At 29.0% G+C, this 56,288-nt stretch carries 74 protein-coding genes and 2 other RNA genes (1 of these 76 running past the window's edge); 57 read left to right on the top strand and 19 right to left on the bottom strand.

Going from position 1 to position 56,288, the window contains the following annotated elements:
* Positions 1-102, bottom strand: partial view of a hypothetical protein gene (locus BUA92_RS18195; protein ID WP_073022003.1) — the 5' portion only. It extends 129 nt beyond the left edge of the window; 102 of the gene's 231 nt are visible here — the first part of the coding sequence; it begins with the start codon at positions 100-102; the stop codon falls past the left edge of the window.
* 166 nt (positions 103-268) lie between these two features.
* Between BUA92_RS18195 and BUA92_RS18190 the strand changes: the two genes are divergently transcribed.
* From BUA92_RS18190 to BUA92_RS18160, 7 genes are all read left to right on the top strand, one after another.
* Positions 269-967, top strand: a complete 699-nt coding sequence (locus BUA92_RS18190) for a response regulator transcription factor (protein WP_073022001.1) — start codon at positions 269-271, stop codon at positions 965-967.
* A gap of 13 nt (positions 968-980) precedes the next feature.
* Complete coding sequence (locus BUA92_RS18185; protein ID WP_175550929.1) at positions 981-2,369, top strand: sensor histidine kinase; 1,389 nt, start codon at positions 981-983, stop codon at positions 2,367-2,369.
* A 73-nt stretch (positions 2,370-2,442) separates the two neighbouring features.
* Entirely contained in the window at positions 2,443-3,066 is a 624-nt protein-coding gene (locus BUA92_RS18180) for a Fe-only nitrogenase accessory AnfO family protein (protein WP_073021996.1), read from the top strand.
* A gap of 23 nt (positions 3,067-3,089) precedes the next feature.
* Positions 3,090-4,052, top strand: a complete 963-nt coding sequence (locus tag BUA92_RS18175; protein WP_073021994.1) for a hypothetical protein — start codon at positions 3,090-3,092, stop codon at positions 4,050-4,052.
* 97 nt (positions 4,053-4,149) lie between these two features.
* A non-coding RNA gene (gene ssrS, locus BUA92_RS18170) (6S RNA) lies at positions 4,150-4,332 on the top strand.
* 21 nt (positions 4,333-4,353) lie between these two features.
* A non-coding RNA gene (ssrS, locus tag BUA92_RS18165) (6S RNA) lies at positions 4,354-4,534 on the top strand.
* A 51-nt stretch (positions 4,535-4,585) separates the two neighbouring features.
* Positions 4,586-5,500: a tetratricopeptide repeat protein gene (locus tag BUA92_RS18160; protein ID WP_073021992.1), complete on the top strand. Its 915-nt coding sequence runs from the start codon at positions 4,586-4,588 to the stop codon at positions 5,498-5,500.
* 14 nt (positions 5,501-5,514) lie between these two features.
* Here BUA92_RS18160 and mscL read toward each other — a convergent pair whose 3' ends face one another.
* Positions 5,515-5,910: a large-conductance mechanosensitive channel protein MscL gene (gene mscL / locus BUA92_RS18155; protein ID WP_073021990.1), complete on the bottom strand. Its 396-nt coding sequence runs from the start codon at positions 5,908-5,910 to the stop codon at positions 5,515-5,517.
* A gap of 125 nt (positions 5,911-6,035) precedes the next feature.
* Here mscL and BUA92_RS22895 point away from each other — a divergent pair, with 125 nt between their 5' ends.
* Both BUA92_RS22895 and BUA92_RS18145 read left to right on the top strand, forming a co-directional pair.
* Positions 6,036-7,991: a PAS domain-containing sensor histidine kinase gene (locus tag BUA92_RS22895; protein WP_083553586.1), complete on the top strand. Its 1,956-nt coding sequence runs from the start codon at positions 6,036-6,038 to the stop codon at positions 7,989-7,991.
* A complete protein-coding gene (locus BUA92_RS18145; protein ID WP_073021987.1) occupies positions 7,978-9,984 on the top strand; it encodes an ATP-binding protein in 2,007 nt (668 codons plus the stop codon). The genes BUA92_RS22895 and BUA92_RS18145 overlap by 14 nt, the downstream gene beginning before the upstream one ends.
* A gap of 41 nt (positions 9,985-10,025) precedes the next feature.
* On the opposite strand, the gene BUA92_RS18140 is transcribed toward BUA92_RS18145, so the two are convergent.
* Together BUA92_RS18140 and BUA92_RS18135 are read right to left on the bottom strand one after the other, a co-directional pair.
* Complete coding sequence (locus BUA92_RS18140) at positions 10,026-11,486, bottom strand: sensor histidine kinase (protein WP_073021985.1); 1,461 nt, start codon at positions 11,484-11,486, stop codon at positions 10,026-10,028.
* Positions 11,479-12,171 (bottom strand): response regulator transcription factor, encoded by a 693-nt coding sequence (locus tag BUA92_RS18135; protein WP_073021983.1) that lies wholly within the window; start codon positions 12,169-12,171, stop codon positions 11,479-11,481. The genes BUA92_RS18140 and BUA92_RS18135 overlap by 8 nt, the downstream gene beginning before the upstream one ends.
* 165 nt (positions 12,172-12,336) lie before the next feature.
* Between BUA92_RS18135 and BUA92_RS18130 the strand changes: the two genes are divergently transcribed.
* Both BUA92_RS18130 and BUA92_RS18125 read left to right on the top strand, forming a co-directional pair.
* Positions 12,337-12,837, top strand: coding sequence for a TspO/MBR family protein (locus tag BUA92_RS18130; RefSeq protein WP_073021981.1), 501 nt, complete (start codon positions 12,337-12,339; stop codon positions 12,835-12,837).
* Between the two features lie 110 nt (positions 12,838-12,947).
* Positions 12,948-14,897 (top strand): DNA topoisomerase, encoded by a 1,950-nt coding sequence (locus BUA92_RS18125; protein ID WP_073021975.1) that lies wholly within the window; start codon positions 12,948-12,950, stop codon positions 14,895-14,897.
* A 69-nt stretch (positions 14,898-14,966) separates the two neighbouring features.
* Here BUA92_RS18125 and BUA92_RS18120 read toward each other — a convergent pair whose 3' ends face one another.
* The 8 genes from BUA92_RS18120 to BUA92_RS18085 form a co-directional block, all read right to left on the bottom strand.
* A complete protein-coding gene (locus BUA92_RS18120) occupies positions 14,967-15,245 on the bottom strand; it encodes a ribosomal protein L7/L12 (RefSeq protein ID WP_073021969.1) in 279 nt (92 codons plus the stop codon).
* 82 nt (positions 15,246-15,327) lie between these two features.
* A complete protein-coding gene (locus BUA92_RS18115; protein ID WP_073021968.1) occupies positions 15,328-16,041 on the bottom strand; it encodes an LrgB family protein in 714 nt (237 codons plus the stop codon).
* Positions 16,034-16,402, bottom strand: a complete 369-nt coding sequence (locus BUA92_RS18110; protein ID WP_073021966.1) for a CidA/LrgA family protein — start codon at positions 16,400-16,402, stop codon at positions 16,034-16,036. Before BUA92_RS18110 ends, BUA92_RS18115 begins: the two co-directional genes overlap by 8 nt.
* A gap of 183 nt (positions 16,403-16,585) precedes the next feature.
* Positions 16,586-17,395 carry an ABC transporter permease gene (locus tag BUA92_RS18105; protein WP_073021965.1) on the bottom strand — a complete coding sequence of 270 codons (810 nt, stop codon included), beginning with the start codon at positions 17,393-17,395 and terminating at the stop codon, positions 16,586-16,588.
* Positions 17,385-18,146, bottom strand: coding sequence for an ABC transporter ATP-binding protein (locus tag BUA92_RS18100; RefSeq protein ID WP_073021963.1), 762 nt, complete (start codon positions 18,144-18,146; stop codon positions 17,385-17,387). The genes BUA92_RS18105 and BUA92_RS18100 overlap by 11 nt, the downstream gene beginning before the upstream one ends.
* Positions 18,147-18,300: 154 nt before the next feature.
* Positions 18,301-19,101: an ABC transporter substrate-binding protein gene (locus BUA92_RS18095; RefSeq protein WP_083553585.1), complete on the bottom strand. Its 801-nt coding sequence runs from the start codon at positions 19,099-19,101 to the stop codon at positions 18,301-18,303.
* A gap of 209 nt (positions 19,102-19,310) precedes the next feature.
* Entirely contained in the window at positions 19,311-19,733 is a 423-nt protein-coding gene (locus tag BUA92_RS18090) for a hypothetical protein (protein ID WP_073021962.1), read from the bottom strand.
* Between the two features lie 333 nt (positions 19,734-20,066).
* The gene (locus tag BUA92_RS18085) at positions 20,067-20,414 is read right to left on the bottom strand and encodes a hypothetical protein (protein ID WP_073021959.1); all 348 of its coding nucleotides are present in this window, start codon (positions 20,412-20,414) and stop codon (positions 20,067-20,069) included.
* 259 nt (positions 20,415-20,673) lie between these two features.
* Between BUA92_RS18085 and BUA92_RS18080 the strand changes: the two genes are divergently transcribed.
* The 5 genes from BUA92_RS18080 to BUA92_RS18060 all read left to right on the top strand — a co-directional run bounded on the left by BUA92_RS18080 (position 20,674) and on the right by BUA92_RS18060 (position 24,434).
* Positions 20,674-21,147 carry a hypothetical protein gene (locus tag BUA92_RS18080; RefSeq protein WP_073021957.1) on the top strand — a complete coding sequence of 158 codons (474 nt, stop codon included), beginning with the start codon at positions 20,674-20,676 and terminating at the stop codon, positions 21,145-21,147.
* A 126-nt stretch (positions 21,148-21,273) separates the two neighbouring features.
* Positions 21,274-22,014: a DUF4085 family protein gene (locus BUA92_RS18075; protein ID WP_073021955.1), complete on the top strand. Its 741-nt coding sequence runs from the start codon at positions 21,274-21,276 to the stop codon at positions 22,012-22,014.
* Between the two features lie 113 nt (positions 22,015-22,127).
* Entirely contained in the window at positions 22,128-22,940 is an 813-nt protein-coding gene (locus BUA92_RS18070) for a hypothetical protein (protein ID WP_073021953.1), read from the top strand.
* 343 nt (positions 22,941-23,283) lie between these two features.
* Positions 23,284-23,982 carry a hypothetical protein gene (locus BUA92_RS18065; RefSeq protein ID WP_073021950.1) on the top strand — a complete coding sequence of 233 codons (699 nt, stop codon included), beginning with the start codon at positions 23,284-23,286 and terminating at the stop codon, positions 23,980-23,982.
* 20 nt (positions 23,983-24,002) lie between these two features.
* The gene (locus BUA92_RS18060; protein WP_073021948.1) at positions 24,003-24,434 is read left to right on the top strand and encodes a hypothetical protein; all 432 of its coding nucleotides are present in this window, start codon (positions 24,003-24,005) and stop codon (positions 24,432-24,434) included.
* An 86-nt stretch (positions 24,435-24,520) separates the two neighbouring features.
* Here BUA92_RS18060 and BUA92_RS18055 read toward each other — a convergent pair whose 3' ends face one another.
* Positions 24,521-24,865, bottom strand: a complete 345-nt coding sequence (locus BUA92_RS18055) for a DUF4274 domain-containing protein (RefSeq protein WP_073021945.1) — start codon at positions 24,863-24,865, stop codon at positions 24,521-24,523.
* Positions 24,866-25,280: 415 nt separating this feature from the next.
* Here BUA92_RS18055 and BUA92_RS18050 point away from each other — a divergent pair, with 415 nt between their 5' ends.
* The gene (locus BUA92_RS18050) at positions 25,281-26,630 is read left to right on the top strand and encodes a hypothetical protein (protein WP_073021943.1); all 1,350 of its coding nucleotides are present in this window, start codon (positions 25,281-25,283) and stop codon (positions 26,628-26,630) included.
* A gap of 2 nt (positions 26,631-26,632) precedes the next feature.
* Positions 26,633-26,965, top strand: coding sequence for an STAS-like domain-containing protein (locus BUA92_RS18045; RefSeq protein WP_073021940.1), 333 nt, complete (start codon positions 26,633-26,635; stop codon positions 26,963-26,965).
* Between the two features lie 53 nt (positions 26,966-27,018).
* On the opposite strand, the gene BUA92_RS18040 is transcribed toward BUA92_RS18045, so the two are convergent.
* From BUA92_RS18040 to BUA92_RS18025, 4 genes are all read right to left on the bottom strand, one after another.
* Entirely contained in the window at positions 27,019-28,620 is a 1,602-nt protein-coding gene (locus tag BUA92_RS18040; RefSeq protein ID WP_073021938.1) for a recombinase family protein, read from the bottom strand.
* Positions 28,601-29,095 carry an ImmA/IrrE family metallo-endopeptidase gene (locus BUA92_RS18035; protein WP_073021936.1) on the bottom strand — a complete coding sequence of 165 codons (495 nt, stop codon included), beginning with the start codon at positions 29,093-29,095 and terminating at the stop codon, positions 28,601-28,603. The genes BUA92_RS18040 and BUA92_RS18035 overlap by 20 nt, the downstream gene beginning before the upstream one ends.
* A gap of 222 nt (positions 29,096-29,317) precedes the next feature.
* Positions 29,318-29,773: a hypothetical protein gene (locus BUA92_RS18030; RefSeq protein WP_139259381.1), complete on the bottom strand. Its 456-nt coding sequence runs from the start codon at positions 29,771-29,773 to the stop codon at positions 29,318-29,320.
* A gap of 116 nt (positions 29,774-29,889) precedes the next feature.
* Complete coding sequence (locus tag BUA92_RS18025; protein WP_073021932.1) at positions 29,890-30,252, bottom strand: helix-turn-helix domain-containing protein; 363 nt, start codon at positions 30,250-30,252, stop codon at positions 29,890-29,892.
* Between the two features lie 151 nt (positions 30,253-30,403).
* Here BUA92_RS18025 and BUA92_RS18020 point away from each other — a divergent pair, with 151 nt between their 5' ends.
* Positions 30,404-30,595, top strand: coding sequence for a helix-turn-helix transcriptional regulator (locus BUA92_RS18020; RefSeq protein WP_073021930.1), 192 nt, complete (start codon positions 30,404-30,406; stop codon positions 30,593-30,595).
* 116 nt (positions 30,596-30,711) lie between these two features.
* Here the strand turns inward: BUA92_RS18020 and BUA92_RS18015 are convergent, their stop codons facing one another.
* Entirely contained in the window at positions 30,712-30,921 is a 210-nt protein-coding gene (locus BUA92_RS18015; RefSeq protein ID WP_073021929.1) for a hypothetical protein, read from the bottom strand.
* Positions 30,922-31,006: 85 nt separating this feature from the next.
* On the opposite strand from BUA92_RS18015, the gene BUA92_RS18010 reads away from it, so the two are divergent.
* From BUA92_RS18010 to BUA92_RS17980, 7 genes are all read left to right on the top strand, one after another.
* Positions 31,007-31,192, top strand: coding sequence for an excisionase family DNA-binding protein (locus BUA92_RS18010; RefSeq protein ID WP_073021927.1), 186 nt, complete (start codon positions 31,007-31,009; stop codon positions 31,190-31,192).
* Between the two features lie 81 nt (positions 31,193-31,273).
* Positions 31,274-31,756: a helix-turn-helix domain-containing protein gene (locus BUA92_RS18005; RefSeq protein ID WP_083553584.1), complete on the top strand. Its 483-nt coding sequence runs from the start codon at positions 31,274-31,276 to the stop codon at positions 31,754-31,756.
* An 80-nt stretch (positions 31,757-31,836) separates the two neighbouring features.
* Positions 31,837-32,028, top strand: a complete 192-nt coding sequence (locus BUA92_RS18000) for a hypothetical protein (protein ID WP_021801668.1) — start codon at positions 31,837-31,839, stop codon at positions 32,026-32,028.
* A gap of 239 nt (positions 32,029-32,267) precedes the next feature.
* Entirely contained in the window at positions 32,268-33,017 is a 750-nt protein-coding gene (locus BUA92_RS17995) for a ParA family protein (protein WP_073021924.1), read from the top strand.
* Positions 33,001-33,996, top strand: coding sequence for a ParB/RepB/Spo0J family partition protein (locus BUA92_RS17990; protein WP_073021923.1), 996 nt, complete (start codon positions 33,001-33,003; stop codon positions 33,994-33,996). Before BUA92_RS17995 ends, BUA92_RS17990 begins: the two co-directional genes overlap by 17 nt.
* A 130-nt stretch (positions 33,997-34,126) precedes the next feature.
* On the top strand, positions 34,127-34,423 hold the full coding sequence (locus BUA92_RS17985; protein WP_073021921.1) for a hypothetical protein: 297 nt from the start codon (positions 34,127-34,129) through the stop codon (positions 34,421-34,423).
* A 198-nt stretch (positions 34,424-34,621) separates the two neighbouring features.
* Positions 34,622-34,882, top strand: a complete 261-nt coding sequence (locus BUA92_RS17980; protein WP_073021919.1) for a hypothetical protein — start codon at positions 34,622-34,624, stop codon at positions 34,880-34,882.
* Here BUA92_RS17980 and BUA92_RS17975 read toward each other — a convergent pair.
* Positions 34,872-35,354, bottom strand: a complete 483-nt coding sequence (locus BUA92_RS17975) for a hypothetical protein (protein WP_073021917.1) — start codon at positions 35,352-35,354, stop codon at positions 34,872-34,874. The genes BUA92_RS17980 and BUA92_RS17975 overlap by 11 nt on opposite strands.
* 243 nt (positions 35,355-35,597) lie before the next feature.
* On the opposite strand from BUA92_RS17975, the gene BUA92_RS17970 reads away from it, so the two are divergent.
* From BUA92_RS17970 to BUA92_RS17825, 31 genes are all read left to right on the top strand, one after another.
* Positions 35,598-36,488, top strand: a complete 891-nt coding sequence (locus BUA92_RS17970; RefSeq protein WP_073021915.1) for a hypothetical protein — start codon at positions 35,598-35,600, stop codon at positions 36,486-36,488.
* A gap of 182 nt (positions 36,489-36,670) precedes the next feature.
* Positions 36,671-37,567: a conserved phage C-terminal domain-containing protein gene (locus BUA92_RS17965; protein WP_073021913.1), complete on the top strand. Its 897-nt coding sequence runs from the start codon at positions 36,671-36,673 to the stop codon at positions 37,565-37,567.
* Positions 37,568-37,578: 11 nt separating this feature from the next.
* Positions 37,579-37,770 carry a hypothetical protein gene (locus tag BUA92_RS17960; RefSeq protein WP_073021911.1) on the top strand — a complete coding sequence of 64 codons (192 nt, stop codon included), beginning with the start codon at positions 37,579-37,581 and terminating at the stop codon, positions 37,768-37,770.
* Complete coding sequence (locus tag BUA92_RS17955; protein WP_073021908.1) at positions 37,748-38,512, top strand: GcrA family cell cycle regulator; 765 nt, start codon at positions 37,748-37,750, stop codon at positions 38,510-38,512. The genes BUA92_RS17960 and BUA92_RS17955 overlap by 23 nt, the downstream gene beginning before the upstream one ends.
* 15 nt (positions 38,513-38,527) lie before the next feature.
* A complete protein-coding gene (locus tag BUA92_RS17950; RefSeq protein WP_083553583.1) occupies positions 38,528-38,686 on the top strand; it encodes an aspartyl-phosphate phosphatase Spo0E family protein in 159 nt (52 codons plus the stop codon).
* A 136-nt stretch (positions 38,687-38,822) separates the two neighbouring features.
* On the top strand, positions 38,823-39,473 hold the full coding sequence (locus tag BUA92_RS17945; protein ID WP_073021906.1) for a DUF4145 domain-containing protein: 651 nt from the start codon (positions 38,823-38,825) through the stop codon (positions 39,471-39,473).
* A 2-nt stretch (positions 39,474-39,475) separates the two neighbouring features.
* A complete protein-coding gene (locus BUA92_RS17940; RefSeq protein WP_073021903.1) occupies positions 39,476-40,882 on the top strand; it encodes a P-loop NTPase family protein in 1,407 nt (468 codons plus the stop codon).
* A gap of 147 nt (positions 40,883-41,029) precedes the next feature.
* Positions 41,030-41,533 carry a hypothetical protein gene (locus BUA92_RS17935; RefSeq protein WP_073021901.1) on the top strand — a complete coding sequence of 168 codons (504 nt, stop codon included), beginning with the start codon at positions 41,030-41,032 and terminating at the stop codon, positions 41,531-41,533.
* Positions 41,534-41,965: 432 nt separating this feature from the next.
* The gene (locus BUA92_RS17930; RefSeq protein WP_073021899.1) at positions 41,966-43,018 is read left to right on the top strand and encodes an Ig-like domain-containing protein; all 1,053 of its coding nucleotides are present in this window, start codon (positions 41,966-41,968) and stop codon (positions 43,016-43,018) included.
* A 68-nt stretch (positions 43,019-43,086) separates the two neighbouring features.
* Positions 43,087-43,293 carry a hypothetical protein gene (locus BUA92_RS17925; RefSeq protein WP_073021896.1) on the top strand — a complete coding sequence of 69 codons (207 nt, stop codon included), beginning with the start codon at positions 43,087-43,089 and terminating at the stop codon, positions 43,291-43,293.
* Between the two features lie 10 nt (positions 43,294-43,303).
* Positions 43,304-43,930 (top strand): tyrosine-type recombinase/integrase, encoded by a 627-nt coding sequence (locus BUA92_RS17920; RefSeq protein WP_073021894.1) that lies wholly within the window; start codon positions 43,304-43,306, stop codon positions 43,928-43,930.
* Between the two features lie 524 nt (positions 43,931-44,454).
* Positions 44,455-45,069, top strand: a complete 615-nt coding sequence (locus BUA92_RS17915; protein WP_073021892.1) for a recombinase family protein — start codon at positions 44,455-44,457, stop codon at positions 45,067-45,069.
* 41 nt (positions 45,070-45,110) lie between these two features.
* Positions 45,111-45,830: a phage terminase small subunit gene (gene terS / locus BUA92_RS17910; protein ID WP_073021890.1), complete on the top strand. Its 720-nt coding sequence runs from the start codon at positions 45,111-45,113 to the stop codon at positions 45,828-45,830.
* On the top strand, positions 45,823-47,103 hold the full coding sequence (locus BUA92_RS17905; RefSeq protein ID WP_073021888.1) for a PBSX family phage terminase large subunit: 1,281 nt from the start codon (positions 45,823-45,825) through the stop codon (positions 47,101-47,103). The genes terS and BUA92_RS17905 overlap by 8 nt, the downstream gene beginning before the upstream one ends.
* Positions 47,104-47,133: 30 nt before the next feature.
* On the top strand, positions 47,134-47,268 hold the full coding sequence (locus BUA92_RS23770) for a hypothetical protein (protein WP_278335149.1): 135 nt from the start codon (positions 47,134-47,136) through the stop codon (positions 47,266-47,268).
* Positions 47,269-47,277: 9 nt separating this feature from the next.
* Entirely contained in the window at positions 47,278-48,663 is a 1,386-nt protein-coding gene (locus BUA92_RS17900; protein ID WP_073021886.1) for a phage portal protein, read from the top strand.
* The gene (locus BUA92_RS17895; protein ID WP_073021884.1) at positions 48,653-49,732 is read left to right on the top strand and encodes a minor capsid protein; all 1,080 of its coding nucleotides are present in this window, start codon (positions 48,653-48,655) and stop codon (positions 49,730-49,732) included. The genes BUA92_RS17900 and BUA92_RS17895 overlap by 11 nt, the downstream gene beginning before the upstream one ends.
* Positions 49,733-49,823: 91 nt before the next feature.
* A complete protein-coding gene (locus tag BUA92_RS17890; RefSeq protein ID WP_073021882.1) occupies positions 49,824-50,066 on the top strand; it encodes a hypothetical protein in 243 nt (80 codons plus the stop codon).
* A gap of 156 nt (positions 50,067-50,222) precedes the next feature.
* Complete coding sequence (locus tag BUA92_RS17885; RefSeq protein WP_073021880.1) at positions 50,223-50,711, top strand: DUF2829 domain-containing protein; 489 nt, start codon at positions 50,223-50,225, stop codon at positions 50,709-50,711.
* Between the two features lie 106 nt (positions 50,712-50,817).
* Positions 50,818-51,543, top strand: a complete 726-nt coding sequence (locus BUA92_RS17880) for a DUF4355 domain-containing protein (RefSeq protein WP_073021878.1) — start codon at positions 50,818-50,820, stop codon at positions 51,541-51,543.
* Positions 51,544-51,573: 30 nt separating this feature from the next.
* Complete coding sequence (locus BUA92_RS17875) at positions 51,574-52,512, top strand: hypothetical protein (protein ID WP_073021875.1); 939 nt, start codon at positions 51,574-51,576, stop codon at positions 52,510-52,512.
* A gap of 16 nt (positions 52,513-52,528) precedes the next feature.
* The gene (locus BUA92_RS23485) at positions 52,529-52,792 is read left to right on the top strand and encodes a HeH/LEM domain-containing protein (protein ID WP_207650360.1); all 264 of its coding nucleotides are present in this window, start codon (positions 52,529-52,531) and stop codon (positions 52,790-52,792) included.
* Between the two features lie 30 nt (positions 52,793-52,822).
* Positions 52,823-53,152: a phage head-tail connector protein gene (locus tag BUA92_RS17865; RefSeq protein WP_021801698.1), complete on the top strand. Its 330-nt coding sequence runs from the start codon at positions 52,823-52,825 to the stop codon at positions 53,150-53,152.
* Positions 53,136-53,456 carry a hypothetical protein gene (locus tag BUA92_RS17860; protein WP_073021871.1) on the top strand — a complete coding sequence of 107 codons (321 nt, stop codon included), beginning with the start codon at positions 53,136-53,138 and terminating at the stop codon, positions 53,454-53,456. Before BUA92_RS17865 ends, BUA92_RS17860 begins: the two co-directional genes overlap by 17 nt.
* Entirely contained in the window at positions 53,453-53,941 is a 489-nt protein-coding gene (locus BUA92_RS17855; protein WP_073021868.1) for an HK97-gp10 family putative phage morphogenesis protein, read from the top strand. The genes BUA92_RS17860 and BUA92_RS17855 overlap by 4 nt, the downstream gene beginning before the upstream one ends.
* Positions 53,938-54,294: a hypothetical protein gene (locus tag BUA92_RS17850; protein ID WP_073021866.1), complete on the top strand. Its 357-nt coding sequence runs from the start codon at positions 53,938-53,940 to the stop codon at positions 54,292-54,294. The genes BUA92_RS17855 and BUA92_RS17850 overlap by 4 nt, the downstream gene beginning before the upstream one ends.
* Before the next feature lie 18 nt (positions 54,295-54,312).
* Positions 54,313-54,735: a phage tail tube protein gene (locus BUA92_RS17845; protein WP_073021864.1), complete on the top strand. Its 423-nt coding sequence runs from the start codon at positions 54,313-54,315 to the stop codon at positions 54,733-54,735.
* A 26-nt stretch (positions 54,736-54,761) separates the two neighbouring features.
* Positions 54,762-55,124 (top strand): DUF6096 family protein, encoded by a 363-nt coding sequence (locus tag BUA92_RS17840; RefSeq protein ID WP_083553582.1) that lies wholly within the window; start codon positions 54,762-54,764, stop codon positions 55,122-55,124.
* Positions 55,125-55,276: 152 nt separating this feature from the next.
* Entirely contained in the window at positions 55,277-55,495 is a 219-nt protein-coding gene (locus BUA92_RS17835) for a hypothetical protein (protein ID WP_175550928.1), read from the top strand.
* Positions 55,495-56,070, top strand: coding sequence for a coiled-coil domain-containing protein (locus BUA92_RS17830; protein WP_073021859.1), 576 nt, complete (start codon positions 55,495-55,497; stop codon positions 56,068-56,070). Before BUA92_RS17835 ends, BUA92_RS17830 begins: the two co-directional genes overlap by 1 nt.
* 79 nt (positions 56,071-56,149) lie before the next feature.
* Positions 56,150-56,288, top strand: a 139-nt coding sequence (locus BUA92_RS17825; protein ID WP_175550927.1) for a transposase, incomplete at its 3' end; no start/stop codon positions are given.

Raw genomic sequence — 56,288 nt, 5'->3', positions numbered from 1 at the left:
TTTTGAGGTGGATGTTTTATTTTTTAAGCTACTAATCCTACCGCAACCTATAGTTGACAAGATTATTATAAATATAAGTGATAAACAAATATATTTTTTCATAGAACACTTCCTTTCAAAGATACTTATCTTATATATAGTTTAATCTAATGAATTAGGATAAATCTCCGAGAATTTGTGGCAAAATTGTGGCAAGAATATATAGGATAGCAATAACAATTATTTAACATGATATAATTTATTTAACATGGTATTAAGGTGGTGTAAAATGCAGGATAAGTTAATATATATTGCCGATGATGAAGTCAAGATTCAAGATTTGATAAAAATGTTTTTGAAAAAAGAAGGTTATGAAGTGGAGACATTTAGTGATGGAAATTTACTATTAGAAGCATTTAGAAGAAAATCTCCTGATATGATACTTTTAGATATTATGATGCCTAAGTTAGATGGTCTAAAGGTTTGTACAGAAATAAGAAAAGAGAGTGAAGTTCCTATAATAATAATATCTGCTAAGGATACAGAAGGAGATAAAATAGCTGGTTTAATGCTTGGAAGCGATGATTACATGACTAAACCTTTTAGTCCTGTTGAGCTAGTGCTAAGAGTAAAAAGTATATTTAAGCGTATTGAACTTCAAAAAAATTACAAAGAAAAGCAAGATGTCATTTATATTTTAGATTTGATATTTTATCCAGACAGAAGATATGCGCTCTGTAATGGGATAGATTTAAAGCTTACCCCTATGGAATTTAATTTATTCTTGTATCTCATAGAAAATAAAAATAAAGGTGTAAGTAGAGAGGAATTATTAAATAAGGTATGGGGATTTGATAGTGAGGTAGATACAAGAGCAACTGATGATATGATAAAAAGAATAAGAAAAAAGTTAATGGGAGCTAATTCTAAGGTGAGGATCGAAACTTTGTGGGGATTTGGGTTTATGATATCTGATGATGAAAAGTAAAGAGGTTTATGAGATGAAAAGAAAAAGTATTAAAAATAGAATTTTTACTTCACAGATAATAATAGTAGTTATTTCACTTCTAGCAATAGCTTTAATGTTTCAGCTATGTTTAAGAATATATATACGAAGAGAGACAAAATCTCAACTTATAAAAGTAGGCAGCTTAGTTGAGGAGTCTATTAAGAGTAATGAGACATTAGAGCGTAATAGGGTATTGGAGGAAGGGGAATTATACTTAAATATTAAATATGCGATAATTGATGAAGATAGATCTATTATATACCCCAAAAGAGAAGATTCAAGAGACCTTCATGTATTGGAAAGTAGAATACTTCCTTCAATTAATAGTAACAGGTGGATAAGAAATAGCATAAATAGAAATAAGGTTTTCTATTTTAACTCAGATCGTAAGAAATATGGTGCTGTTCTTTATAATGTAGATAATAAATATTTATTTATTTACTCAGATTTAAATAAAGTTAGAAAAGCAAATATAATGGTCAATATTATATTGATTCCAGTAATTTTAATTACTCTAATAGTAACTGCAATAGTATCAAATAAAGTCTCTAAAAAAATCTCTAAACCTATATATGAACTTAGCCAAAATGCTAAAAAAATAGGTGAGAGAGATTATACTAAGAAAAAAGTATATTATGAAGATATAGAGATAGATAATTTGTCTAATACAATGAATGAAATGGCTTATAAGTTAGAGAATTATGATATAACTATGAAAACTTTTATGCAAAATGCTTCTCATGAACTTAGAACACCCTTAATGTCAGTTCAAGGATATGCAGAGGGAATAAAATATGGTGTAGTGGAAGATGAAGAAAAAGCCATAGATATTATAATAGAGGAAAGCAAAAGATTAGCTAATCTAGTAGAGGACTTATTATATTTAACAAAGATAGATTCTAATAAAGAAGAGATGAAAGTAGAAAGTATTAATGTTGATGAGTTAATAAAAAGTTCTATTGAAAGAGTTAATGGAATAGGGATGAGAAATAACAGGATCATAAGATATAATCCTATTCTAGAAGTTGTTGAAGTAACAGGAGATGAAGAAAAACTAACTAGAGCTTTAATTAACGTATTAGGAAATTGTTTAAGGTATGCGAATAAATATATAGATATAAAATTCGAAAAAAAGAATGAAAATATAATAATTATTATAGCTGATGATGGAATAGGGTTTAAAGAAGAGAAAATAGATAATATATTTGAAAGATTTTATAAAGGCGAAGGGGGAAACTATGGACTTGGCTTAGCGATAACAAAAAGTATTATAGAAAGACATGGTGGTAATATTATGGCGTTCAATAATATGCAAGGGGGAGCAAGTTTTAAAATAGATTTAATGATGACACCAATAGAAAAATATGATAGAATAATATAAATTAATAAAGAAATGTTTTGCAAGGGCGCAGTATGTAATTACTGCGTCTTTTTTATTTAAGGGGGAGGAGAAAATGTACAAGATAGCAGTGTTTGTAGATAATTTAGGTGAAGTAACTACTTTTGATAAGCAAGGTCATTTGAGGGTGTTTTCTAAGATTCAAGGAAACTGGCAAGTGATAAGAGATTTGATTATATTGCCTATAGCTTCAACGGAAATACATGAGATACGAGATAAATTTAAGGCAATCTCATCTGAAATTAGTGATTGTAATGTAGTTGTAGCAAAAAAAATAAGCGGAGTAGCCTATAATATACTAAGTTCATCAAAAATAGTTGTTTGGGAATGTGAAGGAAGGCCAGAAGATTTTTTAGATGATATTGTAGATGAAGAAGAAAAATTAAAAAAAGATAAAGAAGCTTCTAAGAGTATAGAAGTTATTATTGAAGAACACATAAAGAAAATAAGAGAGGGACATTATTATATCAGTTTAGATGATATTCAAAATAGAAATGAAAAACTATCGTCAAAGCAAATAATAATTCCATTTTTAGAAAATAAAATTTATGAAAAATTGGACATAAGCTGTAGCCATATACCACCTTGGTTAGAGAGCAAAAGTAAAAGCTATGGATTTAGTATGAAGATTGAAGATGAATGTACAAACCAGTTAAAGATAAGTTTAATTAAAGAATAATTTTTAGAATAAGGGGGAAAATTATGAAAGAATATAATACTAAATATGGATTATTATGTGGTGTAACTTCGGCAGAATTTTATGAAGATGGAAGTTTAAAAGAATGTATATTAGATGAAAAAAATGAGATAAAAACCTTATACGGAACCTTTATTCCTCAGTATGAACAAGGGGAGATAAGGAGAAAATATAATAGTTCAATTTCTTTTTATGAAAATGGATCTATTAAAGTTATAAACTTAAATAATGCAATGGATATAAAAATATTAGAAGATGTTTTTTCAGTAGAAAAGATAACTTTTTATGAAACTGGAGAAATAAAAAGAATATTTCACTTAAACGGAAAACTTAGTGGATATTGGGGAGAAGAAGATGAATATGAGTTAGCTAAAAAGTATAAATTTAATTTAAGATTTGGAAATTTTGAAAGTAAATTTATGAGCCTTCAACTTTATAAAAACCAAAAAGTAAAAAGTATAAGCTTTTGGCCAGGAGAAAAAGTTGAGATTAAAACTAACTTTGGATTAATTTCTATAAGAACAGGAATTTCATTGTATGAAGATGGTAGCATAAAATCTTGTGAACCTGAAAAGCCAATAAGTATAGAAACATTAATAGGTAAAATTTTAGCTTATGATATTAGCTCTATGGGTATTCATGGAGAAAATAATTCTTTAAGCTTTTATGAAGATGGAAGTGTAAGATCACTAGTTACCTCAACTGATTGCATAGAGATAAAAGGTAAACAAGGAGAATCTATAAAATATACTCCATCAGAGAAAACTAATTTATTTAATAATAGTATTAAAGATATCGTTCCAGTGAAAATTGAGTTTAGTGATGGAAAAATATTTATTATGAATCATGAATATGATATAGATAAAAGCATTTTTAATATAGTTAATAACTTTAAGAAGATTAAAGTAAAAGAAAATGGATGTACTAATTGTGAATTGAAAACTTCAGGAATTCAACTTAAAATTTAACTAGAGAGATGTAGTTAGTGTATTTTTAAAATTACACCAAATAATGCATGTTGCATTTTAAAAATCAATATTATATAATCGTATTAACAAATTGATACTGTTTCTGAGATATTTGTGAAGCTCTTATTTTGAACCTACACTTAAATTTCGGGAGTTCAAGATTTAAATATCTAATTTGACTTATAAGACCTAAATGGCAAGGACATAAAGATATTTGTGAGGACACCCACCTATCGCGAGATAGGGCTCAAAATTAGAGTAACGGTATTTTGGTTTCAATGTTACAATTAAAATGTAAGTATTACTTCTGGGGTATTTGTGTAGCTCTTATTTTGAACCTACATTATAACCATGGGAGTTCAAGATTTAGATATTAAATTGACCTATAAGACCTGATGGCCAGGACATAAAAGTATCTGTGAGGACACCCACCTATCGAGAGATAGGTGTCAAAATTAGGGTAGCGATATTTTGGAAGTATAACAGTGAACATTTAAGAGGGGAGACCCTCTTTTTTATCGTTAGAGGGAATTATGAAAAGTAACTTATTGATAGAAGAGTATATTAAAAAAGCCGAAGAGGCTGAGAAAGAAAATAAACAACTAAAGGCACTTAACTTATATTTAAAAGCTAATGAATTATCTAATGGGGAAGAGATTGAAGTACTTATTAGTCTAGCGTTAATATATCACAACCTTGGAAAGTTAAAAGAAGCAAAAGCTTATTATAAGGAAGCAATATCCATAAACGAAGATGAAGAAAGAGCCTATTATGGATTAGCAGTCATTTATGATGAAAATTCGGAATATGAAAAAGCAATAAACTTGTACAAAAAAGCTATATACATAAATCCAAATTATAATAAAGCATATTTCTTTTTAGCTAATGCTTATGACATTTTAGGAGATAAAGAAAGTGCAATAAAATATTATGAAAAGCTTCTAGAACTTAATGAAGAGGATTTTTGGGCTAACATAAATTTAGGTTCTATTTATGAAGAGTTAGATATAAATAATTTGGCATACAAGAAGTTTTCTAAGGCTTTAGACATAGATAAGGAACATTATTTAGCTTTATTTAATATGGGAGTTATAAGTGCTAAATTTGGAATGAGAGAAAAAGCTATAGATTATTATAAGAAATCAATAAAGAAAAACTTAGGATATGCCTATAGTTTTCTAAATTTAGCTGTGCTTTATAAACATGAAAATTTAGAAAAAGGAATAGAAGTATTAACTAAGGGTATTAGTTTTAATCCTTCCAGTCACTTCTTGTATTACAATAGAGCCTGCTTTTATGCTATTATACATGACTTTGCTAATTCTATTAAAGACTTAGAATTAGCTTTGAAATTATATCCAGATTTTATTAAATATATTTTAGAAGATGAGGAATTAGCCTTGGTTATAAAGCAGTCAGGATTTAAAAGATTAATAAAAAATAGCTAAGAACCCTAAGGGTCCTAGCTATTTTTATTTTTAAGTAAATCACGTATTTCTTGAAGAAGAACAATCTCTTCTTTGATAGCAGCAGCTTTTTTCTCTTCCTCTTTTTTCTTAAGTTTATTTAAAAGCTTAATGAAAATAAAAATAGAAAAAGATACAATTAAAAAGTCTAATATATTTTGAATAAACTGTCCGTATTTAATAGTTACAGCATCACTATCCCCAGAAGCTGCTCTTAGTACATATTCTAAATCTTTAAAATTTACACCACTTGTAACTAAACCAATTATAGGAGTAATTATATCTGCTACTAATGAAGTAACTATTTTACCAAAGGCTCCTCCTATAATAACACCTACTGCAAGATCTATAACATTACCTTTTACAGCAAATTCCTTGAATTCCTTCCACATAAAAGTACCTCCTTCGTTTTTTAACACTATAATAATATAAAAAATAGAAAAAAAACAATAAATTTCTTTAAAATCATTCACATTTTTACTAAAATTTATTAAAATTAGATATAGGAGGGGTAATTTTGTTAAAAAGGAAAAATTTAAAAGAAGTTATTTATATTGAAATAGATAAAATTTATAGTATTATAGTTATTTTATTATTATTATCATTAATGATTTTTTTGATGAACTTTATTTCCATAAAAATTACTTTAAGTGTAATAAAGGTGTTATCAATTATAATCAGTATCTCAATTATGATGATTACTAATACGTTACATAATAAATCAAATAATCAAAGTTTTTATTTTTTAACTTCAACATTTTTTATAGCATCTATATTTAATATTATTGACTTCATATCTAAAGAAACTATAAATGTGTACGATGATAAGATGTTAAGATTTTCATATATTTTCCCAAAATTGTTAATTTCAATTATGTTATTTATGAATCTGTATTTTATTAATAACGGTAAAAAAACAAATACTAAAATAAAATATTGGACTACAATAGCATGTGTATTTTTGTTATGTTTTATAATAAATAGTTTTATAAACGATTTTTATACTCTTAACATATATGTTATTGGTATATCTATAAGCTTTTTATTATTCGCATCAATAAAAAATAGAAAATTTGGATTGTTAAAGGCTAATAAATTAAATTATATGTATTTTTATGTTAATTTTTTATTGATTTCTATTACGGTTAGAAGTATTAATATCATAATATTAAAAAATATAACAACTAATATAATACATGAGTATATAAATTTAATGGCATTTACAGTTTTTTTTGGATGCATATTGCAGCAACTTTTAAATAACTCATATAATACAACATTCAAGGACATGCATACAAGAAATAATAGTTTAAGTGAGCTAAACAGTAAAATAATGGGTAAAAGTATGGAATTAGAATTTTCTCAAAAAATATTATCAAAAAGAGAAGATATGTTCAAAAATCTCTTTAAAAATATACCTATTCCCATGCTGCTTTTAAACTTATCAAATGGTAGGATTCTTTTCTCAAATCCAGCATTTTTATCTATCACACAAATAAGTGGATTAAAAAAGGTAATTAATAAAAAAATACTAGAGTTTGTTAAATTTGATGATATTAAGATATTTAAAGAAGAAACATATAAAATTAATTTTGGGAAAATCTATGAAGCAGAATTAATAAATAGAAGTGAAAAAACTTGTTTAGAAATTCAATTTCTAGAAATATCTAAAGAAGATGAACAGTGCCTTGTACTTATAACTGATATAACAGAAAAGATGAATATGTATGAGATTAAAACTAGAGTAGACCATAAAAAAATAGAAGAAAAACTTAGAAGTGATTTTTTATCAAATATTAGTCATGATTTAAAAATTCCTATAAATGTAATTTATTCAGCTGCTCAGTTAGAGAAATTACTTATATCAAATGGTAATATAGATGAAGTAAAGAAGTATCAGAGAATTGCTAAAGATAATTGTATTTCTCTCATTAGGTTAACTAATAACTTAATAGATCATTCTAGACTATCATCGGATTTTTTAAAACCAAGTTTGGAGTACTGTAATTTGGTTGAGATTATAGAAGATACTATTATGAAATTAGTTGAATACGTAAAGGGAAGCAAAATTGATTTAATATTTGATACTAATGAAGAAGAGGTTTATTTATACTTAGATAGGGATTTTATGGAACGGATAATATTAAATCTTATATCTAATGCACTTAAGTACACACCTAGAAATGGGAAAATATTAGTTGAAGTTGAAGATTCAGAAAAATCAGTAGTAATAAAGGTTGAAGATAATGGGGTAGGAATGGAAGAGGAATTTGTTAATAGTGCCTTCACTAGATATGCACGAGGGAAAAACAATGAATATGTAAGAGAAAAGGGGACAGGTATAGGTCTTTTTGTAGTGAAAAATTTAATGGAACTACAAAATGGGGGTATAGAAATTAAATCTAAAGTGGGAAAAGGTACCTCTATATTTTTGAGTTTCAACAAGGAGCTTAAGGAGAATGAACATATTTGAAGAAATAGTTGATCGTTTGAAAAATAATACAAAGATAAATATGTTTTATGTTTCTATCGTAATCACAATATTAAGCTATCTAATAACTAAAGATTATAACGTTTTTTATATAGTAATAGAAATGTTGTGCGCATCCTTGACAATGGCTATAGTTTTTATAACTTTTACTAAAAAATATAAAAGTAATAGTATTTTTAATTATATAGGATATGGTTTCACTTTATTATGTTTTATTAACACAGTACATATAGTATTAATAAATTCTATGGAAGTTGGGAGCTTTGAAAGTAAAGGTACTATTTTTGTATGGTTGGCTAATAATTATTTAGAATATATGATTATAATTATTTCTACAATTTTTACTAAGATAAAACCTAAAGTTACAGACTTAATTTTTGCTTACTGTTTAGTAATATTTGGGATAGGATTGTTTTCACTTTTCACTTTCAACTTTCAGGGAACAGCATCAGAGTATCTAATTGTAGGATATAATATATGGAAATATACTGCCATATTGTTTTTTGTTGCTTTACTTTTAATACATAAGTATAAATACTACATAGGAAGAAGTGAAAGTAAGTATTTGTATACATACTTACTTCTAGTATTTATATACGAATACATAGTAAAACTTTATTTTACTTTTAGCATACAACCCTTAGTATTTGTATACATAATTAAATATCTAGCTTACTATTTTTTATATAGAGCTTTAAATGAGTATATTTTATTTGAAAGTTATAGTAGTATGTATGATGATCTACTTAAAGTTGAGGATAGGCATATTCAGTTAAATAAAACATTAAATGATAGATTAAATATTCTAAAAGAAGTTAAAATTATTCTATCTAAAAGTGAAAAAAAATATGTTTCTTTATTAGAATCAATATCAGATGGAATAATAATATTTCACTTTGATGAGATTTCTTATGCAAATAAAGCCTCAACTTATTTTATCGACATATCTTTAGATAAGGTAAAAAATATAACTTTAGGAGACACATTAGAAAAATTAGGGTTAAAGTATTCACTTTCTAATGAAAAATTTTTAGAGGAGAGCATAAACATAGAAATAGCTGGAGAAGAAAAATATTTAGATATTTATATGTTTGAATCAGAAGAAAACACTAAAATATTATTTATTAAGGATGTCACTGAAAAGAACATTAACTATAATCTTAAAATAGAACTCCAAAAATATTTAGGAGAAGAAAATGTTAAAAATGAATTTTATGCTAATATATCTCATGAACTGAGAACACCAATAAATTTAATATATACTTCTCTGCAGATTAAAGAGCTATATATACAAGATAATAATTACGAGGCTATAGAAAAAAATACAGTAGTTATAAAACAAAATTGTTTAAGACTTATAAGAACTATAAATAATTTTATAGATGCTAATAAGATTTCAGAGAATTATTTAAGACCTAACTACGGTATTTATAATATTGTGGAATTAGTAGAGAATGCAGCCCAAGCATCAGTTAGGTATATTGAAAAAATGAAAATGTCGTTGGTATTTGATTCAGAAAAAGAAGAAATATACACTATATGTGATTGGGAATTTGTACAAAGAGCTGTTTTAAACCTATTATCAAACTCAGTGAAGTTTGGAAAAGTAGATGGGGATATATATGTAACTATATATATAAATAAAGATAAGCTCTGTATAAGTGTAAAAAATAATGGGCCTGGAATATCTTCAGACATTAAGCCTTATTTATTTGATAGATTCACTAAAATAAATAAGTCATTAAATAGAGATAAAGAGGGAAGTGGACTTGGATTATATTTGTGTAGAAGCTTAATAGAACTTCAACAAGGAGAGTTAGTACTTATATCAGAAGAAAAATATGGAAATGAATTTTTAATAACATTCCCATATGAAGAAATACATATAGAAAATAAAGATTCTATATATAAATCTTTTGAAATTAATGATTTAGTAGAAAAAGTTGATATAGAATTTTCAGATATTTATTTATAAGATATGTAGACAGTGTGGGTTAGGAGTGAAGAAATTCACTCCTATTGTTTTAATGGAAGCTTAATTATAAACTTACAGCCTTTATTTATATCACTTATTAATCTTATAGAACCTTTATGTTTAAGAATAACGGCCTTAGTTATAGCAAGCCCTAGTCCTGTTCCAGGGTTTTTACTAGTTCTTGATTCATCTCCTCGTGTAAATGGATCAAACATGCTCTCAGACTTATCATTAGGTATTCCTATACCATTGTCTTCAACAATTATATTTATATACTTATTGTCCTTATAACAGCTAACGGTAATAGTTGTGTTAGAAGGATTATATTTAGTGCTGTTTATAATTAAATTACTTAAAGCTCTATCTAGATTTTCATTATCAAAAGGAAGATATATTGCTTCATCTGGAATATGAAAATTATAATTAAAGCCATTTTCCTCCATTAAAGGAATATATGAAGCTATTAAAGTTCTCAAAAACTCGCAGATATCACCTTTGTTCATAGACAATTCAAAATCCCAAGAATCTAATTTTGAATAATCAAATAAATCTAAAATTAAGTTGTTAGCTCGTTCAGAATTTCTTTTTATTACAGATAGATACTTTGTTTGTTCCTCTTGGGAGATCTGCATGTTCTCTATTAGATAATCAGAATACCCAAGTATAGATGCTAAAGGTGTTTTTAAATCATGTGATATATCTAAAATAAGCCTTTTTCTAGCTTCTTCTGATTTTTCTTTAAGACTTATTTCTTCCTCTATTTTAGAGGCCATAATATTAAAGGCGTTACTCAAGTTTTTAAATTCATTTTTATTATTTAGATTTATCCTAGTAGTATAGTTGCCTGAAGCTAGTTTGTTAGCACCATGAGTTAAAAGCTTAAGAGGTGTTAAAAAATAGGAGGAGGTTATTCTAGAATAAATATAAAAAACTGCAAGAAATATTAATAAGAATATTCCAAGACAGATAAGTATAAATTGTTTAACTGTAATTCTCTTTGGTGCTAATTCAATTTCTGTGTATTTTTCAGCTGGAATGGCTAAAACCATCAAAAAGTTTCCTTTATGACTATAAGAAGTTCTATAGAAAAAAGTATTACGTCTTTTTGCTTTGCTTTCAGGAAAAAGTCCTGAATAAGCCTCGTAAGAAGATGTTATAGAATTAATATTTTCTATAGAGAGTTTCTTTTTATCAAAAGGAGGTTTTACATTTCCAATTGTATAAATAATATTATTGTTATTGTCGACTATTGCCATATAGCCACCCAGTTCAGTTATATAACTTGCATCTATATCTTTATAGTTATCCTTTATGAAGTTTTTAGGAGATGTTGCATCAGATATATCAACATTAAAATAAAATAGAGCAACAACTGCACTAGATAGTAAGGTTAAAATCAAAACAAAAAACATAAGTATAAAGGATATAACATAATTTTTAAGTAAAAAATTTGCTAGAGTTTTTCTTTTTCTAAGTCGAATAAGTCTAAAATACTTACGCATTATTTATCTTCTCCATTTTATAACCAATACCTCGAATAGTTTTTAGATATTGAGGCTTCTTAGGGTCTTCCTCGATTTTATCCCTTATATGACTTATGTGAACCATTATAGTATTATCATCACCATAATAAGTATCTTCCCAAATAGTTTCGTAAATCTGTTTTTTAGTATAAACCTTACCCGGGTTTTCAATTAGAAGTTCTAATATCTTGAACTCCTTAGCATTAAGCTCTAGAGGAATATTATTTCTAAGTACTTCGCAGCTAGTTTTATCTAGAATTAAGTAACCTAAAACAATCCTATCATTTTGTTTTCCTGTTGCATATTTATAGTATCTTCTAAGTTGAGCTTGTATTCTAGCTGTAAGTTCAATTGGGCTAAAGGGTTTTACCATATAATCGTCCCCACCAAGACCAAGACCTAAAATCTTATCTTCGTCATTTCCTCTAGCTGTAAGAAAAATAACAGGAATTTCGCTAGTATTTCTTATGTGTCTTAATATGTTAAATCCATCTACAAAGGGAAGCATAATATCTAAAACTGCTAAGTCTATATCATTAGTATCAAAGATATCAATAGCCTTTTTCCCATCCTCAGCTAAAAAAACAGTATAGTCTTCCTTAGATAAATGTAGTTTAATTAACTCTCTTATATCATTATCATCTTCTGCAATCAAAATGTTCATCTATAAAACCACCTTTTTAAAACATTCTATGTAAATTATAGCATATAAACGAGAAGTTCTGTTTTCAAATTTTACAATATAGAAAATAAGCCTGTTTATATATTATAAAATTAGAATAGTAATTATTAAAAGCACATATAGTAAATTATGGAGTGAGGTGTTGTTATGAAAAATATTTTTAAAGTTAATGGAAAATTTAATTTGATGGATTTACTTGTAAGTGTTGCAATTCCTTTGGGTGGAGGTTTACTTGTAGGATATTTAAATAAAGGATCCATGGGAACATATAATAGCCTAGAAAAGCCCTTTTTTTCCCCACCGTCTATAGTATTCCCTATAGTATGGCCTATTCTATACATATTAATGGGGATAGCTGCTTATAGAATACGAATGTTAGGTAAGGAAGGGAAAAATGTTGCATCAGGTTTATTTACTTATTATATTCAGCTATTATTGAACTTTTTATGGCCATTCATATTTTTTACTTTCAGATTGTATGGAATATCCTTTATTGAATTAGCTATACTACTTATATTTATTATAATAACTTTTATACATTTTATTATGAAAGATAAAGTCTCAGGACTTTTATTAGTGCCATATTTAGTATGGACTACTTACGCTGGAGTACTTAACTTTTTTATATGGCTTTTAAATGAAGCTTAAAGTGACTAGACATCATATAAATATTGACCTTTAAAAAATTCACAAAATAAGGTATAATGTATAAGGCTCCTAAGTTTTGGAGCCTTATTAATTTGGAAGAGGAGATGTTTATGGCTAAAGCTCTTTTTGTTATGGAGAAACCTTCTGTAGCAATGGATTTTATTAAAATCCTTAAAATTAATGGAAATAGAAAAGATGGATACATAGAAGGAGATAAGGCTGTTTTTACTTGGTGTGTAGGACATATGGTCAGCATGAGTTATCCTGAAAAATATGCACCACAATATAAATTCTGGAATTTAAAAGATCTTCCCTTTTTACCTAAGGAGTACTTGTATGAAATTATTCCAAGTGTAAGCAAACAATTTAACATAGTTAATAGTCTACTAAATAGAGAAGATATAGATAAAGTATATGTTTGTACAGACTCCGGGCGAGAGGGAGAGTATATTTATAGACTTGTAGATAAAATGTCTGGAGAACCTAAAAAGGATAAATTTAGAGTATGGATAGATTCACAAACAGAGGATGAAATAAAAAGAGGGATTAAAGAAGCTAAACCTCTTTCTTATTATGATTCATTAGGGGATTCGGCTTATTTAAGAGCAAAGGAAGATTATCTTTTAGGAATAAACTTCTCAAGAGTATTAAGCCTTTTATACGCAAAAAATCTTTCCTCAGTATTAAAGGAAGATAAGGTTGTTATAGCTGTTGGAAGAGTAATGAGTTGTGTTCTTGCAATGGTAGTTGATAAAGAAAGAGAAATAAGAGAATTTAAGAAAACACCATTTTTCAAAATAAACGGTAACTTTTTATTAGGGGAAGAAGATCTTATTTTGGAATGGAAAAGTTATGAAGGATCAAATTATTATAATTCCCATCTGCTTTATAATGAAGGAGGCTTCAGGAAAAGAGAAGATGCGGAAGGTTTAATAAATAAACTTAAAACTTTTAATGAAGGTGAAATAGTTGAAATAAAGAAAACTAAAGAAAGTAAAAATGCTCCTTTATTATTTAACTTAGCAGAACTTCAAAATGAATGTACTAAAAGGTTTAAAATTAGTCCTGATGAAACTTTAGGAATAGCTCAAAAATTATATGAGAAAAAGATGTTAACCTATCCAAGAACGGATGCAAGGGTATTATCAAGTGCAGTTGCAAAAGATATAGGGAAAAATCTTTCAAATATATATAAGAATGTTAAAGAATCTTGGGTAAAGGAACTTTTGACTAAAATATCTGAAAATAAATGGTCATCTAAAATAGCTAAAAGTAAATATGTAGACGACTCAAAGATTACTGACCATTATGCCATTATTCCTACAGGGGAATATGCTTCAGCTGGACTTACAAAGCTTGAGATGGAAGTTTATGAGCTTGTATTAAGAAGATTTATAAGCATTTTTTATCCTCCAGCTAAATACAGCAAAACTAATATGAGCGTTGAGATTGAAAAAGAAAGATTTTATTTCTCCAAAAAAATATTAGTAGAGAAGGGGTATTTAGAGGTTTTAGGTAAAGAAGAAGCTGATGACAAGGAACTAGACATAAGTTCATTAAAGAAGGGTAAAAAGCTACCTCTTAAAGAACTTTCAATAAAAGAAGGGGAAACCACACCACCTAAAAGATATACAACGGGATCAATAATTATAGCCATGGAAAATGCAGGTAAACTTATTGAAGATGATGAATTAAGAGAACAGATAAAAGGTAGTGGAATAGGAACATCAGCTACAAGAGCAGAAATAATAAAAAAACTTATAAGAATTGAATATCTTCAATCAAATAGCAAGACACAAATTTTAACTCCAACTAAAAAGGGAGAAATGATATACGAGGTTATAAAAGAATCTATACCATCACTTCTTAATCCAACCTTAACAGCCTCATGGGAAAAGGGATTAGGTATGGTATACGGTAAAGAGATATCTTCAGATGAATTTATGCACAAACTAGAAAGCTACACAAAAACCAATATAAATAAGGTTATGCACCATAGTAACTTAATCCTATCAAATATAAATAAGAAATTACTGAAAGTTAAGGTTGTATATGAATAAAGAGCCATTGCATTAAGTTGCATGGCTCTTTTTGCATATAAAGTTTTACAAAGTATTATGTAGTTTATTTTATTTAAAAAGCGAATCAACGTAATCCTTAGCTTCTCGTAAGCCTTCACCAGTTAATTCTCTATATCTCTTTATTGCTTTAATCTTTTCTTGTTTAGAAATATAAAGATTAAACTCTTCATCTTCCAGTGCAGATACTGGAGGATTAATTGCTCCAATATGATTAGCAATTTTTTCTAACAGTTTGTTGCTTCTTTTAAGTTCACTACTTAAATTGCTAATAGTAAATAGTGCCGCCATAAACATAAAAGCAAACAATGGATATGTAAAATACTCCATAATTACTCCTCTCTTAACCAAATCAAAGATATCATTGATTTAATATATTCTACTTTAAATTTCAAAATCCTCTTTGAGTGTACTATTTTATTAGATTATGAATGAATAATGCAAAATTATATATAAGTGGAGCTAAAAATACAGTCATAATTCCAGCTATCCCTATAGATAAAGAGCTCATTGCACCTTCTGTTTCACCTATTTCTAAAGCTTTTGAGGTTCCAACAGCATGAGCAGCAGTTCCTAAAGATATTCCAACTGCTAATTCATTTTTGATTTTAAATATCTTACAAACAGTAGGTCCTACAATTGCTCCAGCTATACCAGATATTATAATTGCAATAACTGTTACAGGAACTATACCATTTAGGGATTTAGAAATTTCCATTCCTATAGGAGTTGTAACAGATTTAGCTAATAAGGATTTTATTAAGGTTCCATCTAATCCTATGTAATAAGATAAAATTATTATACTAGCTATTCCAACAGAACTCCCAACTAAAATACCAACTGTAATAGGTATTGCATGCTTTTTCAATAAAGTTATCTGTTTATATAAAGGGACAGCTAAAACTACAGTAGCAGGACCTAAAAACATATTGATAAACTTCCCACCTTCTTCAAAGTTGGAGTAATCAATTTTGAACAAGAGTAGAACGGATAAAACAATAACAATAGCTATTAAAAGAGGATTAAAGAGAGGAAACTTAGTTTTCCTATATAAAAATAGTCCTATTTCAAAAGCAATTAATGATAATATAATTCCAAATAAAGGAGAGCTTACTAAATTACTCACTTTTTTCACTTCCTTTAATCTTTTTATTTGATAGATATTGTACTATTGTTCCAGTCGATATAATTACTATGATAGTAGTTAAAATACATACAACAAGAAGCTTGTACCATGAATCCTTAATAACAGCAACGGAGGTTATTAATCCAACTCCTGCAGGTATAAAGAAAAAACTTAAATGATCAAGAAAGAAATTTGATACTTTTTCAACTTGATTAACTTTAACAACATTAGTTAATAGTAAAGTAAGTAAAATTAACATTCCTAATATGTTTCCTGGTATGGGTAAATTAAGTGCTTTAGATAAAAATTCACCTAAAAAATATACACTTAAAATGATCAGCAATTCTCTAAATAATTTCATATTAATCCTCCTTAAGTATACAGTTAACTTTATCACCATAGAGAAGATAAGTAAAATTTCAAATTGATATAGAATATATAGCTAAAACAATTACATTTTGAAGTTTTAATGGGACAAGGGGTAATTTAATAAAAACTAAAGAGAACCAAGGTTTAAGGTTCTCTTTACATAAAAATATCTAATTTAAAAATTGTTAGTTATCTTTTTTTCTACAAACCAAACAGCTTTATACATTAAATAAGCGATTATAGAAAGTAATATTATGCTCATCATAACCATATCAAGTTGTGCTACCTGACCACCATAAACTATTAAAAATCCTAAACCTTCTCTTGCAACTAAAAATTCACCCATAATTACACCGACCCAAGAAAGTCCTACATTTATTTTTAATGCAGAGATTAAAGTTGGTATAGAAGCTGGAATAATTAAGTGTTTGAGAATTTGAAACTTATTTGCCCCAAAGGTTTTTAATAGAAGAATCTTTTCTTTATCAACTTCATTAAAACCAGAGGCAACACTTATAATAGTAACTATTATAGAAATCAAAAGAGTTATTACTATTATAGACTTAATTCCATTACCTGCCCAGAATATTATAATAGGAGCTAATGCAACCTTAGGTAATGCATTTAAAACAACTAAATACGGATCTAAAACTTTAGCTGTAAAGGGGGAAGTCCATAGTACTATAGCAACCAGTGTACCTAAAACTGTACCTAAAGTAAATCCGATTATGGTTTCATAACAAGTTACCCATATATGCCTTAGTAATATGCCACTATTATAAAGTGAAATTGTTGACTTTACAATTCTACTTGGTGAAGAGGTTAAAAAAGGATCTATCCATTTGTTGTCAGCAGCTATCTCCCACAATAGCACAAAGGCAACAAGAATAAAAACCCTAACAAATCCAACCTTGAATTTTTCAATTTTTAAATTTCTAAGATAAAGTTTTTGACTTTGAGATATTTCGGCTTTATTATTGTTCATCTAAATCCCTCCATATTTCATCAAAATATTTTCTGAAGTTTTCCTCTTTTCTTTTTTTGAAAGGAGTATCTGCATTAGGAGAGAAGACTAGATTTAATTCTCTTTTTATATAAGCTGGCCTTTTTGATAATATAATTACCCTTTTAGCTAAAGATATAGCTTCACTTATATCATGAGTAACCATAATAGCAGTTTTGCCTTCATTTTTAATTATTTCATAAACCTCATCACAAACCTTAAGTCTAGTTTGATAATCCAAAGCAGAAAAAGGTTCATCTAAAAGTAATAACTCTGGATCTAGAGTTAAAGTTCTAATTAAGGCAACTCTTTGCCTCATACCTCCAGATAAATCAGAAGGTAATCTATCTTTAAATTCCCATAAAGAATAGGACTTAAGAAGTTTCTCAGCTTTAAGAAGCTTTTCCTCACTAAGTTGATGTTTTATCTTTAATGGAAGAAGTACATTATTCCACACAGAAAGCCATGGAAATAGATGATCCTTTTGAAACATATATCCCATCCTATCTTTGTGTAGTTCTATGGACTCACCATTAAAAGTGATTTCACCAGAGGAGGGAGCTATAAGTCCACTTACGATGTTTAGTAGTGTAGATTTTCCACAACCAGAAGGGCCTAAAATAGTTATAAATTCACCCTCAGATAGTTCAAGATTTATATTATTAAGAGTTTTAACTTCTCCAGATTTTGAATGATAGTTTAAATTTATATCTTTAAGTTTTAATAAACTCATATTCTCACCTGCCTTTAAAATAATATGTACAAGGAACAGTTAATAGTTAATAGTGAAGAGAGAATAGTTAAGAGTTAAGGATGAAATTCGACTACATTAACTCTTAACTATAAATTATTAATTTTTTATTATTTAGTATCAGAACATAAGAATACTATTTACTTAATTTAACTTCACTAACTGCTTTTTCAGAAAAACTATTATTAACTATCTTATTAAATTCAGGACGTTTAGGCATAAGAGAGCTGTCATAGGATTGTATAATATCCATTAACTTAGTTAGGTTTTCTTCCTTAACTGTTGGAAGCTCTGCAAATGCTTCAGCTTCTCTATAATTTTTAACAACATTAACTAAGATTCCTTCATCTGTTCCAGGGAAGAAAGAGGCTATAGCTTTTGCAACTTCTTCATCTGAAGCTTTAGCTACCCATAATTGACCCTTATAAATTGCATTAGTAAAGGATTGAATGGTATCAGGATTATTATCCATATAAGATTTTGTAGCGAAGAATCCAGTATAAGCAATAGGACCTGCTTCTTTTCCTATAGAGCTAACAATATACGCGCCTCCATCTTTTTCTAAAACAGAAGCTGTAGGTTCGAATAAAGCAACATAATTTCCAGTGCCTGCCTTAAAAGCAGCTGCTGTAGCAGTAAAATCTAAATTAGTAACAAAATTAACATCAGACCCAGGTTTTAATCCATGATTCTTAAGAACATATTCTAAAGTCATTTGAGGAACACCACCAGGCCTTCCACCTATTACAGTTTTACCTTTTAATGAACTCCAATCAAAATTCTTCTCATCACTTCTGCTAACCAAAAATGAACCATCTCTTTGAGTTAAAGTTGCAAAAAGTACAGGATAATCTTCTCTGCCTTGATTGTTAATATAGACAACTTGTTCTGGACCTGCAAAACCTATATCAGCATTTTTACTAAGAACTTGCTGCATTGTTTTGTCTGCAACCCCTTCCAAAATGCAAGTAGGCAGAAACCCTGATAAAAACAAGGTTTCTGCCTATGTAATAATTATAAAATATTCTACAATAATTAGCAAGATTGAAAATTTAGTCTATGTTTAAGAATAGAGTGGGTATTATTAATGATTACATCTTTACATACTTCTTTTTTTGTTTCGTATAAGAAATGAGGACGGATTGATTACCCATTTAATCTTATGTCCAATATGTTTGTTTTATCAAAATCTATTTCTAAAGAATGATCTATGTAAATTCTATCGCCACAATAGACTGTTGCACCATAATCATATTCATCATTAAATGTGAAGTCTATTCTATATACTTCTATTTCACTAAACCATGTTCTATATACTTTTTCACCAATCTTATTTTCATAATATGATGTTAGTACATCTTCACAGGCACTAAACCAATCTATGTAGTTTATTACATACTTTATTACATCTATTAATTTAATACTAGTAGATACATATATATAAATTTCGTCTAATTCTTCATCCTTCATTAAATAGTTAAATATTCTTACGCTTGTATTTAAATTATAGCATATATAACTACTATCGCTATCTTCTTCATTTTTAATGAAGTTACTTAATTTAAGCATTATTAAACTTCCTTTCCAATAAAATTAATTTATCTATTTTAATAACTTAATCTATAGACATGAATCTTTTAAATTCATAATTCTAAAAGCTGCCTTCTGTTAACGCATCATATCTGCTAATTATATTTTTCTATATACACAATCAATCAGATATCTTGGAGCAGTATCTTCTAAAAAGGCTCTATTACCACTAATATCTTTAATTTTATCTATAAACTCGCTATAAGCTAATATACACTCTACCAATTAGGGTATTGAAGAGTTAATAAATTGGTGAGGTTCAATATTCCACCTATTTAGAAATTCTATAGATGTAATCATCTTATTACATCCTTATATTAGTTCAATTAGTTTTTTATTTAATTCTTTAGACCAATTATAAGAGTGTATAGCATCTCTATACTCAAAATAAAATAATCCAATAATGATATTTGCTTTTGGTATACAAACTATACACTTAATATCTCCTTGTCTCCATGATTGAGGCATTATTTGTCCACTAATACTCCTATACAGATTTTGAGCACAGTCTATATTTTTAAATAGCATATCTATCAGATTATCTGAAGCGATACTATTTCTTTCTCCATAAGTATCCATAGTTGATTTTTCTATATTAACGACTACAGAATAAAGAATATTAGATTCTTTAATTAAATGAATTAATTCTGATGAGAACATAAATACATCTCCATGCTTTGTTATATTTAGTGAATAATATCTTATAATTGTTATTTTACTTAATTATACAGTATATAAGCATATGGTTACAATATTTTACATGACTTATATATTCAATGAAGAAGTATCACCAACTAAGTTGATTTATAAAGTCTTATTAGCCAAGTTTATATTTTCCATAAATTCCTTTATTGTATAAATATGATACAATTTATTTATAATTACAAAGTAATAAAAAGCAAAGGAGAACGAACTTAATATGGATAAGGAATTGTTTCAGAAAGCTTTAGAATTAAATGATGGAGGAGAACGAATTTGTAAGGAATCATTAAATCATTTGACAATAGCCTTTATTAATAAATTTAATATTCATGATGAGGTTACAGACTTTTTAAGAACATTTTCCTTTAATCGAAATATAAGATTTAAACATGTGTATTTTGATAAAGTAAATGATATTGCTGATAATAATACTTATGAAAGTAATATAAAATGTATATTAGAAGGTTTGTTAATAATAGGTTCAGGCTTAAATGGAGACTTAATAGTTTTTGATTTGATTAATCAGAAGGTGGGATATGTATTTCATGACGATTTATGGGAAGATGAAAGCATAAATCCTAGAGATATATTTATAAGTTTAAATTGTACAATTGGGGAATTTTATTATAAATCTATGATAGATGAAGATTTTCCTGTTGACGGTTTACAGGCAGAGCAATATATTAGTTAAGTCATATTATTATATAATTGTGAACTATAGAGACGGGATAAGTTTAATATTTCATATAAAAATACATGTATGTTGTTCGGTATGTAAAATAAGAATAATTGTTATTTGAAGAAAGGGGCTAAAATAATGAATTATTTTAATAAAGAATGGTGTGAATCATGTCAAAGAATTGGACTCCATTTAATCTTGGAAGAAGATAAACAAGCAGAAATATTTTCAGAAGAATACTTTCAACAATTATATAATCAAAAATTGATTGAGTTCCTAGATTCATGGAAGGAGATTGCCAGCATTACCAACAAACCATTTGATAAAGAAAATTTGACTAAACAATTTGAAGACAGTTTTATATATAATCAAGAATATACTAAAAAACTACTTCCACAAGATATACTTATAAAAATAGCAGATATTAGAGTTTATGTATTAAATAAAGCAACACATCAAGTAATAAATGATGTCGCTTTATTTTGTGAGTACAATAAACAGTTAGTTGAGAGAACAATTAAACAATATAATAAACATTATAAAAAAGTATTGAATTCATTTAATAAAAATGTAATTGAAAATATACACTTTCATGATTGTATTATTACTGATATAAGGCAATCAGAAGAATCCTTATCAATAACATTTGATAATTCAAATGGGTTTACTGACATATATGAAGTGCAGTTTCATAATTATAAGTTAATTAATCAAGATAATTTATTGAAATACTCATGGTGGCTTCATGATGAGATATATATAACAAATGGTAAATATGAATTACAAGTTTTGCTTGAAAATAAAAATAGCAATTTAGTGGAGTTTAGTGTTTATGCTGAACATATTTCCTTTAAACGCAATCAAGTAGATTTGCAGTAGTTCTAAATATGAAATTATTACGAAGTAAATAGTTCTTTGAAAGTTGAATAATACGGTTTTGGATAAATATGATATAATTATAAATAATCTGCATTGCAAAAAGAGGTGGTTTAATGAGAGTACGTGTTTATGACAAAAAAACGAATACGTATTTTAAGTCTGAGGTCTATGCAATTATTAACTCTGGATATTATGAAAAACTATTAATTTTGACTCCTAGTAATATTGGGGATTACTTAATGTTTTATGATTATCTTGATAAAACAGAAAAAGAATTGCCAACCCTTATTAATAAAATTTTACCTAATAGACCACATGAATGGATAACCATAAGGTCTAATTCAGTAGATGAACAATTAAATAAATATAAACCATTATTAACAGATGATATTAAGTTTTTTGAGTATATTGGATTTCCATGGATATGGGAAGATACCGATACCTTAATTAAGTTATTACATGGAGAAAGAATATCTCTAAAAGGTAGTATTTTTGAAAACAATTTATATAGCGAAATTATACAGACAAAATGGAACTATGTTGAAACACAAGAAGATGCTGATATATTTATGGAATTAGCTTGCGATTTACATGATTCTGTTATAAAAGAAATTAATTATATTAGTGGAGCTTACGTAGATTCTAATAAAGCCATGTATCCATTAGATGATTTGAGAAGAGTAACTGTTAAAATTCAAAGTCAACAATGCTCTGATTTGGAAATGGTTTTTGAGGGGGTTACTGCACTTAATATAAGACCAGCTTTGGATAATTACTTTTCTGATATTTCTGGTACATCATTGATTGTAAAAGATGCTTCTTTATTCTTTTGTGATGATTGCTTAGATGTTATTGATACATTATACAACGGCACATGGATTCTAGCATACAGTTTAAAGTGGAGATTTGTTAGCAATAATATTTAATGTGAGTGAGTTTTGTGAATATAATCTGTTTATTTACAAATTTCAAATTTTATAGTTGGATAAAATGAGTATAGCATAAAGTTAAGTTAACTCACATTTTTCTTAATATTATACAGATAAAATTTAATACAAAGTTACGATAATACCGTAAATTCATTTGAATAATACGGTATTTTTTAGTTCGCAATACAAAAATATTTCGAATAAGTGTTTTTTTGAAAATTGAATAATATGGTTTTAGATAAATATGATATAATTGATTTAAAATTGTAGAGTACTAACAGGTAACTATGGGGTTTAGCCAACTTTTGGTACCAGTTTTTTATATAAGGAGTTACGTGGTATGTCTGAGAATCTTTTTAAGGAATATGATAATATTTTAGATTTTAGAGAGTATATGCTTCAATATGCAGAAGACAATTATGATCTGCTTCGTGATACTGTCGAAAATAACAAATCTATAGTTAGGTATAGCACCAATGCTTCATATCTCGGATTTTTTTGTCCAAGTTTAGTTTTGGATAAAATCACAAAGGGATTTACAAAAGGAAGATTACTAAAATCAATACCAAAAGGGAAAAAAGGATATGTTATTTATGAATTGGACAGTAATGGAAAACTTTTAAGAATACAGGAAGTTAATTCGTTTGGTACAATATTTGAAACTTATATCATTAGGAAAGATGATGAAGAATTTAGTGTAACAACTCTCGAGGGCAAGAAATGCTCTGTAGTTAGCAGTACAAGAACTATTTATGATAATGACAAGTTAATTAGGTTTGATATTATGAGTTCAGCAAGTATAAGGTCAGAGATTTATTTTGATGACTCATATGATAGCAAAAAAGTACATTGCGATGAGTATTACTATGTTCCTAATCTAAAGGGTTCAAATAAATCAATACAAATTGGTGAAATTGGAAGTCCTATGAAACTATTTAATATGATAATAGAGTTGGACGAAAAAAGGAATGTAGTTAAAATCGAACATGGAGAATTTATTAATGGAAAAACTGAAATGTCTTATATCTATACTAAATAGTAATCAGTAGAGGAGATATTATGGTTGAAATATTATTATCATATGCTATTTTGTTGTATGTAAGATTGATTTCGGATGAAGAATATAAGAAAAATCTTGATGTACAGTTCCTAGATCATCCTGATAATGATTTGTTATTAGAATTGGAATTAAAAACTTTAGATATACAAGCTACAATTAAAACTATTTTTGATTACTGTTTAGAGAATAATGTTGATTTTGATACTTTTGGCTGTTTCTTAATTAGTAAGTTAGAAGAAATTTATTATAAAGATGATATGGATATACAGTTATTTGGATCAAAGATGTATTCAATATGGAGAGTGTTGCCATCAGAAATTCAAAGCAAGGAACCATTTTGGACTTTGTGTTATGCTGATGACCCTTTGTCTTGGGGTGATGAAAGTCAAACAAGAGAACTTTATCAAAAGATGTTTAAGTATTATAAATAAAATTAAATATAAAGCTATAAAAACACCGTATTATTCAAAGGAATTTACGGTGTCTTTTAATTTGTATTTCAAAAATAGTATCATACTCATAGAATATCATTTAAGAATACTTCTGGGACATTATTCTTTCTAAGCTTGTATATTTGTGTTTTAGTCAAAGGAACTTTATAAGATAAATTTCCTTTTGAAAAGCATCCTGTCAATATTCTCTCATATAGTCCAGAAATAAATTGAAACCATTCAGTACTATCATTAATCTTATTAAGAAAATAGTAATAACCATCTGCTAAATAATAAGTATTTATGGCAGTTGCTAGCTCACAATTTCTATTATCAATAACCATTTGAGGTGTATGGAAACCATCATCCCAATTGTAAGCAGAAATAAGAATATCCAATTGATCTGAATCCATTTCTTTAATATTAATCATTTTACATCTCCAACACCTAGTTAATTTGTAATAGTTCTAATAGTCAAATTATTCCTATTTAATGAGATTGTGATTAGATTTACCAAACAGTTCTGCAAAGCTGCAAATGGTATCCAATTCTTGTTCAGTAAATCAACCAGAACCTCTGATAAATACAGGGTTTCTACCTAATGTGATAATTATAAAATATCTTACAATAATTAGCAAGATTGTAATAATAAAATATAGTAATGATAATTAATTGTAATATCTTAAAGCTGAGTGTATTAAAAGAAATAGCAAATTAATTAAGAACATTTTTTCTAGAATAATAGTTTATATAATGTTCTAATAATAATCATACATTCAGATTCAAAGCATATTGATATTATATAGGAATTAACTCTATTTGGTACCTTAGAAGGAGTTTAGATATATGTGCATAATATGTTTTTTATCTGACAATAGTCAATATTTATTAAGACATAGTGCTATGATAAGATCAGATAGATTGGAACATACACTAGATAATTATAAAAATGAGTTTAAAAGCTATTTTATTGAGAAAATAAATTCTGATATTTGTTTAGAATATAATACAGAATCAAATATTTATATTAAAACAGAACTTGCTAAATTGAATTATGAAGAAATAGATAGGTTTTTTGAAAAAATAAAAAGTATATATATAAATTGGATTAATACAGAAATAGAAAGTGCTATTAAAAAAATGGAAGACTTAGTTGCTTTGTTTAGCGATAGTATTTTTGAAGATAATTTGAATTCTAAATTACTTTTCCGAGGTAGAATAAGTAAAGGGTTTATCTCTCATTGGGATATGTTTCATATACCATTTAATAGAAGATTTTTAATAGATAATCAAAGATATTCATTGATAGGACAACCTATATTATATTTTTCTTCTAGTCCTTATGGTGTATATAAAGAGCTAGGAACTTATAAAGACTTAAGAATATCGAGATTTTTTGCAAAAAGTGATAGTTCGTTTAGAATATTTGAAAACATAAATAAATTTGAAAAATACATTAAAATTGTTTCTGACAAAAAGATTAATTCTAATTATAATATTACGGTTAATCAAATGATTGAGAACTTGATTAATGGCATGGTTAATAATGATGAGATTATGAAAAGTGATACAATAAAAAATATGTTGTTTTCAATGATTCTTTCATCATGTTGTAGTTTTCCTAGAAGAGAAGACACAAAAGAATCTACTTTTTCAGAAGAATATATTTTACCTCAAATATTAACAATAGTTTTAAAAAAGATGAAATATAAAGGCATTAAATATATATCTACTAAATTGTATGATGATTTAAATATTATAAAACAAAATGATTTGCCAACTATAATGTATAGTAATTACTGCATTTTTACAGATTATAAAGAGGATAAAAGCCGAGAAAAGACTTATGTATACGATAGAGACTTATATAATTGTTTTGATTTATCCAACCCAATATCTTTTCATGAAAAAGTAAATGACGAGTTTTATGATATAAAGGCATTAATACTATTAATAAAAGAAATTGATGAAGATGATAACATAGATGACTATCTTAAAAATATCTCATACGAAGTTGAAAGTATTTTAAAAATACTAGAAGAGTTAAGATATAAATCAAAGGATGTAAGTTCTAAAGATAAAATATCAAAGAAAAATAATAATAATGACGAATATAAGGCTATAGAAGATTTTGTAAATTTGCATATATTGTTTATTAGGAATGTGTTATTAAATATAAAAAATAAGGAGGTTTAAAGATGAAAAAAGTAGTGAATCTCTTTGAATATACGGGCACCCAAAAAGCAGATACTGCAGAGCTTGGTGAAAAAGTATTCAAAAAGTTAAAACCTCAGATAAAAAAATGTTTAGAAAACAAAGAAAAAGTTGTTATTGATTTTTCTCAAATAACTTCGGTTACAACTAAATTTTTAGACAAAGCAATTGGCAATTTATTTTCAACCACAAATGTAGAAAAACTAGCAGATTTGATTACCTTTAGCGGACTAGATGATTCTAAAAAAAGAAAACTAAAATGGGTTATTAATATAGCTATAAAACGAAATCAGATGGTGGAGGCAGAAGTAGTATAACCAAAAAAGCTTAATAAGAGAATCCTCTTAATTTAAAATTAAGAGGATTCTCTTTACACATTCAACGAAGCATTAGCCCCAACCAAGTTTATCTCTAAAGTTTCATTGTCCCAGGTTATGTTTTCGATAACTTCTTTGATGATAACTCTTTTGGCATCTATGTCTTCTATATAGTCAAAGAATTCTTTTATGGTCTTTATGTGTGATGAGATGCTTATGATTTTGGTGTCTATGTCTTCAGCTGCCATTTGATCTAAGTTAATCTGACTTAATCTTTTCTCATGAGATAGGTTTTCGCTTTTTATGGTCTTGAGTTCATTTTCTATTAGTTTAATGGTGTCAGAGTCCTCAATTAGAGCAAGTTTTCTTATAAGGCCTTGTATTAGCATGTTGTTATGGGAGATGGTCTTTTTAAGGTTGTTTGACTCGTTTTGTAATTCTTGTTTTGTTGCTTCAGAGTTTTCATTGCTGGAGTATAAGTTAACTATGGTTTTGGTGTCTATGTTTTTTAGAGCATTTATTATTGCATCTTCAGCAGCATAGGCATTTAACATTTTAGTTGAGCATCTGGTACTAGCTCTATTTCTAAGTTCACACCTATAGTATTTTTCAAGTTTATTTATCTTCTTATTTAAGTGGCTCCATGCAGTCATGCTGCTACCACAGTTAGCACATTTAACTAAACCAGATAACAAGAATCTATTACTGGTATTAGAGCGTGGAGAAGGTTTGGATAAGTTACTCTTTAAAATCTCCTGGCATTTTAGCCATTCTGAAGAAGGAATAATACCAGGATGAAGAGCAGCTGATATGATCCACTCATTAACAGGCTTATCTTTCCTACCACCTTCACGCTTGTTATAAACCATTAATCCATGTTTACCATCAAATTCATTGCATAGAGTAGCTCCAAACTCATTAAAGTAATTATATATCTTATCATCTGCAAAGGTGTATACAGGGTTAATTAAGATTTGGAGAACTGTATTCCTAGAGAAGTTTCCACCATTTTTACCTTTAACATTGTTAGTGCAAAGGTGCCTTGATACAGTGGAGGTACTTCTTTTTTCAAGATATAGAGAGAATATATTTTTAACGATAGACATTTCATTATCCACAACTTCAAGCTTATACATCTTCTTTATATTTTCCTTACCTGAATATTCAACAGGAACGGATTTAAAGCCAAGTGGAGGAGTACCACCAAGCCAACGTCCTGTCTTAGCAAGTTCAAGCATATTATCCTTTATTCTTTCAGCTATAGTTTCACGCTCCAATTGAGCAAAAACTGAGGAGATATAGACCATAGCTCTACCCATAGGAGAAGAAGTATCAAACTGTTCTTTTATGCTAACAAATTCAATATTATTCTTCTGTAACATTTCAAGAGTAGTAGAGAAGTCAGCAACATTACGAGAGATTCTATCAAGCCTATAACATATTAAATAATTAAAACGCTTTTTCTTGGCATCACTTAATAACTTTTGAAAGTTGGGTCTATTAGTATTGCCTCCAGAGAAACCTTCATCTTCATAGATAAGAAAATCAGTTATTCCAAGGTTATTACCATACTGTTTACACAATTCTATTTGATTTTCAACAGATTCACCTTTCTCAGAGAGTCTGCTTTTTCTACTATATATTGCAGCTATCATAAATTCCCTCCATAAGTTGATTAGTTATGTAATTGAAACGTGTTTTTGAAAAGAGAACAGATCTAAGTTTACATTCAATAATTTCATGAGTAACCCTAAAGTAATCAGCTAGTTCTCCTATAGATGGGCTAATAGATTTATTTATAGCCTTAGCAAGATCAAAGTCACTAATCAAGAAATTAGCAGCCCAAGTACGAGCTTTAAGTTCTTGCTTTGATTTCTCTAATTTTTCAGAGTAAGTTATACATTCAACAGTTAAATCACCCATAGAAGTAAAGTGGTGACCTAATTCTTCAGCTAGTATTGATAATAAAGTTTTTTCATCTTTAAGTATTTTTTTATTAATACCTATGATTGGAGGGAGACCAGGATACTTTATGTAAGCACCTATCATGTTTTTATAAACAAACTTAACCTCATCAATAACTATGCCATTTTCCTCAATAATATTATAAATATCTAATAGAGTGATCATTCTAATTCCCCCTTAAAGTCATATGATAAAATAGTATACCATAAAAATGAGAACTTATGTTCTCTTGGTTTAAAATTTATGCAAATAAAAAAGGTGCCCTTTATGGACACCTTAGTTAAATGGAGTGTTTAATTGACTTTTTATATTTAATTTTTTTGATAGTTTTTCTTTAAAAAAGGATAGACAAAGTTTCATTAAAAGCACTCCTTAAAAAAGTGTCCGTTATGGACACCCTTTTGTGTTAAGTATATAGCTAGTACCTTTTCTTATTCTTTCTACTTTAGATTCTTTATCTAATAAAAATAAAGTATATTGAATGATAGATTTTAGACGTACATCAAAAAAAGAATAAATATCCTTTTGAATTATTCCAGGATTTTTTTTAATAAAATCAAGTAGAATTTCTTTTGCATTTTTTTCAAATTCATACTGGAACTTAAGATTCTCATAGTTTAATAGTATATGGTCTAGTTCTTGTTTAACAATATCTATATAATCAAAATCAGGGCTTTTGCTATTACGGCGATGCTGCCACCGTATTGAAAAATACTTTTTACCTCTCGAGCCTTTTGATATACAGAATTCTTTGAAATCGTAATATGAGTCAATTGTTTTTTTATAAAACTCTATTTTTTCATCAATGTTTCTTGATTCACGTGCATTATTTCTAAAATTCACAATAGAATCTTCATATAAATTGACATGTTTTTCGTATTTATCGAGAAATTTTATATGAGGTTTTGTTTTAAAATAATAGATTGTGTTAATAAAAAATCTAAGGACTAAATTTATCATTAGTTACTTTTCCCATACTTATGTTTTAAAAACTCTATATACTCTTTAAGTTCTTCTCTAGCTTCTGGTGGAAGATCTGCATCATATCCATCAGAATTATGAAGAGCTATTGTATATTCATTATCATTATTTTTATCTAGAATTTTCTCAGCCTGTACTTTAATATCAGAGTTGCCTAATAACCAATCTATAGAAACATTAAAATATTTAGATAGTATTAATAATTTTTCATAATCAGGCTGCTTACCTTTAGTTTCATAACCTGCTATTGTGGGTCTCTCCACTTTTAATATGTCGGCTAAGTCCTGTTGAGTTAAACCTTTTGAATTTCTAAGATCTTTAAGTCTATCACTAAATGACATATAGACACCTCCTAATATTAATTTTACATGGAAATGTTTCTATAATAAACATATGTGTCTAAAAGAAACAAAAATATTAAAATAGTATTGACAATGTTCCTTAATGAAACTAAAATAGAGTTATGGTTCCGATAAGAAACGGGGTGAGTGAGTGAGAAATGTTCTAAAAGAATTAAGGTTAACTGCTAATTTAACGCAACAGGACGTTGCAAATAGGTTGAAGATAGGAAGAACCTCATATACAAATATTGAGTTAGGAAATAAAAATCCTTCACTAGATTTGGCTATTTCTATAAAAAAATTATTTCAATATGAAAAAGACGATATTTTTTTAAATCAATAGTTCCTAAAGGGAACAAATGAAGATTTGGATATGGATGATTAAATAAATTAGATTGCTCTAGAAGTCCCGTTCCAGAGCAACATACGGCATTTAATTTAAAGAGTTAAAATGGAAAACTATTTTTGAGAAGTTGTACCGATTAAATCAGGGCTATTTAATGTTATGTTTCCGCACTTTTTACATACTAGAGCATTTACAACTATTCCACTAATAGAGCTATTAATGTTTCCATTAGATGATTTTGAAATGAGCACAAATTCAGTTCCATCTTCAGTTTTGATTTGGTTCAGAGAGTTAAGAGATCCACAATAAACGCATCTACCCATAAAAACACCTCCTTTCAACCAAATTTTACCACAAGTGAATTTATAATACCAGAAAGGAGTTAAATGAATTAGTAACTAAATAAAAATGGAGGAGAGTAAAAATGAAAGCATATTCAACAGTGAGGTAGCAGAAATATTATCTGTATGGAAAGACAATGTAGTAAGAGAAATTAAGAAAAATAGAATTAAAACATTTAGGGTTGGACGTGATTGGGGAATCCACGAGAGTAGATTAATTGAGTACATGGATGTTGTAGAAATCAATACTTAAGAAAAAGAGCAGAGTAAGTGGGAACTCTGCAAAAATAAAATTTATATGTATTTAGATGTGATTAACATAATTTAATTATAAATGTCGAGAGGTATAAAAGGAATGAATGAAACTTGCGTAAATTACTACAAAACTTGCAGAGAGAATGCAGGTTTAACACAAGCTAAAGCTTCTGAGTTATTAGGAGTAAGTGAAAGGTCTATATCGGACTATGAGAACAAAAAAACAAGGGTTCCAGATGAGATAGTTGCAATAATGGCTAGAAAATATAATTCGCCTGAGTTATTGAATTACTATTGCTCCAAGGAATGCCCAATAGGGTTACATAAAAAGATAAAACAGTTAGAAATTAAGTCTTTAGAGATAGTAACTTTACAAATGATAAGCATTTTAAGAAAAGTTGAAGGCGTAAAAGGTACATTACTTGATGTAACAGAAGATGGCGTAATAACAGAAGATGAACTACCAAGATTAAAAGAAGTGGTTAATTATTTTGATAAAGTCAGTCAAGCAGCTAATGAGTTAAAGCTTTGGGCTGAGAAATACTTAGTAAATTTAGCGTAATTAACTTCAATTTATATAAAAGTAAGGTAAGTAACTTATTAATAATGAGTTTCATAAGATGGAAAAAAGGAGGGATTTACATGGGGAAGTTAAGAACAAAGTTTAAAGTTGAAGTTAATTATCCAACTACAGAAGAAGGCATACGAAAATTTGAAGAAGCAAAAGCCAGAGGAGTACTCATGGGATTAAAGACTAAACACACTGACGAAGAGATAAGGCTTGTCATAGAAATGCTTAAGAAGCAGATAAAAGAGGAGTCAACTAATGGGTGATTTATTATATAGAACATAAAAAAAATAAACCCTTATAAAAAGAGTTTATCTTCTTATGTAATTTTTAGGACTACGATGCTGTAACATCGTAGCTCCATTATAGCTTTTATATTGAAATATGTAAAGTGAAGGAGCGTAAAAAATGAAAAAAATTAAGTTAGAGAGAATTGTTTGGACAGATAATCATGGCAATAAAAGGGTTGCTTTTGTAGGAAAGAATTTTTAGGAGGAGTAGGGTTATGACTAAAATCGTTAGTTTTTTAAACATAAAAGGTGGAGTAGGTAAAACAAGCTCTGTTGTTAATATTGGAGCTGTTTTGGCTAACAAGGGTTACAGAACATTAATTATAGACACAGATTCTCAAGCTAATGCAACTAGGTACTTAGGAGGAGAAGGAAAGACACAAAATTCAGTATACAGCATTTTAGCTAATGGAAAAGGTGACTATGTAAAGACTGATTATGAGAACTTGTATTTAATGCCTTCAAACATGAAGCTTCTTGGTATTCAAGGAACAGCTCCAGATGGAATTGTTGAGTTTATGCTTACAAACTGGATAACTGATATTAAAGATAACTTTGACTACATTTTAATAGATTGTCCACCATCTTTAAATAATTGTACTTTAAATACATTGATAGCTAGTACTCATGTATTTGTCCCTATGAAAATAGATCAGTTTTCAGCAGATGGGCTTTCATACCTTTTAAGTACAGTAGATCAGATAGGCAAGCTATATAATCCAGAAGTTAAGATGGCAGGAATATTTATAACTATGGACAGAGCTACTACCTTGAATAAGCAAAAGAAGAAAGAGCTTAGAGAAGTCTTAGGAAATAGGATACTTAACCAAACAATTAGAGAAAATGTGTCCCTAACAAAAAGTACCTTTGAGCAAAAACCTGTTGTTTATTTAGATAGAAAAGCTGCTTCATCAAGAGACTATAGAAAGCTTACAGAGGAGATTTTAGATGTCTTGGCTAGATGATATAGCTAACAAGATTAACAAGGAAGATGAGGTTTCTAATGAGAGGAGTATAAGCCTAGATAAGCTTATACCCTCAACTAAGAACTTTTATGGAATTAGAAATATTGATGAATTGGCAGAGTCTATTAAAAAACAAGGGTTACTACAAAACTTGGTGGTTAGAGAAATGAACACAGGATATTTTGAAATACTAGCAGGACATAGAAGATATACAGCTTTAAAGCAGCTAGGAGAAGCTGAAGCAAAATGCAATGTTTTAAAAAATATTAATGATGAACAGGCTGAGATAATTTTGATAATTACAAATAAAGAAACAAGAGAATTGACCCCTACAGAAAAGATGAAAGGGGTAAGAAGATTAGAAAGACTTTATAAAAGTGAAAGAACAATAGGTGACCTTAAGGGGAAAACTAGAGACCTTATAGGTGAAGCTATGGGACTATCAGGTACTCAAATAGGCAGATACATGAAGATTGATAAGAAGCTTGATGAAGAGCTTAAAGAAGACTTAGATAAAGACAAGATAACTCTGTCCCAAGCAGAAATAGTATCAAACCTACAACCAGAAGAACAAAAGCAAATAGCTAAACAGATTAAGGAATTAGATCCTAAAGAATCAAAAGAAGAAATCAATATCCTCATAGAAGGAATTAAGCAACCAGTGGAAAGAAAGCGAGATAGAGAATTACTTAAAGAGATTTATCCAGAACCTAAAGCTAAAGAAAAGAAACCAAAATCGGATAAGTTCATCTTTAAAGATAAAGAGCAGCTAAAGACCATAGATGCTCTTTGTGAAGAAAGAGTAAAAACATTAAAAACTATGATGCCAAAGGAAGGTCAGAAGTGGACTGAATTTGACTATGAAGTAAAAGGTCAATTTGATGCCTTTGACTTGATAAGGATGACGTTGAGAGATAGCGAGTATTCGGATGGGTTGGTATATGAGATACCAGGGTTGGAAAGTTGTGAAGAAGATTAAGCCCCTTTACCCACAGAGCAAAACTAAAATAAAAATAAGAAAAGTGAGGTGTAGAAAACCTTACGTTACCTATACTTTGTACAGCTCTGTGGGATTTTTTATAAATAATTAAATATTAGGAGATAAAGAATTGAACTATACAAATGAATATATAGAAAAAGCTTGTAGTGAATATCCACTACTTAAGATTCAAGTGGAGGCACTTAAAAAACAAGATGGAGGATTAATACTAAAAATAAACGAGTTTGCTGAATTAGTTAAAGAGATAGCTACAGATAATGCAGATCTTATTCAAAGAAATAATAAGCTTAAAGACTTGGTTGATTTGATAAGAATAGAACTTATTGCGTTAAGGTCTTCTGAAAGCGACATAGAGCATATTGTAAAACTTATTGATAGTTATAGCTTTAAACAGTTAAACAGTTAACCAGATAAGAAGTTAACCAGAAAACCAGTTAACCAGTTAAGAAGATAACCAGTTAAGAAGATAACCAGTTAACCATTTAACCAGAAATACAGATAACCAGTTAACTGGATAAGAAGTTAACCAGTTAAACAGAAATACAGGAAATAAGAAAAAACATAACTCACAATCCAGAAAGATAAAGGTTGTGATATATGACTGGTGGATTTAGTAAGAATAATACCAGATAAAAACGAGACTATATTTACAATAACAATTGGGTTCATAGAAATAATGGAAACAAACTTAAAAGTGAAAAAGGTAGATAAAGTTCCCTTTGGTAATGCCTATGTGCATCCAAAGGGGGATTATAAGTTTAATACTAAGGAGCAGATATATCTTTGGTTTTCTACTGTGAGAAAGAGTGATAAATTAAAAAGCTTCCGATTAAAAATAATCGGAAGTAATAAAATCATAATTTAGTTACAGGGCAAACGTTATTTCTATATGATTTTAAAGAAGAATCAACAGTATCCATGTGGTTATTAACTATCTCACTAGAAAAAGAACGTTCTTTATACTTGCTAAACACATATTCGGGAATAGGAAGCGAAATTTCTTTACGAATTGCATCTATGTTTAAAATGCTGTTTTGTTCAAATTCAGTAATAGTTTGTTTTATCAGATCACTTTTGATATCAGCTAATTTACATCTACAAACAATATATAAATCATAGATATAAAAAAATAGAGTAGAGTTGAAGTGCATTTGTTCAATATTCTGTGATGGTAAGTGTTTGTTTAAAAACTTTGTAATTGCAACCTCATTATCTATTCCTAAGAAATCAGTATAAGCTAACATCCAATCAATTTCATCCTTATTATATTGATATAGATTAGGAAATTGGATTTTGTTAGATTCTTCAATACTATTCAGTATATTTTTTATGTACATTGTAATACCTCCATTAAATAAAATTATTTGACAATATATACAATTATAGCATGTTTGGTAGGTAAAAGATGGTGTTGAAGAAAGTATTTTAAGTTATATAAGAAGAATTAAAAGATAAGAATAGTTGAAAGTTGTTTAACACAATGTTCTTTGAAAAGTGAATAATACGGTATTTGAAACTATTTAACATAATGTGATAATATGGTATAATTTTTGTGCGAATAAAATTATGGGGGATTATTTATGGACAAAAAAGAATATAATAAGAGTTTATGTGCATTTATAGATATTTTAGGTTATAAGGATTTGATTGATAAGGCAGAAGAAAGTAGCGAACCGTTGATAATTATTAATAAAATAGAGGAAATAATTGAAGTTTGTATAAAAGAATACTTAGATTCTAAAAACACCGAAGATGTTAATAAGTATTCATATGAAATATTCTCTGACAGTATTATTATTACTACTCAAATTGAGCATGATGAGACTTCAGAAGGCTATGAAGAATATCTATATAAAGAAATGTATATCTTGTGTTTAATTGTTGCGGGGATACAAGTTCAATCCATAAATTATAATATAATATTTCGAGGAGCCATATCTATAGGAAATCATTATAGAAGTAAAAATCTTATGTTTTCTAAAGCGTTGGTAAATGCTTATAAATCAGAAAGTAATAAAGCTATTTATCCTAGAATAATTATAGATACTTGTTATTGTAATGATAAAGATTTAAAATCTGAAAAATTGTTAAATTCATTAATAAGAAGTGGACTTATATTCAAGGATAAAGATATATATTTTGTTGATTATATTGGGCGAATAAATAGTCTTAGATACTTCGGTGATTTTTCAGAGAGGAATCTAAAGAAGCATAAAACATTTATAGAAAATAACATGAAAGATTATTACAATCAGAGTGAAGTATTAAAGAAATATGTTTGGCTGGCTAGTTATTATAATTATAAGCTAAGAATAGATGATAAAGATTTAGAAATAAACTTAGATGGATATCAGAAAGTAGAATTAGAAGAGCAAATTAGATTTACGTCAGTATTTATAGTAGAGAGTGATGAAGGTAAAAGAATAATAGATCCTAGTAAAATTTCTCCAGGAACTACAATAATATTATAAAGCTAAGATATATGAATACCGTATTATTCAGAAATGGATTTACGGTATTTTTTTGCACTTAAATGCTGTAAACCCGCATAAATACTATATATTCTTATCAATATATAAAGTTATATTGTTATATTTATAAGAATATTTAAAGTTATATTTTTAAGAATTTACAGAAGAGAGAGTGATGATGAATGAAGTATACAGTTAATGGTTTTTTACAAGAAAAATTAATTGAATATGAGTTAGATGATAAAGATGCAATATTATTAAGATATTTTGTTGACTTCAAAGGCAGCGGAAAAATGAAATCTAGAATAGTTGATGAAGAGCAGTACTACTGGCTCAGTTACAAAGGGGTAATAGAAGAGTATCCTATATTAAACCTAAAGGAGGATTCTGTTTATAGAAGACTTAAGAAGCTCTGTGAAAAGAAAATACTAGTGTCTATTACAGTAAGAGAGGGTGGAACATACAGTTTCTATAATATTGGGGAGAACTATATAACTTTGATATCGGATACTAATCCGAGTGCATTGAAAAAAGATAATGTTTCAAAAAATCCACAGAATAAACCTAAAAAGAATACTATAAACCAGTCGGAAAATAATCCGAAGCAGTTGGAAGAGAATCCGAGTAACGGGGAACAGAATCCGACTAACTCGGATTTAAATCCCGAGCAAAATATCCATCTACTATATCCATCTACTAAATCCAATTTAAAAGATATATATAGTCGAGTAATCGATGAGTTGAACAATAAAGCTAATTCTAAATTTAGAGCTAGTAATAAAAAAACTCAGAAGCTAATCAGTGCAAGAATTAAAGATGGCTATTGTCTAGAAGATTTCTTTATGGTCATAAGTAACATGAGCAAGAAGTGGCTTAATGATCCAAAGATGCAAGACTATCTAAGACCAGAAACTTTATTTGGAGATAAGTTTGAGAGTTATTTAAATATAAAGACTACTTCTCTTAGTAAATCTAATCAGCATGATTTAAATAAGGGCAAGCTTAGGTTTGATAATTTTAAAGGGCGAGATTATGACTATGATGACTTAGAAAGAAAACTATTAGGTTGGGATAGTTAGGGGGTGAGTTGATGGAAAATGAAATTGAATTTTTAAAGTTAGCAGATTGGGAAAGAGATGAGATTGCTCTAGAAAGATTTAAAAGAAAGATGAAAAACATTGGCAAAGAAATAAAGGTGATTAATAGCAAAAAAGTGTGTTCAAAGCTTATGAAAATATATTTCGTTGAGGTGAATTGCAATGGAATGCAGAAGGTGGACTGATGATGAACTTGAAAAGCTAGGTGAATATTATGGGATTAAAGACTTAAAATCTCTATGCAGAATTCTAGGAAGAACAAAACTAGCAGTTCAAAAGAAAGCTTCTCAGCTAGGGATTAACTGCTATGACAATAACGGTGAGTATATATCATTAGCTGAATTAGCCAGAGTATTTAAAACAGATCCTAAGTCAATAAAACAAAAATGGATAGGAGTTTATAAGCTAGAGGAAATCACAGTTAAAGCTGCAGGAAAACGTAAGTTAGTAAAATTCAATATATCTGATTTTTGGAAGTGGGCAGAGAGAAATAAGGGTATTATTGATTTTAATAGATTGGAAAAAAATATATTAGCAAATGAACCTAAATGGGTGGATGAACAGCGTAAGAAAATCAAAAAATACAAGTGGACAGATGAAGAAATATACATGTTGAGAATACTAAGTAATAAAGGTTTATCAGACAGTGAAATAGCAGCTAAGATTGGCAGAACAGAAAAGGCTGTAGTAGCTAGAAGATCAATAATAGGAATGAGAAAGAGAAGCAAGGGTTGGACTGCAAAAGAGCTGCTAAAAGTATACCAGATGACAAAAGAAGGTTACAGGTATAAGCATGTAGCCAAAGCAGTTAACAGGAGCTATGAAGCAATTAGGAATATAACAAAAACTAAACGGTATAAGGATGCATGCTCAATGTTTGAACAGATGTCCATTGCGGACACTTTAAAATCAAAAACTAAAGCATAAATAAAGAGGTGGGTTATGAGAGATATATTAATACTTATAGAAAAGAAACGTGCTGAAATGTATGAAGCTATGGATACATATGGATTCAATGATGACAAGACAATAAAGGTTAGTCAGGAACTAGACAAGCTAGTGGCTATGGAGCAGAGGAGAAGGTTGGGGGCTAGAGGTTAGGGGAAATGGTGTGGGTTCTTTGATAATTGAATAGTATAATGAAATGTAGATGAAAAAATTACAATAATATGATATAATTTCTATTAATGTAAAACCCAATAATATATATATAAAATGAGTATGAAGGAGCGGATTTATGGGGGGAAAAACAGAAAATTTAGAGAAATTATTAACTTGTTATCATTGCGGAAATAAAACCAAGATGGAGAATGTAGGATATCATAAAAAAGAAAATTTTAGTCAAGAGTTAGGCTGGGAAGTGACTAAATGGTTTATGTATTTTTGTCCTGTATGTGAAAAAATTACAATAGTAGAGGAATATGTATGGTCTGAGGATGTTGAAATAAATGGAGTGCCAATTATTCACTCAGAAATTTTATATCCTAATGTAAAGTACGATAATAAAAGAGTTCCTAATGAAATTAGACAAGCATTTGAAGCTGCTTTGAAAGTAAAAAATATTGATGGAGCTATATGTGCACTTTCAATTAGACGAACTTTAGATAAGATATGTAAGGATAATGGTGAAGGCTCTGGAAATTTAGTTGATAAAATCTCTATGTTATCTAAAAAGGGTATAATTCCACCATTACTAGATAAAATGACTCATGTTATTAGAAAACTTGGAAATTCAGCTGCTCATGGTGATGAAATAGTTTTTAGTAATGCAGATATAAATAGTATTATCGATTTTACACAAATAATATTAGAATATATATATATTTTACCATATAAAGTAAGCGTACTTGAAAGACGAGTGGAACCTAAACAAAATACAGGAGATTAAACATGAAAGAATTTGTATTGCCAAATAGATTTGAAAAAATGAATAATTCTGGTAGGGATTTTGAAAGAATCATTGTTAGAGTAGACGAAGCTTTAGATAGAATAGTAGATTTGCGATATGAAATGAAAATAACAGGTGGAGGTGCTTTTTTAATTTTAAAAGGTAGGTCAGGGGTTGGAAAAACAACTTTTTTGAATACTTTACATATGTTTATTGATGATATTGAGATGATATCAATTGAACCGACAGAGGATTTACAAATGGTGTTAGATGATTTAAATATTAGTGGAAGTACTTTACGGATAATAGTATTGGAGAATAGAGAATCTTATACGGAAATATCATTTAATTCTTTAGAGAAAGATATACGAGCTATTAATAAGTTTGTAAGAAAAGATGAGGGGGAAAGAAACTTAATTATTTGGCCGTGTAATGGTGAGGAAATGGTAAACGAAATAAAAGATTTTGCTAATAATATTGGTGGAACATCAATAATGGATGAGGATACTATATACGAGTTTACTGGGCCTCCTAAGGAGGATTATTTAGAAATTGTAAAAAATACTTTTGAATTCTTTAATTATGGACGATCTCTTTTAGAATTTGGAGTTTCTGATGAATATGCTACAAAACTAATCAATGAATGCGATTCGATAGGAACATATTTAAAAACAATGTCTAAAAAAATTCGTAAATTTGATAAGAATTTAGATAAATTTTTCATACGCCAAGAGATGTTTAGGATGTGGATTATAGTTATTTCTGGAGACGATCCAATTGAAGAAGTAAATTATTTTACAAAAGGCTCTGATAATAGTATTGATATAAAAAGAGTTATTGAGGCTACATTTTCTAATACTTCTATCAAATTAAAACAAGACTTTACAATTGGACTTTTAGCAAATAAATTAGATTGTAGAATACTACATATACCAATTTCCATAGCTCTTTCAATAATTAAAAGTACTGAGGAAGATGATTTAAAAAACCTACTTAATCAAAATGGGATTAATTGCGATATAGATAAAAAGGAAAGATTAAAAATAAATTCTACATCTCTTGCAGATTCATTATCAAGAAGTAATATTAAACATAGAAAAAATATTAATAATACTCAAGATAACGTCGATGAATTTGTTAAAATAACTAGTATTGCTAGTAATAATGATAGAATTTTAAATAGGGAAATAGGAAAAGCTTTAGTTGAGCAAAATTTAATATATCAATATGAAGTTGAAAGTAAACTTGCTGGATTCGATAATAGAAGATCTGATTTGAAATGTAATATTTCAGAAGAAATAGTAAGATTAGAATTTATGTGGAGAAAGAAAACCACTTATGGTGAAATAGCAAATTATACGTTGAATAAACTTAAAAACTATGGATCAGCTATAGGTTTTTATAAATAGAATAAGTACAATAAAAACATCGTAATTCTTAATTGAAGGCACGGTGTTTTTATATAGAATAAAAAAGAGAGCTATCAGTTTCCAGACTTCTAAGCTCTCTTTCAATTTATTATCACTTATATTAATTATAACATAGGAGTGATTAACATGAAAATAGATGAAATACTAAAAGAACATAATACGAAGAAGGTTATTATTGAAACTACTGAGGCTAGGATTGAGCAATATAAGTGGTGTATTGCTCATCCAGAAGAATGGTATAAAGACTTTCTTCCTGAGTCGAAAGAATTAGGAATGCCAGGAGCTCCTAGTGGATCAAAAAGAATAGATCCAGTAAGTGGTTTTATTAGTGACAAAGAATTAAATGAAGAGATATTAAAAGAGTGGATAAGAAAAGAAGAAGGTAAGATATTCTTTACTAGATTAGAAGTTAATCAGTTAGAATTAGCATTAAAAGTACTTAATACAAAAGAATTATTTATAGTTGAGAATAAATACATAAATGATAAAATATCATGGAATGAAATTGAGATAAGTTTTAAAGAGCAATTAACAGTAGATGCATTAAGGAAAAAATCTAAAAAGGCATTAGAGAAGTTAAAAACTGTTTTAAAGCAATTTTATAATGAATATGGATATAAAATTGAATAATTGTAGTAAGTAGCATAAATTTACCTATAACTTACCTAGAAGATATCACAAATTTTATATTTTATATTGTAGAATGATATTGTGGAAGAAGTTAAGATGATTTCTTTAAAAATCTAATCTTTGTTAGATGACATTTAGTTATTAACAGAATATTTATTAAGATGACACATTAAAGACACATAGAGATTCTATAATAAAATTAAATGATGACTAAGGTTTTTCATTATTTAGTTCTCCTTTTTATAAAGCAGCTACAATTGAGTGGCTGCTTTTTGTTGCCTATTTTAATAGCAATATAAATTATCTTTACAAAATTTACTTATATTATAAAAGATAAAGTAATATGTGGGAAATTGTAGTAAATAAATCCTTGAATTTACAAAATAGTACAAGATATAATACTAGTAGATTAAATTTAAGGGGGAAATAACAATGAAAAAGAAAATTAGCTTAGTTTTAAGCATTATTTTAGCATTTACTTTTGTGACATTTGGAAATGTAAAAAGTGTTAAAGCAGAAGAGAAGGATGCAGTGATTGGAATAAGCAATTTAAATAACACAGATGAGAATAGTGCTAAGGTTGGAGAGCAACTTAAACTTCCTGAAAAGGGATGGAAAAGGTATGATAATACTGAAGTTGGAGTTGTATATATTGGTAATTATAGAGAAATTAAGGATCCTTATTATTATAAATCTTCGTGTGCTTCGGTGGATGTTAATGGTGAAGTAAACTTTAAATTTTCTGGAACAAAGTTAAGGATAATAGGATTAATTTATCCAAACACTCTAACTACAAAAGCTGAGGTTTATATAGATAATGTCCTTATCGGAAATATAAATGAAATTGGCAACCACACATATAAAGCTATCGTATTTGAAAAGTTAGATTTATCAGACAGTATTCATACTTGCAAAATAGTAAATAAAGAAAAGTTATTTCATATAGATGCAATTGATATAGATGAAATAGGATACTTAATAGATGCGTCAACAGTTGCTGTAAGTGAAATATCATTAAATAAAACTTCTTTAAGTTTAAATATAGGAGAAAATGAAGACTTAATAGTTACAGTAAAGCCAGACAACGCAGAAAATAAGAAAGTTGCATGGACATCAAGTGATGAATCCATAGCTACTGTAGATGAAAATGGAAAAGTTACTGCTATAAAGCCAGGGAGTGTTACAATAACAGCTAAGACAAAGGATGGCACTAATTTAGCTGCAACTTGTGCTGTAACAGTAGTTCAACCTAGTAATGATAGAGCTATTTTAGCTATAACAATGACTAATGGTCAAACTAAAGAATATGATTTACCTAATAGTGAAATAGAAGCTTTCACTAACTGGTTTGATAGCAGCAATGGTAAAGGACAACCTAAGTTTGGATTCAATAAGAAGATTCAACCTTACAAAGAAGTAAAAGAGTATGTTGTATTTGATAAGATATCTTCATATGAAGTTAGAACATATACAGTAATTAATTAAATAATTATAGATAGGCACTCAAGTTATTGGGTGTCTTTTTTATACCATAAATTAAGGAGGCTCAGTAAATGTCAACTAAAAGAAAACTTAATTTAAACGTCAAATTTCATGGAGATAAAGTGATATGTGCTAAGTCTCCAGTTGAATGTAAGAAGTGTATTGATAGTAGGTCATGTGAAACCATGACTTTATTTTATGATCCTTTTGAGGGAATAAATGAATGTATGAAATCAAGGAGCTACAAAAGAGAAAAAGGAGCCATAAGGCAAAGGTAGGTGAGATGATGTGCCAAGAAAGGTTCCAGCTAATTCTATACCAGAGAGAAGCTACAATAGGTTTAAATATAAGCTTGAAGAAATGAGTAAGGAATATCCTGAGAGGAATCTTATGATGTTTTATATAGGAGTTGCTACTGGTTATAGAACGCAAGATATAGTGGATTTAACTATAGGTCAGATTAAAGAATCTCTTGAAGATGAGAGATTTACAATCCAGGAGAAAAAGCAATATAAAGCTTGGGAAACTCACATGAAGAATTATCCTAACTCTAAAAAGAAAAGACCACCACCAAGAGAAGTTATGATTAAAGCTAATCTAAGAAAGTTATTAAGAGAATATATCAAAGGTAAAAGTAAATCTGAATATGCTTTCCCGTCAAATAAGAATGAACATATCTCAGCTAAATCATATTCTGAGATTTTAAATGCTGTTGGCAAGAGTTTAGGGCTTAAGAATATAAGTGGCCATAGTATGAGAAAAACCTATGCAAGTAGATTATGGGAGGCTAAAAGAGATTTGGAATATGTAAGAATAGCATTAGGGCATATGAATATTGAAACAACAAAGAGATATTTAGGATTAAATAATGAGATTAAAGATGATGCAGCTGCTTTAGCTGACGACAAGCTTTAATTTTTTTTGACCTTATAATCGGTAAAAAAGTGGGGTATGCAGATTCAAAGAGAAAATAAAAGATTCCTACTATTATATGTATATAAAAAACGATATCCGTAATCCTATAGCTTATTACCGATTTAGAGATAAATTAAAAAAGTGCTTTAAAGTTAGTCATATCAATGGATAGAGCTAGTTTTATAAAATCATTGCTTTTGGCGGAGTTTTTTTAGGGGTCTAAAACATCAAAAGTTATAGTTATTTTGAAGAGGATTAACTCAATCAGTGCCTTATATGCGTTTAAACATAAAGGCTCTGGGAGAAAAGTTATAGTTTAAAATAAGATAATGAAATAAAAGAAAAAAATGTCCGTTATGGACACTTTTTATATGTTCATTTTGGGTAAACTCTAAAGAGTACATGAAATAAATAAAGAAAGTAAGAGAAAAACATACTAAAATCTAATCAAATAACCTTCAAAAGTGTTCAGTGAATTTTACATACTTAAAATGAACACTTATAATATAATTAGGGGTGAGATTATGATTTTTGGATATGTAAGAGTTTCAACTAAAGAACAAAATGAAAATAGACAAGTGAAAGCTCTTAAAGATTTTTGTGATGAGTTAAAACATGAGAATATCTATATGGATAAAGAAAGTGGAAAAGATTTTAATAGAGAAAAGTACCAGGAACTTAAAAAGCTATTAAGGCAAGGCGACACATTAATAATAAAAGAACTTGATAGACTTGGAAGAAATAAAGAAAGCATAAAAGATGAACTTGATTACTACAAAGAAAAGAAAGTTAGGGTAAAAATTTTAAATATCCCAACTACATTAATGGATTTTCCTGAAGGTAGTGAGTGGGTGTTTGAAATGATTAATAATATTTTAATTGAGGTTCTTGGAGCTATTGCAGAAGAAGAAAGAAATAAAATAAGAAGCAGACAAAGGGAAGGAATAGAGCTTGCTAAAAAAGAGGGTAAGTATAAAGGTAGACCACAAGCTGAATTGCCAGAAGGATTCGAAAAGTTATATAAACAATGGAAAGATAATAAGATAACGGCAATACAATTTACTAGCCTTCTTAAATTGAAGAGTAGAACAACATTATATAAATATATAAAAAGATACGAAGAAAAGAATTATAAGTAAGGTGTCCAGGATGGACACCTTTTATTGTGGAGGTAATTAATATGAGTAGAGTAAGAAGTCCAAACAGAGATAAAGCTTTTGAAATATATAAAGAGCATGGTGGAAGAATATCATCAAAGGAAATAGCTGATTTATTAAATGAAAAGGTAAGTAATATAAACTCATGGAGAAGCCAGGACACATGGAAATATAAACTTAAAGGGAGAGCTGGTGCACCTAAAGGGAATAAGAATGCACTAGGAAATAAAGGTGGAGCTCCTGAGAAGAATCAGAACAGATATAAACATGGGTTCTACTCTAAATATCTTCCTAAACAAGCATATGATATTTTTGAAGCTATAGAAGAAATGAGTCCACTAGAAATACTATGGAATAATATAAAAATGAAATATGCTGCTATAATAAGGTCGCAAAAGATAATGCATGTTAAAAGTAAAAGTGAAATGATAAAAGAGCTTAAGAAATCAAAAGTAAAAACTAAAGATAGAAGCACAGAAAAAACTTCAAGCAATGAATCTGAAGAAGAGTTTGAATATGAATTTCAATTCGCATGGGATAGACAAGCCACATTCTTAAGGGCGCAGTCAGATGCTATGAGAACATTAAGCAACATGATAAAACAGTATGATGAAATGCTTCATAAGAATTGGGATTTAGCTACAGAAGAACAAAAAGCACGTATTGAAGTATTGAAAGCAAAACTAGGAAATACAGAAGGTTCTTCAAGTAATGTAGTTATTGTGGATGATATAGATGATTAAGGTAAGACTTAAATCAATAATTGCATCTAGTTTCTATGCGCTTCATAACGACTTAAAGAAAGGACTACATACACATTATTGGCTTAAAGGTGGAAGGGGTAGCACTAAATCCTCATGGATATCTATTGAAATAGTTCTTAATATAATGAAAGATGCAGAGCAAGGGATAATGTCAAACGCTCTTATCTTAAGAAGGGTAAAAGATACATTATCTGAATCGGTAAGAGATCAAATTAAGTGGGCAATAGATATTTTAGGTGTAAGTGATGAGTGGCATGTACCAGAATCTAAGCTAACTATAACATATAAGCCTACTGGACAAGTTATAAGGTTTAAAGGTGCAGATAATCCTAAGAAAGTTAAATCTACTAAAGTTCCTAAAGGATATATTAAATACATATGGTATGAAGAAGTAGATGAGTTCGAAGGAAAACCTAAAATAGACACTATAAATCAATCATTAATGAGAGGTGGCCCTAAGTTTTTTGTATTCTATTCATTCAATCCTCCAGAGTCACAGAGGAATTGGTGTAACCAAGAAGTCCTTGAAGCTAGAGAAGATAAATATGTCCATCATAGTGATTATAGAAGTGTACCAAGAGAATGGCTAGGAGAACAATTCATAATTGAAGCTGAACACATGAAGAAAGTTAATCCAACTAAGTATGAACATGATTATTTAGGAGCTGTAACTGGTACTGGTGGAGAAGTATTTAGAAACTTAACCATTAGAGAAATAACAGATGAAGAAATAAAAGTATTTGATAGATTAAAGAATGGATTAGACTTTGGTTATGCAGCTGATCCATTAGCTTATTTATTAATGCATTATGATAAGACAAGAAAGAAGCTTTATATCTTTGGTGAGATATATAAAGTCCAATTAAGTAATAGTAAAGCTGTTGAAGCAATTAAGAAGCTAAACCCATTAAACAAAAGAGTAACATCAGATACAGAACCAAGAACAATAAATGAATTTAAGAAGTTAGGGTTAAATATTATAGGAGCTAAGAAAGGGCCAGATTCAGTTGAACATGGTCTTAAATATTTATCTGAAGAAATAGAGGAAATAATAATAGATCCTGTTAGATGCCCTAATACAAAAAGAGAGTTCATGGAATATGAAATAGAAAAAGATAAGAATGGAAACTTAAAAGGTGAATATCCTGATAAGAATAACCACGCTATTGATGCTGCTAGATATGGAATGGAAGATGAAATTAATAGTAAGAAGATTAAGGTTAGTAGTAAGTCAAAAATAGGATTGAGGTAGAAAATAGGAATTTTATTAAGGGAGGTAATTATGAAGATTTTAACTATAACAATATTCTCCGTAGCATTAAACCTGATAGTTTATTATGTCAAAGAGGCATATGAGGTAAAGAAAAGATTTGAAACTAAAAATAATAAAAAAATTAGATTTAGAGATATAAAGTGAGGTGATAAAATGGCAATTATAAAAGAAAGGGAACTTTTAAATGAAGATGGTTCTGTTCCTATAGAATTATTGGTTAAATGTTTGGATAATCATCAAGATTTAATTACTAGATATAAGAAACTAAATGATTATTATGATGGTGAACATGATATTAAAAGAAGAACATTATCAAGTCCTTCACTACCTAACAATAAATTAGTTTGTAATCATGCTGAGTATATAACTGATATGGGAGTGGGGTATGTGTTTGGAACTCCAATAAGTTACTCTGGAGATGATTCAGAAGCATTGAATGATATATTTACAGACATAGATGAAGATTCACACAATAATGAGTTAGCAATAGATATTAGTATATTTGGATTAGGTAATGAGCTTTTATATATGAATGATGATGAGGTACCATATCCAGATTTAGCTGTAGTAAGTCCCTTCAATGGATTTTTAGTTGTAGATAGTACAGTAAAGCATAAACCTATGTTTGCAGCAACTTATTTTGAGAAAAAGGATATTGATGATAAGAAAACAGGGTATGATGTTCACATATATACTGATACAGAAATATATCATTACTTCTTTCAAGATTTAAGTAGCAAAACTCCAAAGGAAATTGATTTAAATGAACATTATTTTGGAGAGATACCATTTATAGAGTATCAAAATAATAAGAAAAGCAAAGGTGACTTTGAAGGAGTAATAACGCTAATAGATGCATATAACCTTTTACAATCAGATAGAGTAAATGATAAAGAACAAATGGTTGATGCTCTTTTGGCTGTTATAGGAGCAACTTTAGGTGATGATGAAGAAGAAAAGATTAAAACAGGGAAATTAATAAAAGAACTTAAAATTTTAGAACTTGATCCAGGTGGAGATGCCAAGTGGTTAGTTAAAAATCTTAATGAAACAGAAATAGAAGTTTTAAAGAAAAGCCTTAAGGATGATATTCACGAGTTTTCAAAAGTTCCTTGTCTAACTGATGAAAACTTTGTAGGTAATGCAAGTGGAGTAGCTATGAAGTACAAGCTTCTAGCCTTTGAGCAGTTAGGTAAAATAAAGGAAAGATACTTTAAAAAAGGATTAAGACAAAGGTTAAAGCTTATGAGTAATATAGAGAATATTAAAGCTAAAAATATAGATTCTAACAATATAGATATCACTATGAAACGTAGCTTACCAGTAGATGATGAATTACTTGCAAGGATAGCTCAAATGACAGAAGGATTTATAAGTTGGGAAACTAGGGTTAAAAGGTTTGATGAAGAGCTTGATGTAGATAAGGAAAGAGAAAACCTTGATAAAGAGAATGAGAAAAAGATTGAGCAACATCAAAAGTCTTTTGGATCATATGACTTTAAAGATATTAAAAAAGATGGTGAGGTAGATGAAGAGTAATACCTATTGGGAAAATAGAGCTAATGAAAGAATGGCTGAATATCATAAATCATCTGATGAAACTATATATAAAATTAACCTTGCTTATGATAAAGCTATTAAAGATATAAATAAGGATATAGAGAAGATATTTAATAAATTTGTATTAGATGGTGGCTTAACTCAATCTGAAGCTATGGAGTTGTTAAATACTAGCGTATCTCAAAAAGAATTAGATTCTATTAGAGTAAAAATTAAAGGAATCCAAGATGAGGATCTAAAGAAGTATTTAATGTCTCAACTTAATGCTAAAGCCTATAAAGCAAGAATAACAAGGCTTGAAGCTATAAAAGAGAGTATTTATATTAATACAAAATTAGCAGCTGATGTTGAGATTAATACAAGCACTCAGCTATATACAGATACCTCAAGTAAGTCATATCATAGAAATATATTTGATATTCAGAAAGGTATAGGAGTAGGCTTTAATGTTGCTCAAATGCCTGTACAAACAATTCAAGAGATACTAAAGAACAAATGGAGTGGTAAACATTACTCTAGGCGTATATGGCATAATACAGATGTACTAGTGGAGAAGTTAGAAGAAGTAATAACTAGTGGACTTATGGCTGGTAAGAGTTCAAGGAGAATGGCAGATGAACTAAGGGAATTAACTGACTATGGTAAGTTTGCTGCAGAAAGGTTAATAAGAACTGAAACTACTTATATTGTAAATGCAGCTGAGCTTGAAAGCTATAAAGAATTAGGCATAGAAAGATACATATATGTAGCAACCTTAGACTTAAGAACATCTGATGTATGTAGAGAAATGGATGGAAAGATAATAAAAGTTGATAAAGCTAAAGTTGGCGTAAATCTTCCACCATTACATCCATATTGCAGAAGTACCACAAGAGCCTATTTTGAAAATATAGAAAGACTGAAGAGAAGAGCTAGAGATCCAGTGACAGGAAAAACTTATATAATACCTGGCAACATGAATTATAAAGAATGGTATGATAAGTTTGTTGTTAAAAAGTATGGTAAAGAACAAACAAAGATGTTAGAAAAGAAAGTTCATGATAAATAGAAGCACTTACTTATGTAGGTGCTTTTATTATGTTCAAAAATAAGGGAGTACTTGATTATGAATGATGATATTCCAAGGAGGTGAGAAATAAGTGATTTTAATCAATATTGCTGCTTTAATAGTTATTGCTTCAAGTGTATATGACATCTATGTAAATTATCATGTTAAAAAACAAAACGACAGTTTGGCAGAAGTTACTGAAGGCATGAAAAGAGAACTAGAAGAAATGAAAAAGACTAGTGAAGTATCTATAAATATAGATGGTAAGGAACTTATAAAAGCTATAAATGAAGAACAGAAAAAGCATAAGAATATAAAATTAGTTCCTTGTTGAATAATATTCAATAAAAATTAGAATAAATATGCAAATTAGTTGTGTATTTATTGTTTTTATGCAGAAAATTTTATAAAAACAATTTGAAAATTATCATTAATATTAATTTGTGTCGGTAAATCAATGTTTAGCGACATGAAAAGGGAGGATATATAAATGAATTTTGACAAAGCTTTTAAGCTAATGAAAGATGGGCTTGGTATTAAATTGCCATCATGGGCAGGATATTGGTTTTGGGATAATGAAAAAGAAACTATAATAATGCATTGTAAGGATGGTAAGAAAGTTGACATAAGAGAAACACAAGTAGTGGAGTACACATTACAAAATATATTAAGCGATGAGTGGATTGTAGCTGATGCTGGTAGTACTCCTGTTTTAGGTGGAACAGCAACTTTTAATTTTGGTGAAGCTATTAAGTATTTAAAGAGAGGATTAAAAGTTGCCAGAAGCGGTTGGAATGGAAAAGGGATGCATTTAAAATTAGTTCCTAATGGCTATTATGATGTTGGGTTATCAATTGTTGAGGAGCCTTGCGAAGGACTACTACCTTGGATAGGTATGAAGACAGCTGATAATAAATTTGTCCCTTGGTTAGCTAGTCAAACAGATATACTTGCTGAAGATTATACTTTTGTTGATTAAGTCTTATTTTTAAGGCTTTTTTCTTTTGTCCTAAATAAGACGCTATAAACTGTTTAAAAATAATTAAACCTAGTGGGCATTGAACATTAGGGGTAAGGAGGAAGTTATGAAAAGAAAAAAATTAATTATGAATCTACAACTTTTTGGAGTCTTAAGTAATCCTTATTCAAGGAGATTTATGGCACCTGATACTGGTGATGGAGTAGCTGGAGCAGCAGGAACAGGTGAAGGTGATACTTCAACTGGTACTGGCGAAGGGGAAAATGGAGCTGGTGATGGTAAAGATGGTAGTGAGCAAACCTTTGATGATGTATTAAAAGATAAGAAATATCAAAGTGAGTTTGATAAGAGAGTATCTAAGGCTCTTGAAACTGCTAAGACTAAATGGGAAACAGAATATAATCAAAAGCTAGAAGAAGCAAAAACAGAAGCTGAAAAGTTAGCAGCTATGACAGCTAATGAAAAGGCTAAATATGAAGCTCAAAAGGCTAAAGATGCAGAAGAAAAAAGAGTAGCTGAATTAAATGATAATTTAGCTAAAAGAGAAAAGGAAATCACAACTAGAGAACTAAAAATTACTTCAGCAGAAACCTTAGCGGATAAAAATTTACCAATAGAACTAGTGGAAGTGCTTCATTATGAAAGTGCAGAGTCTTGTCAAAAATCAATTGAAGCAATTGAAAAGGCTTGGGTTAAAGCTCAAGGGTCTTGGCAACAAGCGGTAGAGAAAGCTGTGAATGACAAGTTAAGAGGTGGTAAACCTCCTAAGGCTGGTTTAGGAAATGAAAATACACTTGAAGCTCAAATAGCAAGGGCTATGAGAGGACAATAAAAATATTTATAAGAAAGAAGGAATGTAAAAATGGCAAATACTATGCAGTATGCAACTCTATTTCAAAAGGAGTTAGACAAAATAGCGTTACAAGAGATGTTAACAGGCTGGATGGATGCTAATGCTGGACAAGTTAAGTACACTGGAGGAAAGGAAGTTAAGATACCTAAATTATCTATGGATGGATTAGGAAACTACGGAAGAGCAGGTAATTCAGGATTTGCAGATGGAGACGTAAGTTTCTCATACCAAACTAAAGAAATGACTCAAGATAGAGGAAGAAAGTTTGTTATTGATGCAAATGATGTAGATGAAACTGGATTTGTAGTAACTGCATCAACTATCATGGGTGAGTTCCAAAGAACTAAGGTTACTCCAGAGATAGATGCTTATAGATTATCTCTGTTAGCAGCAACAGCCATGGGAATAGCCCAAGATAAGAATGTAGAGTATGGTTATACTCCTGCTAAAGATACAGTGCTTGCAAAACTAAAATATGCAATAAAAGTTATTAGAGAAAATGGATATAATGGACAGTTAGTTATTCATGCTAATTATGATGTTGCTACTGAATTTGAACTAGCTATGGCTGGAAAAATATCTAATACAACATTCTCTCAAGGAGGGATAGATACTGAAGTTCCAGTTTTAGATGGATGTCCTATAATAAAGACACCACAAAATAGATTGTATACAGCAATTACTTTATTTGATGGTAAAACAGCAGGACAAACTCAAGGGGGATATGTTAAAGGATCTACTGCAAAGGATGTTAACTTTATAATTGTACCAAGAACAACTCCTATAGCTGTAACTAAGCAGGATAATATGAGAATATTTGATCCTGAAACTTATCAAGATGCTAATGCATGGGCTATGGATTATAGAAGATATCATGATATATGGGTAAAAGATAATGCTGCTAACTCAATATTTGCAAATATAAAGGATACTAAGAGTGGTTCATAAACTAATTCGCTTAAATGTGGAGCGAATAACTGATGACGAACACATTGCTAAGGTATTAATTGATGAAGGATTTAAATTAGTAGAAGAAAAGCAGCAGTCTACTAATTTAAGTAATGAATCTGTAGGTGAAGACACTACATTAGTAAATGAAAATCAAGAAGTTGTTTTAGATACATTAACAATGGATGAATTAAAGAAAATAGCTACTGAAAAGGGTCTTCAAATACCTTCTAAAATAAAGAAGGATGAGTTAATTAAGATGATAGAGGAAGTGGAGTAATCCCTTCCTTTTAATCTTGGAGGTGATTATATGACTCAATTAGAAAAACTTAAGATAAGATTAGGTATAGATAAGAATGATACAAGCAAAGATGATCTGCTAAATATGCTTTTAGAGGATGCAGCAGCTGAAATATTAGACTACTGCAATAGAGATATTTTATTAGATAAAATGGAGGGTTTACAAAGAGAGCTAGCCATTACTTATTATAATAGACAAGGCTCTGAGGGAGAAGCTTCTAGAAGCGAAAATGGAGTATCTGTTAGCTATATTACAGAAATACCTGAGGGGATTAAATCACGCTTAAATGCTTTTAGAAGATTAAAGATAGTAGGTGTTACTAATGCGAATAAAGAATAAGAAACCTTACTATTTAAAAAGAAAAACAGTAATAGAAGATAATGAAGGTGGCAAGTATCCAGGATACTTAGAGGAACCAATTCAAATAAAAGCTAATATAGCTCCTGCAAGTGGGAAGCTACAAGCAGAAATATACGGAGAGAGATTAAATTATATACTTAACATGCTTTATGATGAAAATGAAGTTATGACTGAAGGTGATGGAATATGTGTCTATGTACCAAAAGAAAGTAAACCTGATTATAAAATCATTAGCATAAAAAGATATTCTCACCTGGTTATTGAATTGGAGAAGTTATTATGAGTATAAGTAGTATTAATGTTAGTGGTTTTGATAGTATATTAAAAAAACTAGATTCCTTAGGAGTTAGTTTTGAAGATGTTATAGTTGATTCAGTTAAAAAAGAGACTAAAAGGGTTAAAGATGATGCTAGAGATTTAGCTCCAGTAGATAAAGAAGATTTAAAAAAGAGTATAACAGAAAAGGTAGAACTTACGGATGAAGGTGTTACTGGAACTGTAAGTACTAATAGTGATCATGCAGCATATGTTGAATTTGGAACTGGAAAGACTGGAGAAACTACACCTGTAGAAGATAAATATCCAGGAGCTTTAAGCTACAAACAAGATAAATGGCTTGTTAATATTCCTGATGTTGGGTATAGATGGATTGAAGGACAAATGGCACAACCCTATCTATATCCAGCACTTAAAAACAACGAAGATACGATTGTTGATAATATTAAAAAGGATCTAAATGAAACTATAAGGAGGGTAGCAAAAGAATGATAAATATAAAGCCTTTAATTAGAACTGAGTTAAAGAAGATAGTTGAAAATATTAATGATGCTTACCCTTCTGATTGGGTTACGTTCCCTATCATTCAATACATTGAAGAGGATAATAAAACCTATACCAAAACAGATGATAAAGAGCAGTTAGCTTATATAAGATACAAAATAGATATATGGAATAATGGGAGTACTTCTGATATTGCAGTAGCAGTTGATGGGGTACTTTCTTCTTTAGGATTAAAAAGAATACAAAGCATTGATACTCCAGAACCTAATCAATTAAAACACAAGGTAATGAGGTTTGAAGGAATTATTGATGTAAATAATATGAGGGTTTATAACCCTTAAAAAGAAAGGGTGATGAAGATGTTAGCTAATGGTATTGAGCTTGCATATAAAGAAACAGAGGCAGCCACAACTTATACAAACTTAGCGGGACTTAAAGAAGTACCTGAGATGGGTGCTGATCCTGAAAAGGTAGATGTTACAGATTTAGCGTCAATAAACAAAGAGTATGAATACGGAATTGGGGATTATGGTGATTTAGCTTATAAATTCAATTATGAAAATGGCAGTGCAGGTTCAAGTTATAGAATCTTGAGAAAACTTGCAGATGAAAAAAAGGTAGTTCCATTTCAACAAACATATCCAGATGCTACTAAATTCACATTTAAAGCACAATGCAGTGTGAAACTTGGTGGAGGAGGAGTGAACGCAGTTATGGAGTTCACTTTAAACTTGGCAATACAATCGAGTATAACAGTAACAGATCCATCTACAGGATCTTAATAAAAAATGAAGGGATGATGATATAAGTGTTATTTAAAACATTTAAGGTAGGAGATAAAGAACTAAAACTAAGATTAAGAGGGCGAGATTGTGTTGCTTTAGAAAGCAGCATAGGAGAATCTCCTTTAAATAAACTAATAGAATGTCAAAGTGGAAAAGTACCTTCTGTAACATTTATGATTTCAGTTCTACACGCTTCATTACAAGCATTGGAACATGGTTATAATACAGACAAAACTTATGATCTATATGATGAGTATATAGAAAATGGAGGAACTGTGACAGACTTATTGGAAGAGCTAATAGATGTGTTTGAGGTTAGTGGTTTTTTCAAGAAGGATGCTCTGAAGGAGGGGGACAAGAACAAAGAGGAGCTGAAAGCAATTTAAGCCTAATTAAGATATTTGATGAATTATTACCAATAGCATTGGAGTGTGAAATTCCAGTGCTTTCTTTTTGGGAATTAACATTAAAAGAAATACAGGATTCCATTTCAGCATATCAAAAAAGGATTTTAAGAGATGCAAAAAATAGGGCCTTTATGGATTATAAATTAGCTGAATGTATAGGAATAAATGTTGCTGCAATCTTATCTAAAGATAGTCAACCAGTTCCCTTTATAGAGGTTTATAGAGATCTATATAAAGAAGAATATGAGAAGTTCGAGAATCAGAAAATTAACCAAGAAGCCATAATTCACAAACAAAGAATGCTTGATTTTGCTAACTTCCATAATTCAAACAGAAAGGGGGTTAGTTAGTGGAATTAGAAGAGTTAAAAATACTTATTTCTGTAAAAACAAAAGAAGCCACAGCTCAATTAAGTGGAATAAAAGAAAAGTTTAAGAATGTTGGCCAAGAAGCTGTAAATGTAACTAATAAAATAAACAAAGCCACAAGCAGCATAAATCCAGGAACTCAAGCTGTAAAAAATCAGATGGATAACTTAGCTGAAAAGATAAGATTAACCAATGCTCAGATAGATATACAAAAAGATAAATTGGCTCAACTTCAAGGGCAGTTAGCAGGTAATACTGGAGAAGCAGATAGACTAAGAGCCAGGTATGCAGAGATAAACAGTATATTAAGTAGCACAAGTAAAACCAATGTAGCAGATCCTGCGTTAATACAAGAGCAGATTGATTTGTATACTAAGCTGCAGGAATTGAAAGCAAAGGAACAAAAGCCATCAAGTATTAATACAGCTAAAGTTAGGGAAGAGATATTAAAAGTTGAGACAAGAATAAATAAGTTGAGTGCTTCAGCAGATGCTGCTAAGGGGAAATTAAATTGTCTAGAAAACCTCCGGCTATGCCGGTGGACAAAAAGGCTTTAGCTCTGAACAGAAAAAAACTCCTATGATAAAATGAAAGCGACTGACAATCGCAAAACAAATAAATCATAGGAGGTGTCGTATGGGTAACGACATAGAAAGCTTATCACACACAAAATGGAGGTGTCAATATCATATAGTATTTGCACCAAAATACAGGAGACAAATAATATATGGGAAGTATAAATCAGAGATAGGAAAAATATTAAGGGAAATATGTA

This window comes from Clostridium intestinale DSM 6191, assembly GCF_900130055.1.
GTDB classification, from domain to species: domain Bacteria; phylum Bacillota; class Clostridia; order Clostridiales; family Clostridiaceae; genus Clostridium_T; species Clostridium_T intestinale.
This window is presented reverse-complemented; position numbering and strand designations above follow the sequence as displayed.

Bases quoted from the DNA above. Each gene is read 5' to 3' on its own strand.
- BUA92_RS18190 (WP_073022001.1), top strand. From the start codon at position 269: ATGCAGGATAAGTTAATATATATTGCCGATGATGAAGTCAAGATTCAA.
- BUA92_RS18185 (WP_175550929.1), top strand. From the start codon at position 981: ATGAAAAGAAAAAGTATTAAAAATAGAATTTTTACTTCACAGATAATA.
- BUA92_RS18180 (WP_073021996.1), top strand. From the start codon at position 2,443: ATGTACAAGATAGCAGTGTTTGTAGATAATTTAGGTGAAGTAACTACT.
- BUA92_RS18175 (WP_073021994.1), top strand. From the start codon at position 3,090: ATGAAAGAATATAATACTAAATATGGATTATTATGTGGTGTAACTTCG.
- BUA92_RS18160 (WP_073021992.1), top strand. From the start codon at position 4,586: ATGAAAAGTAACTTATTGATAGAAGAGTATATTAAAAAAGCCGAAGAG.
- mscL (WP_073021990.1), bottom strand. From the start codon at position 5,910: ATGTGGAAGGAATTCAAGGAATTTGCTGTAAAAGGTAATGTTATAGAT.
- BUA92_RS18145 (WP_073021987.1), top strand. From the start codon at position 7,978: ATGAACATATTTGAAGAAATAGTTGATCGTTTGAAAAATAATACAAAG.
- BUA92_RS18140 (WP_073021985.1), bottom strand. From the start codon at position 11,486: ATGCGTAAGTATTTTAGACTTATTCGACTTAGAAAAAGAAAAACTCTA.
- BUA92_RS18135 (WP_073021983.1), bottom strand. From the start codon at position 12,171: ATGAACATTTTGATTGCAGAAGATGATAATGATATAAGAGAGTTAATT.
- BUA92_RS18130 (WP_073021981.1), top strand. From the start codon at position 12,337: ATGAAAAATATTTTTAAAGTTAATGGAAAATTTAATTTGATGGATTTA.
- BUA92_RS18125 (WP_073021975.1), top strand. From the start codon at position 12,948: ATGGCTAAAGCTCTTTTTGTTATGGAGAAACCTTCTGTAGCAATGGAT.
- BUA92_RS18120 (WP_073021969.1), bottom strand. From the start codon at position 15,245: ATGGAGTATTTTACATATCCATTGTTTGCTTTTATGTTTATGGCGGCA.
- BUA92_RS18110 (WP_073021966.1), bottom strand. From the start codon at position 16,402: ATGAAATTATTTAGAGAATTGCTGATCATTTTAAGTGTATATTTTTTA.
- BUA92_RS18105 (WP_073021965.1), bottom strand. From the start codon at position 17,395: ATGAACAATAATAAAGCCGAAATATCTCAAAGTCAAAAACTTTATCTT.
- BUA92_RS18100 (WP_073021963.1), bottom strand. From the start codon at position 18,146: ATGAGTTTATTAAAACTTAAAGATATAAATTTAAACTATCATTCAAAA.
- BUA92_RS18095 (WP_083553585.1), bottom strand. From the start codon at position 19,101: ATGCAGCAAGTTCTTAGTAAAAATGCTGATATAGGTTTTGCAGGTCCA.
- BUA92_RS18090 (WP_073021962.1), bottom strand. From the start codon at position 19,733: ATGCTTAAATTAAGTAACTTCATTAAAAATGAAGAAGATAGCGATAGT.
- BUA92_RS18085 (WP_073021959.1), bottom strand. From the start codon at position 20,414: ATGTTCTCATCAGAATTAATTCATTTAATTAAAGAATCTAATATTCTT.
- BUA92_RS18080 (WP_073021957.1), top strand. From the start codon at position 20,674: ATGGATAAGGAATTGTTTCAGAAAGCTTTAGAATTAAATGATGGAGGA.
- BUA92_RS18075 (WP_073021955.1), top strand. From the start codon at position 21,274: ATGAATTATTTTAATAAAGAATGGTGTGAATCATGTCAAAGAATTGGA.
- BUA92_RS18070 (WP_073021953.1), top strand. From the start codon at position 22,128: ATGAGAGTACGTGTTTATGACAAAAAAACGAATACGTATTTTAAGTCT.
- BUA92_RS18065 (WP_073021950.1), top strand. From the start codon at position 23,284: ATGTCTGAGAATCTTTTTAAGGAATATGATAATATTTTAGATTTTAGA.
- BUA92_RS18060 (WP_073021948.1), top strand. From the start codon at position 24,003: ATGGTTGAAATATTATTATCATATGCTATTTTGTTGTATGTAAGATTG.
- BUA92_RS18055 (WP_073021945.1), bottom strand. From the start codon at position 24,865: ATGATTAATATTAAAGAAATGGATTCAGATCAATTGGATATTCTTATT.
- BUA92_RS18050 (WP_073021943.1), top strand. From the start codon at position 25,281: ATGTGCATAATATGTTTTTTATCTGACAATAGTCAATATTTATTAAGA.
- BUA92_RS18045 (WP_073021940.1), top strand. From the start codon at position 26,633: ATGAAAAAAGTAGTGAATCTCTTTGAATATACGGGCACCCAAAAAGCA.
- BUA92_RS18040 (WP_073021938.1), bottom strand. From the start codon at position 28,620: ATGATAGCTGCAATATATAGTAGAAAAAGCAGACTCTCTGAGAAAGGT.
- BUA92_RS18035 (WP_073021936.1), bottom strand. From the start codon at position 29,095: ATGATCACTCTATTAGATATTTATAATATTATTGAGGAAAATGGCATA.
- BUA92_RS18025 (WP_073021932.1), bottom strand. From the start codon at position 30,252: ATGTCATTTAGTGATAGACTTAAAGATCTTAGAAATTCAAAAGGTTTA.
- BUA92_RS18015 (WP_073021929.1), bottom strand. From the start codon at position 30,921: ATGGGTAGATGCGTTTATTGTGGATCTCTTAACTCTCTGAACCAAATC.
- BUA92_RS18010 (WP_073021927.1), top strand. From the start codon at position 31,007: ATGGAGGAGAGTAAAAATGAAAGCATATTCAACAGTGAGGTAGCAGAA.
- BUA92_RS18005 (WP_083553584.1), top strand. From the start codon at position 31,274: ATGTCGAGAGGTATAAAAGGAATGAATGAAACTTGCGTAAATTACTAC.
- BUA92_RS18000 (WP_021801668.1), top strand. From the start codon at position 31,837: ATGGGGAAGTTAAGAACAAAGTTTAAAGTTGAAGTTAATTATCCAACT.
- BUA92_RS17995 (WP_073021924.1), top strand. From the start codon at position 32,268: ATGACTAAAATCGTTAGTTTTTTAAACATAAAAGGTGGAGTAGGTAAA.
- BUA92_RS17990 (WP_073021923.1), top strand. From the start codon at position 33,001: ATGTCTTGGCTAGATGATATAGCTAACAAGATTAACAAGGAAGATGAG.
- BUA92_RS17975 (WP_073021917.1), bottom strand. From the start codon at position 35,354: ATGTACATAAAAAATATACTGAATAGTATTGAAGAATCTAACAAAATC.
- BUA92_RS17970 (WP_073021915.1), top strand. From the start codon at position 35,598: ATGGACAAAAAAGAATATAATAAGAGTTTATGTGCATTTATAGATATT.
- BUA92_RS17965 (WP_073021913.1), top strand. From the start codon at position 36,671: ATGAAGTATACAGTTAATGGTTTTTTACAAGAAAAATTAATTGAATAT.
- BUA92_RS17960 (WP_073021911.1), top strand. From the start codon at position 37,579: ATGGAAAATGAAATTGAATTTTTAAAGTTAGCAGATTGGGAAAGAGAT.
- BUA92_RS17955 (WP_073021908.1), top strand. From the start codon at position 37,748: ATGGAATGCAGAAGGTGGACTGATGATGAACTTGAAAAGCTAGGTGAA.
- BUA92_RS17950 (WP_083553583.1), top strand. From the start codon at position 38,528: ATGAGAGATATATTAATACTTATAGAAAAGAAACGTGCTGAAATGTAT.
- BUA92_RS17945 (WP_073021906.1), top strand. From the start codon at position 38,823: ATGGGGGGAAAAACAGAAAATTTAGAGAAATTATTAACTTGTTATCAT.
- BUA92_RS17940 (WP_073021903.1), top strand. From the start codon at position 39,476: ATGAAAGAATTTGTATTGCCAAATAGATTTGAAAAAATGAATAATTCT.
- BUA92_RS17935 (WP_073021901.1), top strand. From the start codon at position 41,030: ATGAAAATAGATGAAATACTAAAAGAACATAATACGAAGAAGGTTATT.
- BUA92_RS17930 (WP_073021899.1), top strand. From the start codon at position 41,966: ATGAAAAAGAAAATTAGCTTAGTTTTAAGCATTATTTTAGCATTTACT.
- BUA92_RS17925 (WP_073021896.1), top strand. From the start codon at position 43,087: ATGTCAACTAAAAGAAAACTTAATTTAAACGTCAAATTTCATGGAGAT.
- BUA92_RS17915 (WP_073021892.1), top strand. From the start codon at position 44,455: ATGATTTTTGGATATGTAAGAGTTTCAACTAAAGAACAAAATGAAAAT.
- terS (WP_073021890.1), top strand. From the start codon at position 45,111: ATGAGTAGAGTAAGAAGTCCAAACAGAGATAAAGCTTTTGAAATATAT.
- BUA92_RS17905 (WP_073021888.1), top strand. From the start codon at position 45,823: ATGATTAAGGTAAGACTTAAATCAATAATTGCATCTAGTTTCTATGCG.
- BUA92_RS23770 (WP_278335149.1), top strand. From the start codon at position 47,134: ATGAAGATTTTAACTATAACAATATTCTCCGTAGCATTAAACCTGATA.
- BUA92_RS17900 (WP_073021886.1), top strand. From the start codon at position 47,278: ATGGCAATTATAAAAGAAAGGGAACTTTTAAATGAAGATGGTTCTGTT.
- BUA92_RS17895 (WP_073021884.1), top strand. From the start codon at position 48,653: ATGAAGAGTAATACCTATTGGGAAAATAGAGCTAATGAAAGAATGGCT.
- BUA92_RS17885 (WP_073021880.1), top strand. From the start codon at position 50,223: ATGAATTTTGACAAAGCTTTTAAGCTAATGAAAGATGGGCTTGGTATT.
- BUA92_RS17880 (WP_073021878.1), top strand. From the start codon at position 50,818: ATGAAAAGAAAAAAATTAATTATGAATCTACAACTTTTTGGAGTCTTA.
- BUA92_RS17875 (WP_073021875.1), top strand. From the start codon at position 51,574: ATGGCAAATACTATGCAGTATGCAACTCTATTTCAAAAGGAGTTAGAC.
- BUA92_RS17865 (WP_021801698.1), top strand. From the start codon at position 52,823: ATGACTCAATTAGAAAAACTTAAGATAAGATTAGGTATAGATAAGAAT.
- BUA92_RS17860 (WP_073021871.1), top strand. From the start codon at position 53,136: ATGCGAATAAAGAATAAGAAACCTTACTATTTAAAAAGAAAAACAGTA.
- BUA92_RS17855 (WP_073021868.1), top strand. From the start codon at position 53,453: ATGAGTATAAGTAGTATTAATGTTAGTGGTTTTGATAGTATATTAAAA.
- BUA92_RS17850 (WP_073021866.1), top strand. From the start codon at position 53,938: ATGATAAATATAAAGCCTTTAATTAGAACTGAGTTAAAGAAGATAGTT.
- BUA92_RS17845 (WP_073021864.1), top strand. From the start codon at position 54,313: ATGTTAGCTAATGGTATTGAGCTTGCATATAAAGAAACAGAGGCAGCC.
- BUA92_RS17835 (WP_175550928.1), top strand. From the start codon at position 55,277: ATGGATTATAAATTAGCTGAATGTATAGGAATAAATGTTGCTGCAATC.